The sequence below is a fragment of the Sporofaciens sp. SGI.106 genome (assembly GCF_050314255.1).
Lineage (GTDB): Bacteria > Bacillota > Clostridia > Lachnospirales > Lachnospiraceae > Claveliimonas.
Genome location: NZ_JBNPMZ010000024.1, coordinates 1 through 42,160, shown reverse-complemented (window position 1 = coordinate 42,160; position 42,160 = coordinate 1). Strand labels below are relative to the sequence as shown.

Sequence of the window (42,160 nt, the reverse complement as noted above, 5' to 3'; positions counted from 1 at the left end):
CGCCGTCTCATTGAGTCAGCTCGTTTATATTATCATTTCTATCGATTCGTGTCAAGTACTTTTTTCAAGTTTTTTTACAATTTTTCGACTTGTTTTTCTATCGTACAACATTTGGGGAATAGTTAAACCATTTACCCATATTTTGTATCACACGAATCAACGGAGAAGGAGGGATTTGAACCCTCGCGCCGCTATTAACGACCTACTCCCTTTCCAGGGGAGCCCCTTCGGCCAGCTTGGGTACTTCTCCAAATTGCCCTAATTATTTGCAAAAAGCATCATCTTCTGCAAAAACGGAGAGGGTGGGATTCGAACCCACGCGCCCTTGCGGACAAACGGTTTTCAAGACCGCCTCGTTATGACCACTTCGATACCTCTCCTCACTATTCAATTCACCGTCTTAGCTGACGACGAAAGTTATTCTATCACAGAAAATCCCCTTCGTCAATATATATTTTCAAGTTTTTTCCGTTTTTCTCCTTTTCTCTTCTTATTATGATTTTTCACGTCCTCTCTTTACAAAAACTTCCGCTATATCCAGATCTTCCGGTGTCGTTATTTTTATATTTTCATAGGAACCTTCCACCATTTTTACCGGAAGCCTCATCATCTGTTCCACTACCATCGCATCATCTGTCACCTGAATACATTTTTCCCTCATCAGCCTGGAATATGCTTCAAAAATCAAAGAAGTATCAAAAACCTGAGGCGTTTGAATAATCCAGACATAATTTCTATCCGGCGTCTCTTTCGCAAATACATGTTCATCTACCAGTTTGACCGTGTCTTTACTTGGCATTCCCACAACACAGGCTTTGAATTCTCTCACTTTACCATAAGCCCGCTCCAGAATTGCCTCCGTAACAAACGGTCTGGCACTGTCATGGATAAACACATAGTTTTCTTCCGGTTCTTCCGTACCAAAATGGGAATTCTGAAGCACCTGCACTGCCTGCAATCCTGCCCAGACAGAATCATATCGTTCTTTTCCGCCTTCAACAATACCTACTACCTTCGTAAATCCATAACGGTCAACGATTTCTTTTCGAACATATTCTTCCTGCCCTTCTCCAACCACCAACACAATATCATCAATAATTTCAGACTCTTCAAATACATGAAGAGAATAATAAAGAAGTGGTTTTCCACTTATATCCAAATACTGTTTCTGAATATTCGTTCCCATTCTTCGTCCCTGCCCGCCAGCCAGGGCAATAGCTGTACAGTGCTTCATACGCTCCTTTTTTCCTTCCTTTTCAAATAATTATTAACGCTCTCCCAGTTTCAAATTCGGCACAGCGTTCAAATCCCATCCATGACGGGTTCCATTTATAAACTCATAATAAGCAGCAACTCCAATCATGGCAGCGTTATCTGTGCAGAAAATGGGAGACGGATAATAAAATTCGATATTTCTTTCCTCACAGGCCCGACTCATAGCATTTCTCAGTGCACTGTTGGAAGCAACGCCTCCCGCAATAGCAAATTTCTTCAGACCATATTCTTCCACAGCATGCATTGCATTTTCTACCAGGACATCCGTAACAGCTTTCTGAAATGATGCCGCCACATCCGCCTGATTCCAGGTCTCACCTTTCATCTGACATCCATTTATATAATTGAGCACCGACGACTTTACACCACTGAAGCTAAAATCATATGGTGCATCTTCCACATGAGCGCGAGGAAATACAATTGCATCCGGATTTCCCTCTTTAGAAACTTTATCAATTTTCGGCCCGCCTGGATATCCCAAGCCGATGGCTCTCGCTACTTTATCAAACGCCTCGCCGGCTGCATCATCCCGGGTACGCCCAATTATTTCAATTTTTCCGTAATCTTTGACACATACCAGATGCGTATGTCCACCGGACACCACCAGACATAAAAATGGTGGTTCAAGCTCTTTGTGCTCGATAAAATTAGCCGCAATATGCCCTTCGATATGATGCACTCCCACCAATGGCTTCTTAGCGGCATAGGCAATTGCCTTTGCTTCAGCCACACCTACAAGCAGAGCACCTACCAGTCCCGGTCCGTAAGTCACACCTATCGCGTCAATATCTTCCAATGTCACTCCGGCTTCCGTAAGGGCAGCTTCGATTACCTGATTGATCTTCTCAATATGTTTTCTGGATGCAATTTCCGGAACCACTCCTCCATACAGCGTATGAAGTGCAATCTGCGAAGAAATGACATTAGACAGCACTTCTCTTCCGTTTTTCACTACAGCAGCGGCTGTCTCATCGCAGGAACTTTCAATTGCAAGAATTAATACATCTTTTGTCGTTTCACTCATATCTCACGCCTCAATCTATTTTATTTAACTGATTCTTATTCTAATCTTCAAATACCAGTTCTACAGAACGTTTATCCTTCGCTGCCACAGAATTTGGAAAAATCTCACGGACATCATCCATAAATTCTTCCGGGTAATTTAAGGATGGACTATAATGCGTCAGCCACATCTCCCTAACCTCAGCATCTTTGGCAAGCTGTGCCGCCTCATAGAACGTCATATGCTTATATTCTTTCGCCTTTTTGAGCTTATCTTTTTCCCCGTACATACCCTCACAGATAAACAGGTCTGCCCCTTTAGCATTCTGACGGATAGAATCTGTAGGCCTGGTATCTGTACAATAGGCAATCTTGAGTCCTTTTCTCGCAGGTCCCAGCACCATATCCGGTGTCAGGATTCTTCCGTTCTCCTCCACCGTTTCACCTCTCTGGAGTATTCCCCAGTACTTTCGCGGAATCTCTGCCGCATTCGCCCGCTCAACATCAAATTTTCCTGCCCGGTCTATTTCCAAAGTATACCCATAGCACAGGACATTATGATTCACCCGAAACGCTTTCAGACGGTATCCATTCATCTCCATTACCTGCTCAGGCTCTGTAATTTCTATATAATTAATCCGAAAAGGAAGCTCCGGAGCGATTACACGCAGAGCCCCTACCACACGTTCCAGCCCTTTAGGGCCAATCAGGGTCAACGGTTCCGTCCGGTCCGCATTTCCCATAGTAAGGAGCATCCCCGGCAATCCACTGATATGATCCCCATGATAATGTGTAAAACAGATTACATCAATGGGCTTAAAACTCCATCCCTTCTCTTTTATCGCAATCTGAGTTCCTTCTCCACAGTCTATCAACAGACTGCTGCCGTTGTAACGCACCATCAGCGAGGTCAGCCAACGGTACGGGAGTGGCATCATTCCGCCGGTTCCCAGCAAACATACATCTAACATCTGTGTCCTCTACTTTCCTGCCGGAATGGAAAATGTCGCAACAAATTCATCATAACAGTCTTCACACAAATCAAACGAGTCCACCTGATTGTCCTTCTTCGAAAAATACCCCCATCTCTTATCTACCGAGAGCACGTCTCCTTCGGGGATCCCGTGATTTACCACAATTTCCTTTCCACATTTATTACAAATGATTTTATTCAGTTCTTTTGTTTCTTTCACTTTATACTGGCGCATACAATGATTCCTCCATCATATTAAAGAATTAAAAAAATTCTTTCATTTTCTGTCACGCCTACATTATAATCTTTCTCTGTATTCAATCCCAGTGGGAAGTACTTCCTCATTTTCTAGTTATCTGCCAATCTGCCGACTCATCAGAATTCCATCCTCTACAGGGTCTGTATAGAAATTTTTGCGCACTCCATCCTGCACAAATCCGTAATCCTCATAAAATGAATAGGCCGATGTATTACTTTCCCGCACTTCAAGGAGGAGCTTGCTAATACCATTATCCTCACAGAGATTCTCCAGCTCCAACAGCATTCTCGCCCCCACCCCCTGGCGGCGATATTCCGGTGCCACTGCAATCCTTGCAATTTCACCTTCCTCCAGCACATAATAAAGAATCAGATATCCTATTAGTTTCTTATCATCAAAAGCTGTCAGAAGAAGCGTCTTCTCCTGCGCCAGCGTTTCCGCAATCGCATTTTCACTCCATGAATCTGTGAAAATCACCTTTTCCAACTCTGCGACCTGTATAATATCTTCTTCCCGCATTTTACGAATTGTAAACATACACTGCCTCCTCCGTTCATCTTCCACTATTATTAGCCTCAATATCTGCTATAAGGCCTCAATATCTGAAACCAGAGCATCTACCGCCTCATTTTTTGTTGCCCAGCAAGTGCAGAAGCGTACTGCACTGTGCGTTTCATCCACTTTTTCCCAGAAACAGTATGCATACTTTTCTTTCAGTTTATCCAGATGATCATCCGGCATGATTGGGAACTGCTGATTCGTAAAAGAATCAAACAGCAGCGGATAACCTTTTTTCAGGAAGGCAGCCTTTAGCTTCATTGCCAGATCATCTGCATGCCTGGAAATCTTATAGTACAGTTCATCTGTAAACAGTGTATCGAACTGAATTCCCAACAATCTTCCTTTTGCCAGCATACCGCCATGCTGCTTAATAACATAACGAAAATCTTTCTTAAGCTCCGGATTCACAATAACAACTGCTTCTCCAAAAAGTGCTCCAACTTTTGTTCCTCCAATATAGAACACGTCTGTGTAACGGGCAATATCTTCCATATTCAACGTAGCTGCCTCTGACATTAATCCATAACCCAATCTGGCTCCATCCAGAAACAAGGGAAGCTCCAATTCCCTGCACACAGCATATAAATCCTCTAATTCCTCTTTTGAATACAGGGTTCCGTTTTCTGTGGGGTGAGAAATATAAACCATCCCCGGCTGCACGACATGTTCATGATTCACATCTGACCAGTGTGCATTATAATACTCTCTCACCTGATCACCCGTAATTTTACCATTTCCGGACGGCAGAGCCAGTACTTTGTGACCGGTTGCTTCTATTGCTCCCGTCTCGTGCACATTGATATGTCCTGTTTCCGCACAAAGCACTCCCTGATACGGGCGCAGTATCGCGCTGATCACCGTAAAATTGGTCTGGGTTCCTCCCACCAGAAAATGCACATCTGCCTGTTCATTCCCGCATGCTTTACGTATTTTTGCCCTTGCACTTTCACAGAATTCATCCGTACCATATCCCGGAGTCTGAACAAAATTAGTCTCTTCCAGACGTTTCATAATCTCCGGACAGGCTCCTTCTGTGTAATCACATTCAAACAAAATCATCTCTAACTCTCCTTCTTCATCCGTTCCTCACGTTCCCGCTCTGCCTGAGATACCCGCAGATAATCAGGCTGATGCTGAGCTGCCGTCTCTATTTTTCCCTTTTTATAGTATTCAATACCAAGTGCCCCCACAGAAGCCGCCCGTTGGCGATTCATATGAGCAGGAGCAAACCGGTAGGGTACCCGCATTCCTTCTGCAAGCATCTCCCGATATACCGGAACCCCATCTCCAAGGAAAGTCACAGGCTGTCCCAAATCATTTAACTTCTCCATAAGCTCCATCACTCCAATCGCCATCTGGGGAGCAACAATCTCCATTTTGCTTTTCTCTGATTTTAAATCAATTCCATCCGAATCAAAATCTGTAAATCTGTAAAGTCCTGTATACACCTGTTTTCTTCGCGCATCCATAATCGGGCAGATGATCCCACCCGTTCCATAGAGATTGTATGCAAGTGCATCCAGTGACGGTACGTGAATTAATGGCTTTCCGAGAGCCAGTCCCAGTCCTTTTGCCGTAGCCGAACCTATGCGAAGGCCGGTAAAAGATCCTGGTCCACCGGAAACGGCAATCGCATCTATCGTCTCCATATCCATCTCTGTCATTTTCACCACTTCATCCAGCATGGGAAGCAGAGTCTGTGAATGAGTCTTTTTATAATTTACTGTATACTCCGCCATCGTCTGTTCTTCTTCAACTACAGCAACAGCCGCAACCAGTCCTGAACTGTCTAATGCCAATATCCGCATATCCCTTATCCTTCCTTTTCTCCTGATTCCATCTCGATTTGATTCCGTTTATTATCTCTCTGTCACGGTAATCTTCCTGTAATCAAAACCTTTTTCCAGATTTTTTTCTATTCGGATCTCCGTATAATTCTCAGGGAGTATCTCTTCGATCAGGTTTGCCCACTCAATAAGGCTTACTCCCTCACCAAAAATATAATCCTCGAACCCAATCTCGTCCATCTCCTCAACATCACCGATCCGATAGACATCAAAATGATAGAAGGGCATGCGCCCTTCTTCATATACCTGAACAATGGTAAACGTCGGACTGCTGATTGGTTCTTCTATTTCAAGTCCTTTTGCAAACCCTTTCGTAAATACCGTCTTTCCAACCCCCAGGTCGCCGACCATTGTATATACCTGTCCGGGCTTTGCGTTTCTCCCCATCTCATGTCCCAACTCAAAGGTTTCCCTTTCTCCGTTCGTTTCTATTATTCTTGTCATACCGACTCCTTTATTCTTAATCCTTCCTGTCACCCGGTCTGCGAATCCGCACTGCCGGCGCAGGCATATGCTCACATATCAGTCGCGCAATTTCCTCATAATACTCACCGATTTGCTCCAAAGGCAAAACAATAGCCTGATCTTTTCCGGCAAACAGAAGGAGCACCCTTTTCTTTGTCACTACTGCCCTGGTAAATTTACTCCAACTGGCCTTTCCACTGTCATCCGGGGTTGTAGTAGTAACACCTTCGTCATCAAATTCATATACTGCCGTATCCTGCACACGACGGGCATTTCCCATCTTCCTCCGGACGTTGCTCCTGATAAAATAAGGAAATCCAATCAGCAGAAGCACTGCAAAAACAATAAAGACACCCATCTGCAGAAAATCTCCCCGTTTTGCGAATGCATAAACAAGACCGATATTCAAAATTCCAAGCGCAACAGAGGTAATTCCAACAGCACTGGTATATATCTTATAACTCATATAATCTGCAACAGACTCCACATCCAGTTTTACTTCAACCTGCACTGCCATCAGCAATCCCTCCTTCACATTTTTGATTTATTATACCACATCTTCTCTATTTCTGTCACCGAATTCCTCCGATTTATGATATACTTAATAACGATCATAACAAAACAGGAGGAAAAATTATGAATTTCAGTTTTTACCATAATAACATTAATGTGCTGGATCTCGAAAAATCTGTATCCTTTTATCAGAAAGCTCTGGGACTTGTAGTTACCCGCGAGACAGAAGCCGAAGACGGAAGTTTCCGTCTGGTATTTATGGGTGATAATACCACTTCTCATCTTCTGGAGCTCACCTGGCTCAGAGATATGGATCGCCCTTACAATCTCGGAGATAACGAATCTCATCTCGCCATGTATACAGATAACATGGAGGAAGCCCATGCACTCCACCAGGAAATGGGATGTATTTGCTTTGAAAATGAAGCAATGGGACTTTATTTCATCGAAGATCCTGACGGATACTGGATTGAAATCTGCCGCAAATAGGACAAAAACCAGCCGGACTGACAGTCAAATGCTGTCCTTCCGGCTGAATTTTTCTCCGTATTTATCCAGTTTGCTTTAGATATGGTCTTTTACATTATCATCTTCAAAATCAAACACACATCTTTCAAAAGCATTAATCACATGTGTCTCCTGATATTTGTCATACCGCTTATGTTTCCTCCCATAAGCCATATGTACATGTCCATGAATAAAAAACTTCGGTTTATATTTTTCCAACAGGGTAAGAAAAATCCGAAATCCCTGATGAGGCAGATCACGTCCATCATTTAACTCATATGCCGGTGCGTGAGTAACCAGAATATCGAACCCTCTTCTTCTGACAAGCTGAAACCAGAGCTTTGCCACCCTGCGTTTCATCTCCCATTCCGTATACTGGTAATCCCCTGCATGATATCTCATGGAACCGCCAAGCCCCAGAATTCTCACTCCCTTATACACAAATATCTTATCCTCTATACAGATACAGCCATCCGGAGGTACCTGTGCATATTTTGTGTCATGATTGCCATGAACATAGAGTACCGGTGCACTGGTAAATGTTGCCAAAAACGAAAGATATCTGGGATCCAGATCCCCACAGGAAATAATCAGGTCTATACCCTCCAGCTTACTTTTCTCAAAGTAATCCCACAGATATTTAGACTCTTCATCCGCAATCGCAAGTATCCTCATGAATTTCTCTAACCTTTCTTTTCAACCCCCTGCTGTGATACAACAGGTTTTGCTCCTTCCAGGAGCTCCTCCTCAGTCGGAATTTTTCCGCGCACATTTTCTGCCAGCCAATCCATAGTCACAATCTCTTCCGGTGTCAGACTGCGATTCGGATCATCCTGTACCACACCATCCTGTGAATATAATATTCCGGAAAACGGTTCAAACTGCCCTCCGCTGATTGTATGGCGCAGAAGTTCTATCAGACGCTTTGTACCGATTGGAAGATTCTGGGAACAGATTACATCCACAACTCCCGCAGACATTCCCCACCAGTAGTTGATTGCCTTATTTGCCGACGGATTATCGTCATATTTCCATGTTCCATCCATGATGGTACGAATCAACTGCTCATAGAATTTCCCCCAGTGCCATACCGGCATTGCAAGATTGCGAGGTCTTCCGTTTTCCATATGATAAATTCCAAAATATCTGGATGCCTCCTCAGGTATCACCATATCTTTTCCGGAAATACAGGATGCCTGCACTTTCTTCAGATTCTCTGCCACATCACAGTCTTTCAGACAGGACCATTCCAGGTAGACTTCCGCCCTTGGATTGATCATCTTTGCCCCCAATGCAAATGCGTTAATATTGGCAATCGTTCCAAAAATCGGATAATCTCCAATATATGACAGCTTATTATTCTCTGACATGGCACCTGCTATGGCTCCCATAAGGAACTTGGCTTCATGCATACGTGCATAATAGGTTCGGATATAACGGTGAGATGTGTTGACGGAGCAGTTCAGAATCCTGACTTCCGGATTAGCAATTGCCGCCTTTACACTTGCCTGTACAAATGACGGGGTTGTAGTGAACACGATATTGCACCCACTTTTGATAGCGTCATTGATAAACATCTCCGCTGTATCCTGGGTTGCATTGTCATAATACATCGTGCTGACCTCATCCGGGAATGTCTGTTCCAGATGAAGTCTTCCCAATTCGTGGGCATAGGTCCATGCTGAGGATGCCGCCGTCTTCTCATAGATAAATGCAATCTTAAGCTTCTGAGTACCGGTTGAGAGAAGTCTGCTGAAGAGAGGCTTCTTCTCAGTTGTCGGATTCATCTTTAATTCTACATCTTCTTCGGTTTCCAGCAGACGGAATTCCTCCCAGCTTTTTGAAATCAGAGTTTTCAGCTCACTGGTTGTCATATCACAGATTTCTGCATATCCATATAACTCAATAAACGAAAGGAATGCATCCCCCGGCGTAATGGATAATCCATCTGCTTTACTTTTAAATTCTGACGTAAAGCGGGTATATACAGAACTAAAGGTAAGTCTCTCATCCTCTGTCCAGCTCTCCTTGGGTTCTTTTCCCACTGCTTCCTGAAGTTTTGCAAAACTTCCTTCCTTTGTAAACCAGATATAATTAATTTTATTCAGTTCATAAAAATCCAGAAATTCATAGTAAATCTTATTTTCTTTCTCATCTGTCCGTCTCGGAACAATACGGGTAACAATGCCGGGTATGGATACCACGTCAAAATATTTCATAACACTGACCCGCTTATTTCCTTCCTCCACGTAGAATTTATTCATATATTCATATGCTTTAATTGGCTCACGGATTCCTTCTTCAACATGGCTGGTGCTGAGACGTGCCCATTTAAGAGCAAACTCTGAAGTTTCTTTTAAAATAGGCATAAAGTTTCCGGCAAATGCATTACTTCTTCCTTCTGTCTTTGTTCCCACGATCTGATCCGTTGGTATCTGTACCAGTCCCAGCGGTATCTCAGAATATGAGCCCTTCGTCGGGAGTATATCATCCAATACCTGAAGCGTTGGCTGCATTCCATGCATCATCCGATACTGATAATCTTTCTTACCTAATTTGTAAGCTTTCATATAATCTGAAATTGCCATGATAAACCTCCATCCATTCTATAAACTATTCTGTTCATCCGCCCCAGTATATCACGTCTGTTTTTATTTTTCCATATCTATCCAAAACTTACTCCATTCCGACCACTGTATAATCCTGATCTTCCACCGTTTTGCGAAGCACATCATCTGCAATATCGGCATTCAGAGTAAGCACAGCCGTACCTGTTTCATGGCTGACTAAAGCTTCATCAACCTCTGCCAGAGCCTCCAGGCATTTCTTTACACGTGCCTCACAGTGTCCACACATCATACCCTCAATTTTCATTGTCTTTGTCATCTTCTTTTCCTCCTGATTTCTTTTCAATTTTTGTTTTTTATCTTTTGACGCATCGTACATTCTGAATAAATTCAGACGAAGTGCATTTGTCACAACACAGAAACTGGACAGACTCATAGCTGCAGCACCAAACATAGGATTCAGTTTCCAGCCAAGCAGCGGATACCAGACACCGGCAGCAAGTGGAATACCCAACACGTTATAGAAAAATGCCCAGAAGAGATTCTCATGAATATTGCGAAGCGTGGCTCTGCTCATCCGAATTGCTGCCGGGACGTCACTTAGCCTGCTCTTCATCAGCACCACATCGGCTGCATCAATTGCAATATCTGTCCCTGCCCCAATGGCAATTCCGATATCAGCGCGTGTCAGCGCCGGGGCATCATTGATGCCATCGCCAACCATAACAGTCCTTCCTCTGCGCTTCAGCGAACGAATCGCTCTTTCTTTTCCTTCCGGCAGCACACCGGCTATCACCTCGTCCACTCCTGCTTTCTGTCCAATCGCACGGGCGGTACGTTCATTATCCCCGGTAAGCATAACTACATGAATCCCCATATTTCGCAGTTCCTGTATTGCCTGACGGCTGTCACCTTTCATGACATCTGCCACAGCAATCACTCCCAAAAGAACTCCGTCTCTGCAAAAAAACAGAGGAGTTTTTCCTTCTTCCGAAAGAGCCTCTGCCTTTCTCTGCATTTCAGAAGAAATTACATTCCCGTTTTTTGTCATCCCCAATTTTTCTGTCTGCTGACGGATAAAATTTATATGACCGCCAAAAAGATTATTTCCATTCCATCTGCCGGACAATCCATTTCCGGGAACTGCCTGAAAATCTGTGATTTCTATCTCTGATTTCGATTTCTTTTGTCCTGTATTCTCCACCAGTCCTACAATCGCTTTCGCCAGCGGATGTTCACTCCTTTTCTCCAAAGCATATGCTGTGGACACAAGTTCTTCCTCAGAAATACCTTCGGCCGTAATGATATCAGTCACCCGGGGTTCTCCACTTGTAATGGTTCCCGTCTTATCCAGTGCCACAACCTGCACCTTCCCGGTCTCTTCCAAAGAAGCCGCGGTTTTAAACAAAATACCATTCTTTGCCCCCATTCCATTGCCTACCATTACCGCAACCGGAGTCGCCAGCCCCAGTGCACAGGGACAGCTGATCACCAGCACAGAAATGCCTCTTGCCAGTGCAAATCCGACACTCTGTCCCGCAAGCAGCCAAACCAGTATCGTCACCGCAGCAATGACAATTACCATCGGCACAAATATTCCCGACACTTTATCTGCCACCTTGGCTATCGGTGCTTTCGTAGCCGCAGCATCACTGACCATCTGAATGATCTGTGACAGGGTCGTATCCTGCCCTACTCTGGTAGCTTCACAGCGGAGATATCCGGATTGATTCATCGTAGCAGCCGATACTGTATTACCCGCTTCTTTATCTACCGGAACGCTTTCTCCCGTCAGGGAGGCTTCATTTACCGCACTGCTGCCCTCTATCACAACCCCGTCTACCGGAATATTCTCCCCCGGTCGAACTACAAACACATCCCCAATTTTCACCTGTTCAATGGGAACCTCTGTCTCTACACCGTTTCTTAATACCACTGCCGTTTTAGGTGCCAGCTTCATTAAGCTTTTCAATGCATCTGTGGTCTTTCCCTTCGATCTTGCTTCCAGCATTTTCCCCACCGTAATCAAGGTAAGAATCATGGCCGCTGATTCAAAATAAAACTCATGCATATACGCCATAACCGCTCCCATATCACCACGTACCTGTGCATCCGTCATTGCAAATAATGCATACGTACTATACACGAAAGAAGCTCCGGCTCCAAGTGCTACCAGTGTATCCATATTCGGAGCCCGATGCCACAGACTCTTGAATCCGCTGATAAAAAATTTCTGATTGATCACCATGATCATAACAGTCAAAAGAAGCTGTAAAAGTCCCATTGCCACATGGTTGCCTTCCATAAAGCCCGGCAAAGGCCAGTTCCACATCATATGTCCCATCGACACATACATCAACGGAATCAGAAAACACATTGACGCTATCAGCCTTTTTTTCAATACCGGTGTTTCCCTGTCTTCCAAAGCATCCTCGGATGCTCCGGCAGTATTCTCTCCCGCTGTTGAAGCACAGCATGCTGCATCAGTTCCTTTAAGCGTTGCTTCGTATCCCGCTTCGTGCACAGCTCTTATAATCTGCTCAGAAGATGCCGTGCCTTCTACCCCCATAGAATTCGTAAGAAGACTCACCGAACAGGAAGTAACTCCCGGCACCTTACCAACGGCCTTTTCTACTCTGGCACTGCAGGCAGCACAGCTCATCCCTGTTACTCGATACTGTTCCATTCATTTTTCCTCCATCAATTCTCTATTTCATCAGCTTCTGAAGCGTCATCACCAGTTCATCAATCGTCTCATCCTTCCCTTCCCGGATATCCTGTGCCACACAGGTTCGAATGTGATTAGCAAGAAGCACTTTATTAAAGCTGTTAAGCGCGGCATTTACTGCCGACACCTGAATCAGGATATCTGTACAGTAAGCATCCGTTTCCACCATTTTCTTAATTCCACGCACCTGTCCTTCAATACGGTTCAGACGATTTATCAAACCACGATACTCTTCCTGTGAACGCACCTTCGTCTTGTGACAACAGGAATGTGGGTCTTCTTTCATTATTGATTCATCACAATTTATTTTATGCATACTAATCTCCTCCCGAAATCATTATATACTCCCCGGGGGTATATTTCAACAAAAATTCTTCAACTGATTATATTGATTTTTCTGATAACAAGTAGCTTTTATCTTTCTTTTGCAGTATAATGGACAAAATGGAGGGATTTAGTATTATGACATCAAAGAGTGACATTATTAAAAAAATATATTTAAAATTGCTGCCTATACAGATTCTGAGTTCTCTGGTAGCTGCAACAAATGCTCTGATTGACAGTATTATCGCCGGAAACTTTCTCGGAAAAGAAGTTATGGCAGCGATGGGGTTGTTCTGCCCGATTGCAACAGTTTTAGGACTTTCTTATGTAATCAGTGTCGGAGCACAGATTCTATGCTGTAAGCATATGGGAAAAGGCGAATCCGAAAAAGTAATCTCCCTGTTTTCCACATGTGTCATTTTTTTAGGCTCTGTCAGCCTGATTATTTCTGTACTGATGTTGATATTTCGTTATCCCCTGGCCGGATTTTTAGGAGCCTCCGGGAACAGTCAGGATTTGCTTGCACAGTATATTCTGGGCACCTCATTTGGAATTGCCGCTCAGTCACTGATGAATATGCTGATGTGTTTTTTGCCATTGAATGATAAGATAAAGATGTCTTACATATGTATGGGAATTATGGCCGGAATCAACGTAGCCCTTGATATCGTTCTGGTATGCATATTGCATATGGGGGCATTCGGAATGGGATTGGCAACTTCCGTCAGCCATCTCGTAACTGCTGTCATTCTTTTTATGAACTTTTTAAATAAGAATCAGGCTGTTTATTTCCGGTTTGGAAATTTTTGCTTCAGCCGTCTGGGAAAAGTCGCCATTCTCGGTATGCCATGCGCCATGTTTACCATAGGAGCAACCATAAAATCATACTCCATGAATGCAACGCTTTTATCTGTCGGAGGACTGGATGCCGTTTCTGCAATGACCGTTCAGGGAAATGTTTGCAGCTTTGCCGGTGCTTTTCCAAGCGGAATTGGCGGAACTACAATGATTATGAGCAGTATATATTACGGAGAAGACGATCAGGTATCCATGAAAGAGCTTTTAAAATACTCTCTCAAAGTTGGTATTATTCTCACAGCAGTAGTTTCAGGCGTAATCATGATTGGTTCCGGTCCGATTGCCAGTGTCTTTTATCAGAGCGGAAGCTCTGTATGGTTACTTACACGAAGGATGCTGATTATCTTCCCGGTATTTCTGGTATTTAATGCTATATTTAATATCTTCATTAAGATATACCAGAGTCAGGGGCAGATGGTATTTACAAATGCAATGAGTGTTGCAGAGAATCTGGTCATGGCAGGAATCGCTTTCGTACTCTCTCCTCTGCTGGGATGTGATGCGGTATGGATGTCATTTACTTTAAGTGATTTATTATGCATTTTAGCAATTGCCATTTCCGTATTTATCAAAACTCAGCATATAACATTCCGCCCGGAAGACTGGCTCAAACTGGATAAAGGGGCTATTGCTGATCCGGAAGACAGAATGGCAATCTCCGTCCATTCCGTTGATGAAGTCATTAACATTTCAGAACGTGTAGTGGAATTTTGCCAAAACAAAGGACTGGACCATAGAAAATGTACAATTGCGGGTCTTTGCGTGGAAGAAATGGCAGGAAATATTGTCAGCCACGGTTTTTCCAAAGACAATAAGAAACATTCTGTAGACATCCGTCTGGCATACAAGAATGGTGAAATCGTTCTGCGAATGCGTGATGACTGTACTGCATTTGACCCGAAATCCCGTATGGAACAATTTACACCTGAGGATCCGGTTAAAAATGCCGGCATCCGATTGATTGGAAAAATGGCAACAGATATGGACTATCAGAATAATCTGGGATTAAACATTCTTACCATAAAAATATAAAAATTGACACAAAAAAGTACCGGTTCCCCGGTACTTTTTTTATGGACCTGGTGGGAATCGAACCCACGTCCGAAAATCCTTCCATCCAAGCATCTCCCATCACAGTCATTACTTTGACATTCCCTCCATCTCCCGCCTAATGACAGGCTTGAGATTTCAGTAGCTTCATAAGTTCTTCCATTCCCTCAAAGCTTTGGAAACGAAGTGCTCCGCTTCGTTGAAGCCGGTTACTTAAGCAGCGGATAACCTAAGGCCGACTGCCGCCAATTAGGCAGCGCACGCTAATTCGTTACGATCTGCGTTTATATTTAATTGGAGCTTTTATCGTAGTTCCCCGCTACGGATGGCTTCTCAAACTTCTAGACCCCCGTCGAAACCAGTACAAGCCCTAAACTATATTGTATCTGGTTTGCAGATGTCATTTGCGTATTTTCATTATATGAATCATCCTGCAAAATGTCAAGGTTCGTTCCCCGGAAACCTCAGGAAAATTTTTTTCAAAAAATTAGCACTCAGGTATTGACTTGGCTAATAATGTGTGTTATATAATAACTATAACAAATAAGTAAAGCATACCAGCCGGGTAATCAGTAAATACTAAATGCTGAATAAAAAGCTACCGACTTGGCATATATTAAGGAGGAATGACTTATGTTACTTGCAAACAGAGGATTTACTAATTTATTTGACGACATGTTCAACGACCCGTTCTTTAACCGCACCTATGATCGCTCTTCTTCACAGATTATGAAGACCGATATTCACGAGAAAGACGGCAATTACATGGTTGAGATGGAACTGCCGGGATACGCAAAGCAGGATATCAAGGCTGATCTGAAAGACGGTTATCTCACCATCACCGCTCACAAAAATGAGACGAAAGAAGAAAAGGACGCAAGAGGCAACTGTATTCACAAAGAGCGTTATACCGGAACATGCAACAGAAGTTTCTATGTCGGTGAAGATCTGACTCAGGAAGACATTAAAGCAGCTTTCAGCGATGGTGTACTGAAACTGACTTTCCCGAAAGAGATTCAGAAACAGGAAGATCAACCCAAACTGATTACCATTGAGTAAGTAAATCAATTTGGAGAAAACCACAGACAGCTGTGTTAATATAAATCGAGGCGGCCGGGAACCCGACCGCCTCAAGTTTTTTACACATTTTCATTGTCATATGCATCCTGATAAAATATTTCCTGCGAATTCTTCTTAGGTGTATTCAAAAAACGATCACAATACTCACCTGATGCATTCAGTTCTTTTCCCTTCTCATCATCCTCCATCATAGTATCGAACATATACCGGATTCTGTTTCGGATTTCTTCATCATAAACCGGCGCAGCTACTTCTACACGGCGCACCGTATTTCTTGTCATAAAATCTGCCGATGCAATATATATTTTTTCCTCATCACCAATTCCAAAACGATAAATTCTGGAATGTTCCAGAAACCGGCCTACGATACTGACCACAGTAATGTTCTCTGTCATCCCTTCTACACCCGGTTTCAGACAGCAGATTCCACGCACAATGAGTTCAATCTTTACTCCGGCCCTGGAAGCCTCTATCAGTTTATTAATCAATATCTTATCCGTCAGGGAATTGATTTTAACGCCAATGTATCCCTGACCGCCTTCCCGGACTTTTCGGATCTCATCTTCTATCAAATCCACAATTTTACACTGGAGACATTTCGGTGCCACAAGGAGCTCTCTGGTCTCATCCATAACTTCTCCTTTCTGAAGTGCGGTAAACACAGCAGCTGCCTCCTGTCCGATAGACTGTCTCGCAGTAATCAATGACAGATCGGTGTACAGACGGGATGTTTTCTCATTGTAATTACCGGTTCCAATCTGTGTAATATAGGAAAATCCCTCTTGGGTATTACGGGTAATCAGACAAAGCTTAGAATGTACTTTGTACTCTCCCAGACCATACAGTATCTGACATCCGGCATCCTCCAGACGATGCGACATCTCTATATTGTTTGCCTCATCGAATCTCGCCCGCAGTTCCACCAGTACCACTACTTCTTTTCCATTTTCAGCCGCCTCTACCAATGCATCAACAATTTCACTCCGTTCTGCCACCCGATACAATGTCATTTTAATGGAAACTACCGTCTCATCGTCGGCCGCCTCCCGTAGCATTTGAATAAAAGGCTTCATACTCTCAAACGGGTATGATAACAGTACATCCTTCTTTTCTATCTGCGCAATGATACTTTCCTTTGCATTTAATGCCGGACTTCGTCTCGGACTGCGTTTCGGATAGAAAAGATCAAAACGATCTCTCAGATAGCTCTGAATCCCAAACACAAATGAAAGATCCAGAGGTGTCTTAACATCAATAATATGTTCTGTGCCAATCTGCAGATATTTCGCTAATTCCTTCTTTGTCTTATCATCAATTTTCCGACTTAATTCCACGCGCACTGCGCTTAATTTGTTCCGGCGTTTGATCAGCTGTTCCATCATATCCCGGTAATCCATGTCTTCATCATAGATTTCTGAAGCATCAATATCTGCATTACGTGTTACTCTCAAAATAGCTTTTTCCTGAACGGTATATTTTGAATACAGCTTTGACACAAAATGAAGGATTAATTCTTCTGACAGCATAAAACATCCAGGTCTGGTAGGTATTTCAATCAAACGTTTGAATACATTATTTGAACATGCCACAAGTCCCAGTCTCTTCTTTCCCTTTGCTGTAGTCAGAAGCACGATGGCATATAACTGACGGTTAGCCAGAAACGGAAATGGATGCTGTTTACCAATGATAACCGGCGAAAGAAACGGTGCAATGTGTGCATCAAAATAACTCTCTAAAAATTTCCCTTCTTCCTTGGAAAGCTTATTAAAATTAATAATGCGGATCCCCTTGGGTTCCAGTTCTCCCATTAACTGTTCATAGATATTTGCCTTCTTTTCTTCCAGAAGATGTACTTCCTTCAGAATCGCCTCCACCTGTTCCTTACTGGTCATTCCTGTCTTGTTCTCCCGGACAACCTCCGAAGATTGCATCTGCATCATTAGAGTTCCTACTCTTACCATAAAGAATTCATCCAGATTCGTTTGGAAAATAGATGCAAATGTCAGCCGCTCCGCCAGCGGTACTCTGGGATTTCCAGCCTCATTTAATACCCTTTCATTAAACTGAAGCCATGACAGCTCCCGGTTGGTCATACATTTCTTTTGTTCCTTTAACTGCTCTTTTGTCTCTTCTCTCATTATACTGTTCTCCTGACTTGATTTTTCTGGTTGCTAATTCAACAAAAGCGGATTATCCACATTCTGCAATGCTATCTCAATCAGATTCACACAACTGTTTCCCATACGTTCAATATCGTGAAGAATATTATTGAAACCTGCTGTCATAATCGCTTTACATTTTTTCTTGCCGACACGCTCAATATGTGCCCTCCTCATCTTCTCATCCAACTGCATGATTTCATCCTTCTTCTTCTGTACATTCTTCACTTTGAGTTCATCTCCATTTAAGATAGCCTGCATGGTTTCTGTATACATATCCAGAATCATTGTAATAGAGGTTCGGATATCTTTCAGCGCCTCCTTGGAATATTTTTGTTTTCCAGAATTCTGCGTCATGATATTTTCGGAAATTTCCCGACAGAGACCTCCAATTCTATCTACATCACACAGAATATACAGGATACGGGCACTCTGGGTTGCCTGTTCCTCTGTAAGAACTCCTTCCGCAAAAACGGTCGCAAGATATTCGTTTATTTTCTGATTCAGACTCGCGACAATGTCTGACTGTTCTACGATCTTCTCCAATATACGTTCTTCACCCTTTTTCGAGATATCTTTCATATCAGCAAGCATTCCCTTTACCAGTTCACTGCATCGGAAAACTTCCTTTGCAACAAGCTGAAGTGCTGCCGCCGGCTGTGCCACCAGCTTTTCATCCAGATATTTCGGTGCAGATGGAAGAAGCTGTAACATCTCCTGACGCTCCGGTACAATTTTCATTACCAGCTTTACCATGACCGGGATCAATGGAATCCAGATCAGCGTCATCGTAAGGTTAAATCCGGTATGCGCATTTGCAATCTGCCGGGAAATCACATCCACTTCATTTCCTTTCGGTGACAGATACTGAATCAGGGACGCATACGGCTTCACAAACCAGATAAAAAGAAAGGCTCCCGAAAGATTGAACATACAATGCGCAACCGCAGTTCGCTTCGCGTCTTTACTCTGACCAACAGAAGCCAGAAGTGCTGTGATAGTTGTTCCAATATTATCGCCCAACAGAATCGGAATAGCACCTGCAAGACCGATAATACTTGTCACTCCGTCCGGACCTGCCTGGGATGCAAAATTCTGTAAAACCGCTATAGTAGCACTGCTGCTTTGAACCACCAGCGTCATCAAGGTACCGACACATACACCCAGAACAGGAATATCTACAACCTTTCCTATCATTTCCGTAAAAAATGGGCTGGACGCCAACGGTTTCATAACACTTCCCATCGTTTCAATACCAAGGAATAACAGACCAAAGGCAAAAATAGTCTGACCGATATTTTTAATTTTTTCTGATTTACATATAAAATGAATCAAAAAGCCGACAAATATAAATACATATATGTAATCACTGATTTTAAATGCAATAATCTGTGCCGTCATTGTTGTACCGATATTGGCACCCAGGATAATTGAAATTGCCTGTGGCAGCGTCATCAGCCCTGCACTGACAAACCCGATTGCCATAACCGTTGTAGCACTGCTGCTCTGCAAAACCGCTGTCGTAAGAGCCCCTGCCAGAACTCCCAAAACAGGATTTTTTGTAAGAAGGGATAAAATAGCTTTCATCTTCTCCCCCGCCGCTTTCTGAAGGCATTCACTCATCATATTCATACCGAAAATAAATACTGCAAGCCCTCCCAAAAGTCCAAATACGATTTCTATTGCTTCATTCATGTACTCTTTCCTCTCTTCACTATTGTCCTAATTCCTGCCACTGTGTAATCTCACCTGTATATATCTCCTTTAAATCTTTTACAGATATTTTTTCCAGCGGATTTTCTTTATTTACAATAACCACAATTACATCTCGTGCAATCGGAATTGATTCCAGCAATTCGCTTTCATAATCCTTCAAATCTCTGGAAACCATACCCAAATCGTACGTTCCAAACACCACTCCTGTCAGCCCCTCAGAAGAATCTGTAGCACTGACTTCTATCTCCGCATTTGGATTTATCTCGGAATAAGCATCTGCCAGTTCCTGCAGAAGTCCGGCCATAGAACTGGAACCCCCAACTGTAATGTGTCCCGCCGGTCTGGCAGATAAAAATGTCATCGGTTTCTTTACTGTTTCATAGTTCTTCTCAACAATTTTCTGCCCTTCACTTCGTATATAGGTAATAAACTCCTGCTCTACCTCTGATAGTTTTCCCGAATAAGCAAGGCAAAAACTTCTATTCAAAACATCCTTTGATACAGTCAATCTGTGAATCTGTTTTTCTGTGTCTCCTATTGAGCCTTCCGAAACATATCCGATAGCTGACGGGTCAGATGCCACCATATCCACTACTTCATCACTGCTATTAGCGATCTGGCAATCTTCTTTCGTCAAATCCACCTTTGTTTCATCATCATAAATATCCAGATTTTCAGCAAATACATTTCCGGTACCAGAACCTTTCTCTCTGGAAATCACGGAAATTGCTCCCAACTCACTCAAACCATCGATTTTCTTTTCTTCTTCCCCTGCAGCACATCCACTTAATATAAGCACCAATACAATCAGCGCACAATTTGTAAGCAGACACTTCCTTATCATTCGTTTCACTCCTTTCACCAAAATGCCACATATATCATCCCACAAAAAAAGTGTTTACCTCTATCTTGTTTAGGTAAACACTTTGTAAAATCTATGTAAAATTATATTATTTTTTTCTTTTTAAATATCAGAATAATAGTAACCACTACAGCTATGCTGAACAGGATGATGCCCGGGTAACCATGCTCCAGCTCCGGCATATTCTGAAAATTCATTCCATACCATCCGGTAATCAAGGTCAAGGGAAAGAAGATTGTAGAGATAACCGTCAGGAACTGCATGTTCTTATTTTGCTGTTCTGACACCTTCTCCTGATAAGAATCCCTTACCTGAGTCGCATACTCAAGCAAATGTGCAGTCCTGCTCATCAGCCGGTCTGCCCTGTCCACAAAGGTATCAAAATACTTTAAATTCTTCTTCGAGAAAAAGTTATTTTCATTGTCTGCCAGTTCCTTTCCCATATCCATCAATTCATCATAATAGCTCCTCAATACCAGCAATTCTCTCCTCACCGGGGTAATATCATGTTGGAAATTACCAAGCTTATCTTCCATAACATTTTCTTCCAGCCTCATAATTCTTCGCTCATACTGATTCAGGACTTCCTGGTCTTTATTAATAATCAATGTAAGGAAGTTATACAAAAAGCGCTCTTTTGACTGTCCCTGTCTGGTTCTGTTATGCTGAATCCTCCGGATGATCCGTTCTGCAAAATGATTATCATCTACGATCACAATATGTTTGCGATTAATAAAATACATCATCCGGAACCGATATCCCAACACCTCCATAAGTCTTGGAATCGCCAGACTGCCTGCCATACATTCCTGCTGTGTTTCCACCTTACAGAATTGCACATCATTTAGCTGAATCTCTCCCTCATAATTCATCTCCGCAATTTCCATTATCTCTTTCACATTGGTGCTATCCGTTATAAAAACTGCAGAGCGTCCTGTCATCTGCAATTCCTCTATAGTAATCTCTTCCAGCACCGGTCCCAGGCCCAGAATCAAGATTTCCGCCCCCCTGCTTTTATGGTTTCTTTTTCAATTCGTTTCCGGAGTTCAATCATTTTTCTGTCCATCTCTGCCATAACATCGGAATAACTGCTGATTTCTTTTCGAATAGTTTCTACCTCACCGGCACTCTTCTTGTAACACATCTGGTAATCCAGCTCTGCCCAGTAATCCATGGCAAAAGAGCGAATCTGAATTTCAGCCCGGATATTTTCAACTTTTTCATAATAAGATACCGGCACCTCTACAATCAGATGGATACTCTGATACCCGGATTTCTTCGGCCTTGAAACATAATCCTTTTCTTTTATAACCCGAATGTCTTTCTGTCCTCGTATGGAATCCGCCACCCGATAAATATCATCACCGAAAAAGCAGATGGCTCGCACTCCTACTATATCATTCAACTCAGAAACAGCATTGTCATAAATCAATTCCTTTTCTTTCTTTTCCAGCTTTTTACATATACTTTCTATCGATTTTATCCGGCTTGTAATCTTTTGAATAACAGGTCTTTTCAATTCTGTTTTTAATTCTGCATCTATCAGGTTTAACTTGCAGATCAGGCTGTTCATAACGTAGTCATATCTGGACATAACAGTCGCGTTCTCATGCTGCTCCTTCATTTGCTCTATTCTGTTATCTTTCTTCTTTTTTCCCATATCTTACTTTCCTGTATCATCTATCTCTTCTGTTTTTTCCAAAATTCTTTTCCAGTTTACCATATGAACATCAATTCCAAATAAATCCTATGTTAAATTTAATTAAAATAACCGAAAGGCGACCGGATTACCGACCGCCTTCACAACTGAAGATTTATTTCAGAATCTTAATCTTTCCGACAAATGGAAGCTCTCTTTTCGTTCCCTTGCAGGCATATACAATTCCTGCAATCATCATAATAAATAATCCCAGTTCACAGAAATTACCTACAATCTCTAAAAACCACCAGTCAAAGTGAGGAACAATCCTTATTCCAAAAAACTCCACTCCTGTAATCAGATCAACCACAATTCCAATAATAAACAAAGACAGTCCCTGGTTGATATGATGTTTTACATACTCTGAGTTCTTATTTCCTGCCAACAGAGGAATTAAAACTAAAAACCCGAAATAAGACAATATCCCCATTACTTTATTGGAACGGACTTCCTCTGCATCAAAATATTCTTCACCGCCGCGAGAGTATCCTCCACCGGCATTTCCACCTTCAACCTCACCATAATATGTATGTTCTTCAGATTCCATAGCAGGAATTTCCGCACCACAGGCAGGACAGAAGCGCATTCCTTCATCCACCTTTTGTCCACATTTTACACAATATGCCATTTCTAATCCTCCAATCCCAGTATTTCCGCCAGAACTTCAATGATAATCTCATTCGTGCAGGATTTCACATATCCCATCATATGTAATGAAATTTCATTCTGTTTCTGTTCTTCCGTCAGTTCTTCGTTGTGCTCCGTTTCATGAATCAGCTGTACCAGCTGCGGAGTCAACTCCTCATAGGTCTCTATCGTTGTCTGCGTAACCATTTTTCGCAGATCATCTTTATTGGTTGGTACCATCTTCTATATCCTCCTCTATCCCAGATTCCGTATTTTGAAATCACGGCTTGCTTCTCTTTGCTGATCCTTTTTCGCAATATCCTGGCGCTTGTCATATAATTTCTTACCCTTTGCCAGACCAATCTCTATCTTAACCAGGCTGCCTTTGAAATACACCTTAAGCGGAATTACCGCGATTCCCTTTTCCTTCATTTTTCCAAGAAGCTTGTTGATTTCTCCTTTATGGAGCAAAAGCTTGCGGACTCTCAGCGGATCCTTATTGAAAATATTACCTTTTTCATAAGGGCTGATATGCATTCCGTAAATATATACTTCTCCATTTTCTATTCGGATAAATGATTCCTTGATACTGCACTTGCCCATACGGAGGGATTTCACCTCCGTACCGGCAAGAGAAATACCTGCCTCATAAGTCTCTAAGATAAAATAATCATGGTAAGCTTTCTTATTATTGGCGATCAGTTTTCCGCCACTATTCTTTGCCATAACTTAAGTCTCCTTTTCTATATAACCTGCAGTTATTGCTCTGATTCTGCAAATACAAAATCAACCGTTCTGGTCAGTCGGTCTGTTCCAATCACCTGGACGCGCACTGTCTGTCCCAGTTTATATACCTTATGGGTATGTTCACCAATCATCTCATAGTGCTCCTCATAATAATCATAATGATCGTCGTACATATTGGTAACATGAACCAGTCCTTCCACTGTATTGGGAAGTTCCACATATATTCCCCATTTTGTAATACCGGATATGACTCCTTCAAATTCTTCTCCAATATGGGCTTCCATATACTCCGCTTTCTTAAGCTTTATTGTCTCCCGCTCCGCTTCATCAGCACGGCGCTCTGTCTCACTGGCATGTTTGGTCACCTCGGGCAGAATGCTCTGATAGTGTTCTATCTTATCCTCATTCATACGTCCCCGCAGATTATCCTTGATAATTCTGTGAATCTGCAAATCCGGGTAACGCCGGATTGGAGACGTAAAATGCGTATAATATGGCGCCGCCAATCCGAAATGTCCTGTATTTTCCGGTGTATACTTTGCCTGTTTCATAGACCGAAGGGCGAGACGGCTGATTAACGTCTCCTCCGGACTTCCTTCCACTTTAGCAAGTAGCTTCTGCACCTCTTTTGGGCGGATTTCATTTACCCCGATATGCATGGTGTAACCAAAATTATTGATAAACGTAGCTAATTTTCGCATTTTCTCCTCATCGGGAGCTTCGTGGGTCCGATATACAAACGGCAATTCCTGCCAGTAATAATCCTCAGCCACAGTTTCATTTGCAATCAGCATAAATTCTTCTATTATTTTTGTCGCCACATTCCGGTCGTAAGGTTTGATCTCCAATGGTTTCCCGTTTTCATCCAGAACCATTTTACTCTCCGGAAAGTCAAAATTAATGCTTCCTCTCTGATGTCTTCTTGCCCGGAGGATTCCTGCCAGTTCTTCCATTAATTCAAACATCGGAACCAGTTTTTCATAACGCCCTATTTCATCCGGATCTCTGTCTTCCAGAATTTTCTTAACACTGGTATAAGTCATGCGTTCATTCACATGAATCACTGTCTCTGCAATTTCGTGGTCAATGACCACTCCTTTTTGATCAATGGTCATGATGCAGCTCAGAGCCAACCGGTCAACACCCGCATTCAGAGAACAGATGCCGTTAGATAACTTGTGTGGCAGCATGGGAATGACCCGATCTGCCAGATAAACGCTGGTTCCCCGGTTCAGTGCCTCACGATCCAGTGCACTTCTCTCCTGCACATAATTCGTCACATCCGCAATATGCACACCCAGCACATAATATTCTCCGTCTCTGGTCACAGACACTGCATCATCCAGATCTCTCGCATCCTCACCGTCAATCGTTACCATTTGCCAGTCTCTCAGATCCTTTCGTCCATACCGATCCGCCTCGCTGACTTCGTCCGGTGTCCGCTGTGCCTGATTCATGACTTTTTCCGGAAATTCTATCGGAAGATCATAATTTTTTACGATAGAAAGAATATCCACTCCCGGGTCATATACATGTCCCAGAATCTCCACTATTTTTCCCTCCGGTTTTCTTCCGTCCCCTCCATAGGATGTAAGCTCAGCAACCACCTTATGACCATCCACAGCTCCCATTGCTCTCTCCTGCGGAATAAAGACATCCTGAAGAAATCTCTGGTTATCCGGTATCACAAAACCATAGTTCTTATTCTTCTGAACCCGGTATAAACCAACCAGCTTTACCGTACCACGGGAAATAATACGAACCACCTTGCCCTCCTTTCGTTTCCCGTCCGGTTTACCTGTAATAGAGATTTCCACCGTATCTCCCTGAAACGCTCCACCGGTATCATCCTCATCTATAAAAATGTCCTCAGACTCACCCTCAACTGTTACGAAACCAAATCCTCTTGGATGTGCATGATATATTCCATTCAGCCTTTTTGCCTCTCCCTTACAATATTTTCCCTTTTTGGAAATACAGACCTTGCCTTCTTCTACAAGCGCATCCATAATTTCTTTTAATTCATTTTTCTGTTCTTTGGGAACCTGCAGCAAAACGGCAAGCTCCTTTAATTTCATCGGCACATAAATATCGTCACAGATAAATTCATATATAATCTTTTTTCTCTTCTCAAATGCCCCGTCCATTCTGCCACCTCCTCTATACACAAAGAGACACCCTTATTACAAGAGTGTCTCGCCATTTCCAAAAATACTTTTCTTACGCAAATACATTCAAGTTCAGTACTGCAGCCAGCACAATAAACAGAATTGCTAAAAACTTAGTAGATTTTACAAGCGTTCCTTCCATGGAACGTCCTTTATTCTGTCCCCAATAGGAATCTGCCATTCCTCCGATAGTTCCAAGTCCTGCAGACTTCCCTTCCTGTAATAATACGATCACTGTCAATGCGATACAGTCTATTGCAAATATAATCATTAATACCATCTTTAAAATTTCCACTTTTCACACCTCCTGCGGATAAACCAGTTATATTCTAGCACAGGGGCATGAAGATGGCAAGTAATTTTTTAACCTTTAAATGGATTCTTCTTAACCTTCAAATGGATTCTCATACTGCGCTGATTCACCAAGCTGTTCTTCGATTCTGAGAAGCCTGTTATATTTTGCGGTTCGCTCTGCCCGACACGGTGCTCCTGTCTTTATCTGCCCCGTATTAAAGGCAACTGCTATATCCGCAATCATTGTATCTTCAGTTTCACCGGAGCGGTGAGATACAATAGCCCTGTACCCTGCCTTCTGGGCAGCCTCTATGGCATCAAAAGCTTCGGTCAGGGTTCCTATCTGGTTTATTTTCACAAGAATTGCATTGGCCACACTGTGCTCAATTCCCTTTTTAAGTCTTCCTGTATTCGTGACAAAAAGATCATCTCCAACCAACTGCATCCGGCCTCCCAGCCTGACAGTGAGAAGTTCCCATCCATCCCAGTCCTCCTCATCCAGCGGATCCTCGATAGAAACGATTGGAAAATGCTCCGCCAGTTCTTCATAATAATCAATCAGTTCTTCAGCTGAACGAATGACCTTATGTCCATGCATCCGACCTTCACCCTCAAACACATATTTTTTAAAATTTTTCTCGAAAAGCTCTGAAGCAGCCACATCCAGCGCAATGACAATGTCTTTTCCCGGTCGATACCCTGCAATTTCCACCGCTTCCATAATAAATTTAAGTGCTTCTGCCGCATCCGGAAGATTCGGAGCAAATCCTCCTTCATCTCCCACCGCTGTTCCGAGTCCATGTCCCTTCAAAAGTGCCTTCAGTGAATGATATATTTCCGAACACATCCTCACTCCCTCTTTAAAACAGCAGGCTCCTGCCGGCATAATCATAAATTCCTGAATATCAATTGTATTATCTGCATGCTTTCCGCCATTCATAATATTCATCATGGGAACCGGCATCCGTTTCGCATGCGCTCCACCCAGATAGGAATACAGTGGGATTCCAAGGGCGCCGGCCGCTGCCCTGGCAGCTGCCATAGAAACGCCAAGAATGGCATTTGCCCCCAGATTTCTTTTATTTTCTGTTCCATCCATCCGGATAAGTGCCCGATCCAATTCAGCCTGGTCAAACACATTCATCCCCAGAATCGCCGGCGCGATCCGGGCATTTACATGGTCTACTGCCCGTTCTACCCCAAGCCCATTGTACCGGGGGCCCTGGTCCCGCAATTCTATCGCCTCGTATTTTCCTGTGGAAGCACCGGATGGCACACTGGCGCGTCCTAAACTATTTTCTCCTGCAAGAACTTCCACTTCTATAGTAGGATTCCCTCGGGAATCAAGAATTTCTCTGGCGTACACATCTGTAATTGGCAACTGATGATACATATATTTTCCCTCCTTATTGAGGGTAGTATATCCCAAATTCATGGCGAAAATGCACATTGGGGACGTAGCAAAGTGCACTTTGCTACGTCCCCAATTAACATTTGTGGTGTACCCTTTCGCATTTTGCCCTGTACCCACTTGCTCTTATCCAATTACCAATCCTTCATTTTTCATGACATCAATAACCTGATCTACATATTTTTCACACAATTCATCCGTTGCAGCTTCAACCATTACACGGATAACAGGCTCTGTCCCACTCTCACGAACCAGAATACGTCCGTCATCGCCAAGTGCCTCTGTAACCGCATTTACCGCTTTCACAACTTCTGGATTCTCTCTTGCAGTCTTCTTATCAGATACACGGACATTCTTCAGAAGCTGAGGATAAATCTTCACAGGCTCTGCAAGCTGTGCAAGACTCATCTTTTTCTCCAGCATAACTTCCATTACCATTAAGGATGTAAGGATTCCATCACCGGTTGTTGCATGCTTACTGAAAATAATGTGACCAGACTGCTCTCCGCCCAATGAGAAGTTATTGCGTACCATGTTTTCATACACATATTTATCTCCAACTGCAGTCTTTTCATACTTAAGTCCAACCTTATCACAGGCTTTGTATAATCCAAGATTGGACATGATCGTTGTTACGATGGTATCTCCGTTCAGGCGTCCGTTTTCTTTCAGATATTTTCCGCAGATATAGAGTATCAGATCACCGTCTACTACGTTGCCGTTCTCATCGACTGCGATACAGCGGTCTGCATCCCCATCAAATGCAAATGCCACATCCAGTTTTTTCTCTTTTACAAATTCCTGCAGAACTTCAATGTGAGTAGATCCACAGCCACGGTTGATATTGGTACCATCCGGTTCATTATTGATTACATATGTTTTTGCTCCCAGTGCATCGTATACACTCTTTGCAATCATGAATGCACTTCCGTTTGAGCAGTCCAGACCTACTTTCACGCCCTCAAAAGAACGGGTTGCCAGCGAAATCAAATAGCCGATATAACGGTTTCTTCCTGCTGCATAATCAGTTGTACGTCCGATATCCTCCTTCTTTGCCAGAGGAAGTTCTCCAATCTCACCATCAATATATGCCTCGATTTTTTCCTCAACCTCTGCTTCCAATTTATGTCCTTTTCCATTAATTACTTTAATTCCATTGTCATAAAACGGATTGTGGCTCGCAGAAATCATAATACCACAGTCAAAATTCTCTGTTCTTGTAACATAGGACACACTTGGAGTTGTAGTTACATGTAAAAGATATGCATCCGCACCAGAAGCGGTAAGACCGGCAACCAAAGCATACTCAAACATATAGCTGCTGCGTCTGGTGTCTTTACCGATTACGACTCTTGCCTTATGATCCTGTCCATAAAACCATCCCAGAAAACGGCCCACTTTAAATGCATGCTCAACAGTTAACACTTCGTTTGCTTCCCCACGGAAACCGTCAGTTCCAAAATACTTTCCCATAATTTTTCTCCTAACTACCATTCATTTGGCTTTTTGGCCGATTTTTTTGTACTTTCAGCCGCAAACATCTCTATTATTATATAATCTTTTTTTCTCCGACACAACTACTTTTGCAAAATCTCCCATTATTTACGTAAAATCAGATGAATGTTTATGCGAAAGAAGATTTCCATGGAAATTTTTTTGCTACACAAAATAACGGGGACGATCTTTCACGTCCCCGCATTTTGCCTGATTTTAATTATAATTAGTGGTGGAATAACCGGATTCCGGTAAATGCCATCACCATTCCGTATTTATTACATGTTGCGATTACATTATCATCTCTTACGGAACCGCCCGGCTGTGCAATAAATTTCACACCGCTCTTATGTGCACGTTCGATATTATCTCCAAATGGGAAGAACGCATCTGAACCCAATGCAACATTTTCCATCTTGTCAAGCCATTCTCTCTTTTCTTCTCTTGTGAATACTTCCGGTCTTACCTTGAAAGTATTTGCCCACACATCATCGCCCAGTACATCCATGTACTCTTCTCCAATGTACAGGTCAATTGCATTATCACGGTCTGCACGTCCGATTCCATCCTTGAACTGAAGCCCCAGCACCTTCGGTGACTGTCTTAACCACCAGTTGTCTGCCTTCTGTCCTGCAAGACGGGTACAGTGAATTCTGGACTGCTGTCCAGCTCCGATACCAATTGCCTGTCCATCTTTCACATAACATACAGAATTGGACTGCGTATATTTTAATGTGATCATAGCAATTGCCAGATCGATCTTCGCCTGATCTGTCATATCCTTATTATCTGTGACAATCTCATTAAAGAAATTCTCATCAATATTCAGCTCATTTCTTCCCTGCTCAAAGGTAATACCATACACTTCCTTGTGTTCCAGCGGTGCAGGTACATAATCCGGATCAATCTGGATTACATTGTAATTGCCTTTTTTCTTTGCCTTCAGAATCTCAAGAGCTTCCGGCTCATATCCCGGCGCAATCACACCATCAGACACCTCTCTTTTAATTAATTTGGCAGTGTCAACATCACATACATCAGACAGGGAAATAAAATCTCCAAAAGAGGACATTCTGTCTGCACCTCTTGCTCTTGCGTAAGCACATGCAAGCGGTGAAAGCTCTCCAAGATCATCTACCCAGTAAATCTTTGCCAGTGTCTCTGAAAGAGGAAGTCCTACTGCCGCACCGGCCGGTGATACATGCTTGAAGGAAGTTGCTGCCGGAAGTCCGGTAGCTTTCTTCAGTTCATTTACAAGCTGCCATCCGTTAAATGCATCCAGAAAGTTAATGTATCCCGGACGTCCATTCAACACCTGAATTGGCAGCTCACTTCCGTCTGCCATGTATATCTTTGACGGCTTCTGATTCGGGTTACATCCATATTTTAATTCTAATTCTTTCATTTTCTCTTCTCTCCTCACGCAATCTTTTACTACTTATTCTTATTAATGATCTTTGATTCGTATTTTCCGGTAGCAATGTCAATATAACGCACAAACAGAGATACCTTGTTATCTTCATTCAGGCTGTTCCAGAGTGTATCTGCAAATGCCTCCATGTCATCCGGAATTGCAATGAGCTTCGGCTCTCCTTCAAAACTCGGAAGCGGATTACCATCATGCATATATGTATGGATAAAATGACCCTCTCCTGCTGCCGCATTCTCATATGCGAATGTATAGCGATTACAACTATCCGGATTGCCGTTATTACTCTTTAAAATAGACATCGCATAACTGTATTTTCCATTCTCCACATGCATAACACCGGAAATGCGAGGCGTGTAGTTTGGTCCGTCCGGCTCAAATTCACGGCTTCTTAAGGACTGTTCAAATGTCATCTGTCTGTCCATACCTTCATAAATAGTGTCTGTCTGATCTCCATTGGTTACAATCGTCTTATTTCCAAGCACACGAACAGGTGCATAAATAATCAAACTGGGATCTGTCAGCTTGGACTCATCAAATGCCTGCGTACGAATTCCTTCTCCATCCTCCACAAAAATACGGTTTCTGCTGTTTTCACTTCTTCCCATAATGAAATATGCAGTCACTGCTTTTGTTCCATCCGCACTTCTTCCGATAATAATTCCTCTTCCCGGATAGGAGTTCTCCTGCAGTTCTTTTTCAATCTTTAACATTTCCATGAATCATTCTCCTTTTTTCAATATTTTTCCCACTTCTTTTTTATTATATATAAAAAAAAACTCTTTTTCCACCCCAAAAACAGGATTATAAAACATTTCTCAACAAATTACATGCGAAAAACCCCCGACACCTCTTTTGGTACGGGGGTTTTTCACACTTACGAAAGGGTTAAGCCTATCGGGGTTTCCCTGTGGCTCCATACAAAATACAACCGCCAGCATCGATCAAATACTCCTGCTACCTCTATTTTATCTGAATTTCATCCGGAAAATGGATACTATTTTTTAAAAAAGTGTACTTTTTTAATCTTTTCTCTTAGATATTTATTTTTCGATATTCCGACGGGCTCATTCCTGTCTCTGCACGAAATACTCTGCTCATATACTTTGCGTTCGAAAATCCTACTTCTGTCGCAATTTGATTTATCGACATATCTGAAAGCAATAAAAGAGATTTAATTTTTCCAATACGAAGCGCACGTATAATTTCCGTAAAATTCTTCCCGGTTTCTATTTTTATCTGCGAGCTCAAATACTCCTCTGATACACTGAGTTCCCGTGCAATCTCCTCTAGGGTAATTCCCTGATGATAATATTCTTTAATCATACCCTCAGCTCTCTTTACCAAAAGAGTTGTCGTTTTTTTCTCCTTTTCCACCGATGACTCCAGAATCGTCCCAAAGCAGGACCAGATTCCTTCCTCCATCTCTTCCCATGTCACTGCAGTCATAGCTGCTTTAATTAAACCTCGAGCAGAAACTTCCTCCCTGATATTTCCACATTCCTTTGCCAGGTGAAGGAAGGCATATCCATATCTTAAATATGCTTCTTTGATAGTTTCCGGAGACTTACACTTTTGCTGAGCAACCTTTTCAAATTCACGGATACATTTTAGCAATGATTTTCTGTCCCCCGCAGCGATGGCCTGCTTTGCTCTGTTCGTAAAATCCAGCGAGTACGGGAACTGTTCTTCCTGCGGAGGAGGCAACTCATCATAACATATTAGAGTATCCATTCCCCGTATCAACACATAATCCAATTTTTCATATAATTCCAGGTTGCTTTTCTGGCATTCCTTTAGATTTGCACAAAAGTTCAATCCCATTGCAGCCCGACGCCTTGTCCTGAGCGCCAGCATAGGCGCAATCGTCTTCTTCAGATAGTCTTTCACTTTCTCCTGGCTTTTCATAGAAAAAAGAACAGCCAGAACCATTCTGTGTTTTGGCACATCCAATGCACAGATTTTAAAAAGTCTGCTGTTCTCTCCTGTGCTTTTCAGACTTTCACAGACTGTCTGCTGATATGTATCATAATACCTTCCCAGACGCACTATAAAAATCCCTACGGGCTCATCCATTCTATAGCCATACTGTCTCCAGAGAAGTCGTTTAATAAACTCTCTTTGATCCACATGTCCGGACAGAGCCGCCCTGATAACTCTGTCCAGTGAATACAAGCCTTTTTCCCAATTATCAGCTCTCTGCTCCAGAAGTGCAATCGCATATAGCAGTTCCTCATTTCGGAATGGCTTTAGAAGATAATAATCCACTCCCAAAATAATTGCCTCTCTCGCACAGGAGAAGTCCTGGCAGGAAGTTACCACAATAACTCTGGAAATATTATCTTCCTCCCGTAAACGTCGGAGCATTGTCAGTCCATCTATCCCCGGCATCTGAAGCTCCGTAATTACCAGTTCCGGCCGTTCTCTTCGTACTGTCTCAAATCCGGATACACCATCATCTGCTTCTGCAATAATATTCCATCCGTTTTCTTCCTCTAAACTTTCCCGTATTTGCTGCCGTACCCCCACATCATTTACAACAATCACAATCCTCATATATTTTATTCCATCTCATGAGCATATAATTTGCCTTCATCACTAATCAGAATCGTTCCTACACCTGCCACACTGAAAAACTCCAGAAGCAGCGCATGTTCGATTCTTCCATCCAGAATATGTACGCGGTTTACTCCTTCTCCCGTTGCTTTTAATCCTCGCTTCACGATAGGCATTACGCCTTCAGTCACCCATCCATCCTCCAGCATCTTACAGACCTCCGGAACTGTCAGCCTGCTGTATACTTCTGTCCTCTCTTCGTCTTTCCAGATTCCTCTGTGAGATGACAAATATACAAGCTTATCCGCCTGCAACTTCACAGCTACTTCAAGAGCCGCATCCTTGGGATCGATTTCCACGTCCTCATTATCAATATCATTAGGTACGATAACCGGAATATATCCGTTGTCCAAAATCATATGAAGGGTATGAAGATCTATACCACAAATACCGATTGCCTTCGTCCCGCAAAGCTCCAGTAACTTGGCAACACGCTTATTTTCACGAAATTTGTCTACACCCATAGGTGTGTCATGGACTACCACCGGCAGCATGCCCACCGTTTTTAACAACGCGATATCCTGCATCAGTTGCTGTTCGTCCACCGGACTCAAATATTTGCGGCATCCATATTCAATTACTACTACTTTATGGTTAAAATCCCTGATATATGGCAGAGCGTCAATCAGTATCTCCGCCTTGTGCTCTACAAAATCTAATAATTTCTGTTCCATTTTCTCTTCCCTTCCTAGTTAAAAACGGCGAATAGTATCTTCCTCACTTTCACCGGTATTTTCTATTGAACGTATCTCAACATAATACCCTGCCTGATCGTTTATTTTAACATAAACTCTGTCACCTACTTTATGTCCCAGAATTGCCTTTCCGATTGGTGATTCAATACTGATTTTTCCATTTAAAGAACTACCTCTGACCGATGTGACCAGCTTGAATTTTTCTGTTTCCTCTTCATCCTCAAAGTAAACTTCCACCGTCTTATTGATTCCAACTTCATTTTCCGCCGATTCATCCGATACAATCTCCGCCGTTTTCAGCATACGTTCCAGATAGCGAATCCTGCTCTCATTCTGGTTCTTGTCCTTCTTAGCAGCATGATATTCAAAGTTTTCACTCAAGTCTCCATGAGCCCTTGCTTCTTTTACCGCTTCAATGGCCTTTTTCCTCACAACCAGCTTTCGGTATTCAATCTCCTCCTCTATTTTATTAACATCACTTTGAGTCAACTGTTCTCTCACTAATATCCGCTTCCTTCTCTTATTTTAATTCTATCTTAATGCTTCAAGTATAACATAAAATCTGCTGATTTGCATAAAAAAGTGGATCTGGCAAAATTATTTGCCAGACCCATCCTTTCGTAAGCATTTATCTAGTTCAATTCTTTACATCCCAGGAAGTCACTCATTATCCAGTATAATTATCTTACAGCATAAGCTTTCTTCCAATTTGTGTTTACAGTATGATTTGCTGTTTTGTTTACTTTTGTAATTGTTGTCATTCCGGAAGTCAGTGCCTCTGCTACATTCCAGAAAAATGTTACTATATTAAATGCTCCTGCTGCTACGATTAATGATGCTGCAATTGTTGCTAATACTGTCATAATTCTCACCTCATAAGATTGTTAAATTTTTGTTTATCTCGTTTCTGAGTGTATTCTATCATGACAGTTAAAAAACGTAAATGCTCACAAATCACAAATATTTTCAGCATTCCGCTCTTTTATTGTTAATTATTTATCATGCATTTTTCGATTTTGACATATTGCACAATTTTATCCGTTTTTCCCTCGATAAATCTACTTGAAATTTATTAAAACATCACAAATTTCGCTTTTTGTTCCTACTCTCATATTCGGTCCGAATACTCCGATTCCGGAAGTAACGATGTTGTGCATGCTTCCTTTTTGTAAATATCCACATGGATTTTCCCAAAAGAGATGAATCGTAAGATTCCCCGGGAACATCTGGCCATCATGCGTATGTCCACAAAGATCCACATCCACACCGGCATCTGCAAGTTCCTGAAGTTCTCTCGGTTCGTGATCGATTACCAGTACCGGCAGGTCTTTATCCAGATCAGAAGTAATCTCTTCAGGCGACTTTCGTGTCGTGATTCCCCGTCCCGGTCGCTCATAGTCCGGCCTTCCATAAAGATAAAACGCATCATCAATCAGTACTCCTTCATCTCTAAGCAGACAAATTCCCGCCTTTTCCAGGAATTCATCCATACGGGGATCGCTCATCTTATTCTCTTTTCCCGAAAATGTAAATCCCGCCAGTATTTTTTCTTCTATATCATGATTTCCGTAACATGCATATACTCCATAACGGCTCTTCATGCCTGATAAAATTTCTATCAGCTTATCCGGATTGTCCAGTGCTTCATATTCATTATCAAAAATATCTCCGGCAATTACAATTATGTCAGGTTCAAGTGCATTGACTTTCTCAACCATCTGTTCCATATGCCAGGTTCCGATACTGTAACCAAGATGAAGATCTGCAATCAGCGCCACCCTGAGCGACTGAAGATCACCGGCTTTCTTTTCAACCTTCACTTCATATTTCGTAGTATGAATATTCCGGGCTCCATATATTCCGGCAACACTGAATCCTGCAACGACCAGGATACAGATCGTTCCCATTACTACAAATCCTTTCCGGGAAAACAGTACCTCTTTACCCGGAAAATCATTTTTTTTCAAAATCATTCTGATAACATCCACGATCGCTATCGTCAACAGAATGTACAGCACCGTTCCCAGCCAGTAATTACTGATCCGCTTTATCAGGCGCTGCAGCCCTGAAGTCGGCATCAAAAATGCAGTCAAAAGACTCAGTGCAATAAATCCGTATACAATGCATATTGCCACTCTAACCCATGTTCTTTGAAACAAATGATGGCATGCCCCCATATAACGGATACCCCAGCGCAAAATATACAAACAAAAAATAATGTAAAGGGGAGCTAAAAATATTGCTATCACAGCCTCATCACCTCCTGACGCTCATGCTGTATTTCAATACATGCCCCCTTATAATCCGTAATTCCCTTTCCTACATTCGGATGCTTCTTAGAATATGCAGAATCCGCCCCAAAGCAAAGAATCAGGACAACACACAACGGAACGAGTATCTTATACGGAATTTTCCGCAGAAAATTATCCAGGAGGGGCGCTGTCAGGTACATGATTGCCATTCCTCCCAGTCCGAATACCAGTAATCCCTCTCCACAGATACGTCCATGGAGATTCAGAAAATAGCCACTGTAGTCCCACCATTTTTGTCCGTTATGGGTTATTTCCAAATAATATGCACTGAAATACTCTATGAATCCACACAGTATAATAGTCATTATAAAGGCTCCCAACGGATGCCTCCGAAACTTATACAGTATTGTCAGGATCAGCACCGCCCCAGCTCCGTAAATCGGAAGCCAGGGTCCGTGCATAATACCACGGTTTACAAATTCTCCATCTGTAATCAAATGCAGACTTACCTCCCACAGCCAGCCTACAAAAGAATATATGAAGAACAGCAAAATCAGAGTGGAAACAGAATAGTGTCTCAAATAATGAATCTGCTCTACCCTTCCGTTTTTCATCTTTTCCGGAAGTACAGACAGACGGCTCGGATAAATATTTCCTTTTACAACTTCTTTTGTATAAAGGATTTTCAGCTGACGCTCCTGCCCCGAACGAAATCGTTCTTCATCGTCACGGTTAAAAATAGTAATTCCAAATATCTCTGCCAGGAACGCTCTGATTCCCTTAAGCGGCGGCTTTTCTACCGGCATTTCCATAAGCTTAATCACATCATTATACTCCCGTTTCAACAGCTCTTCATCTGCTTTTTCAAAAAGATATCTGTCATTAAGAAGTTCACTTCCCGGAATTTCTTTTTCTTTTGACACAGCTCTGATCTCTGCATAATACTCCGCAAAGGAAGCCATTCTATAAGAATTAAGGAAAAAGATATCCGAAAGTCCGGACGTCACAACTCCAAGCAGTTTCCACGGAATAAACGAACATTCGAAAACAAAGCATTCCCACTTATGCCCATCCATCATTTTTCTGGACAGAGTAATCGCATCTCTCCACCTGATATCCGGGTTTTCCGCAACTATGTATGGCACCATATAATATGAGTATTTTTTTACTACAATCCCGACGATCGTCAGACACCAAAAACCATATAGAAGCGTAGTCATAAACATTGTCATGGACACCCTACACCATCTACGAACCCTGAGAAATACAAGAAATCTCTGTATGGGAATTTTATTATAAATTCGTCCCTCCAGAAAAATTCTTCTGGATACCGCCTGATACATATTCACAAAAAAGAACCATCCACAGAACCAGATCAGAAGTGCCAGTATAATAAAGAGTGCCAGCACTACATTCTGAGACGCTCCGATTCCTCTCGCCGCGCTTATCATACTGACCAGAAAAGAACCTGAAGTAATTCCATTTACAATGCCCGCAAGCACCCCGCGGCTTCTTCCAAGCATCGGGTTCGTAATGCCTTCTTTTGTTTTTTCAACTTCCCCCTGCGTCAATTGAGAAGAGATTTCCTTTCCTCCCTGAATATCTCCATCCAGGGCATTAATAAGTGCATCCGCCATGGTTGCCTCATAGGCACCGGTAGTTCCACCTGTAGAAACATCTGTACCTGTTTCCTCCGCCTGCTGCGTATCATATTGCTTCACGAGATTTAGTGATTCTCCAAACTCCGAACCAACAAAAGCCGCGATAAGACATGCTGCCAAAAATATACCGTAATGCTTTTTCACAGCCTGTCTGGCCCTTTTCTTCATTTCTTTTCTTGTCATCATCTGTCTGTTCCCCCCTTATCTGATGTACGGTTCATATTCTGGTTTAACCTGGAAATTCATTAATATAGTAACACAAAAATATCTCTTATTATAGTTTTCTTGATAAATATACCCATTTTTTCAAAAAAAGAACGGCATCAGCCTTTTGCCAATGCCGTCATTTTCCGTCTGTTACTAAACAGCTACTTTTTTACCATGTACGTGAGCTCAGTTCTTTAAACTGTGCAACTGTTGAAACATGTGCATTCAGACCACCATCCACAGTTACAACCTGTCCTGTGAAATAGCTGCTCTCATCAGATGCCAGATATACACACATATGACCGATATCTTCCGGACATCCATAACGATTTACCATAATATTGCTGGTGAAAATGTCTTTTAATGCCTGTGGAACATTTGCCTCGTTCTGTGGGGTAACAATAAGACCCGGACGAACACAGTTGCAGCGGATGTTCTTCTTACCATACTGTAAAGCAGTATATTTCGTCAGCATATCAACGCCGGCTTTAGCACATGCATAAGCAGTTGATCCAAGGTCTCCTCCGCAGGAAGCCATAGAACCGATGTTAATAATAGAACCGCCATTCTCATTTTTCTCCATATATGGAAGCACGCTCTTAACAGCATAGAATGTACCACGCATATCACTCTCGAAAATAGCATCCCACATCTCTAATGTAAGCTCATCTACACGACCATCTTTCAGTGCTACGTTAGCTGCATTATTTACCAGAATGTCGATCTTACCATATTTCTCATATGTATCAGCAATAAGCTTGTCTGTACTTGACACATCTGTAATGTCCATAAAATGATAGGAAGCCTCTCCGCCTTCTGCCACAATACTGTCAACTACTTCCTGACCTTTCGCTTCTCTTCTTCCGCAAATTACTACTTTAGCGCCCTCTGCTGCAAATAATCTGGCAATTCCGATTCCGATTCCACTGGTTGATCCTGTAACGATAGCTACTTTTCCTTTTAATCTGTCCATAATAAATTTACCTCCTTCATGTCCAAAAACGACACTCCGACAGAAGCGAGTGTCTCAAAAAGACCGTTAATATAACTATACATCAGCTTTTCAAATAAATCAATATGTATAAAATGAACAAAGTATAAACTCCCGAATTTCTATATACAAATATTTTTTCACATATTATAATAAAGTCAACAATAGAAAGTGCGTATTTTTAACAAGAAAGAGGTGTAATGATGTTACATGAAGTAAAATTTAAATCCTTCAACGAACGCGACGATGTATATGGCTGGATATACGTTCCGGCTGCCAAACCAAAAGGAATTGTCCAGATCATCCACGGATTCGGTGAGCATTCCAGAAGATATCTGCACATGATCGTAAAATTCCTGGATGCCGGATATATTGTAGCAGCAGATGATCATGTCGGACACGGAAAAACTGCTCTCGAGAACGATACCTGGGGTGACTGGGGTGACAAAGGACCACATACTATGATGGAAGACGAGCACACCCTGAAAGAACTGGTATGCAAAAAATATCCGGATCTCCCCTATTTTCTTTTCGGCCACAGCATGGGATCTTTTATTACAAGAGATTATATCTCAAAATATGGAGACGGGCTTGCCGGTGCTGTAATTTGCGGAACAACCGGTGTATTCCGTGGTGCGGCTGATGCACAGGCGGGACTTGAGAAAATAGTTGCAGAAGGAAAAGGTAAAGAATCCGACCCGGAATTCGTCGGAGCTCTCCTCGGCTGGATGTGTGAGCGATGCGGTGAAGTAAGTATCGGAAACGAATGGATTTGTGCTGATCCGTATGTACAGCGCGACCACGCAGAGGATCCATTCGATGCATTTACGAAACCAACCAACAATCAGGCCATGCTTTATTTTACTCAAATGATGGAGTTTATTCGCGGAACCGAATGGGCTCAGAAAGTGCCGACTTCTCTTCCGATCTATAACATAGCCGGCGATCAGGATCCTGTAGGTGAGTATGGTCTCGGCGTTTGCGAAGTTACCAACTGGCTCGTCCAGACAGGTCACACCGTTAAGACAAAACTGTATTCCGGATATCGCCATGAAATTCACAACTATGCAGATATTAAAGATGAGGTAGAAGACGGAATCGTTGCCTTTATGAATAGTATTACAGAAGCATAGATATTTCACACAAAAAGAGAGCTGCTTTTCTCTGAACACATCACGCTGATGATTTCTCAGAAAATGCAGTTCTCTTTATTTCTTATTCAAACCACGCCACTGCCCGAATCGGCGAACCGTCACAATTATCCAAGCTCAACGGATAACAGCTAAACCAAAAAAGGTCTTCTCCACACTGGTCCAGATGACATAGATTTTCTATATTTACAATTTCTTTCTCATAAAATAATTTCTTGTGGCGTGTCAGATTTTCATCTGAAATCGGATCAAGCCCGATCACATCAAACCCAATCCCTTTATAATCACCTTCAAGGATCAGTTTCATCACATCATCGTCAATACATGGATAATCTCCGAAATACTCATCCGTCCCCCAATATTTGTCCCATCCAAGATTGAAGAGAAGGAAATCGGCCTTTTTCACCTTGTCACCATAAGGTTTCATCTGCTCCATAGTGATAGCTTCCCCGTCCTTCAGACTGCGGCAGTCAATCACCAGTGCTTTTCCTATAAACTGTTCCGAAGGAAACTGATCTAACGTCGTTCTTCCCGGATAAAGATGTGCCGGCGGATCCATGTGGGTGCCGGTATGCGTAAACATGGAGATTTTAGTCTCCTTAAATCCATTTTTTTCATAAGTATTTGCCGATTCGAATTTCGGTGGTTCCGTTCCCGGATATACCGGCATGTTCTCTGTAATTAAATGGGTTAAATCTATAACTTTCATAATACGTTCTATCTTTAAGCAATTTTTTCCTTTACATTTTCTAATTCATATAGCATATCTGGATCCAAATCTAAACATTTGCTTTCATCTCTGGTTCCAGTGACATCCCAAGCCAATGAATCATTTAATATTGTGCATGCATTCATAAAAAAATCTATATCCTTTAATCGTTCAAAACCCTTTTTTTCTAAGAGATGACTTGCATCATAACAAACTATTTTTCCATCTTCATAATATTCAATCCCTCTGTGTGAACTACTCGGTAATTAAATTACCAAGCATCTGATATGCGCTCCTTGCGGAGCGTAGATTCAGGGTGCGTCCATAACACCTTTACTGCTACCTCTTTCAGGTTACACAGCTACTTTTATTACTTCTACCTGATTTAGCCCGGATACGGGCATAATGATCCTTTTACAGGATATATCCCCATATTTTCTCAGGATATTATACGCCCCTACAGCATCAGCATTATATATCTGCTTTTCTTTCACATATAGCCCGCGGTATCTACGGTTCTTTTTCTGCGCATATTCTTTCGATACTTTCTCAGATGTGGGAGGACATTGGCTGCTGTATCCCTCCTCCTGTCTGATTAGACTGATTCCTCGCATATGCAGTTTATATTCCAACATATGATATATTTTTTCATACGGAAGACCATGCAGTTTCTGATTCGTCTTTTTTCCAAGGTTGCTCACTTTTCTGATCCCTTTTATATCCCCGATCACAACACTATGGATCCCATTCTTCTCACAATATCCAGCAATATAATTGGTCATCTTATGCAGGTAATCCTTCACGCTGTTTTTCTTTTTCTCATACAATCTCAGGATATGCCTGGAAGGTTTCGGATACCTGACCCCTGATGAGGCCTGTACCCTTCCCCATTGTGACTGGACTCTTGCAATCTCTTTGTCATATCTTTGTGTAATCTGGAGATATTTCCGCCCAACTATAAAGCATTTCCCTCTGTTATCATAGCAGGTCATAAGATTATGGAGCCCCACATCAATTGAAAGATATCGTCCATTATCTTCCTGTCTTTCTACTTCCGGAATTTCAAAAATGATGATCACTCTACTTGTTCCATCTTTCCGGGGAGGATAGAGTCTGATCTGCTTTATATGATCCATGTCCCGGAAAATCTTATTTTCCAGATAAAGATAGTTTTCATGGATATCATACTCCGATTTCATATACCCTTTCAGCTGTTTTGAAAGGCTAAGCCTTACTTTCTCCGATCCCTTTTCATGGGCGATC

The 42,160-nt window shown here is 42.4% G+C and carries 41 protein-coding genes, 2 tRNA genes and 1 other RNA gene; 4 read left to right on the top strand and 40 right to left on the bottom strand.

Annotated elements, in window-relative coordinates:
• Window positions 1-160 precede the first annotated feature (160 nt).
• The 11 genes from ACQRCC_RS13785 to ACQRCC_RS13735 form a co-directional block, all read right to left on the bottom strand.
• Window positions 161-250: transfer RNA gene (locus tag ACQRCC_RS13785), tRNA-Ser, on the bottom strand.
• 44 nt (window positions 251-294) lie between these two features.
• Window positions 295-380 (bottom strand) — tRNA-Ser (locus tag ACQRCC_RS13780).
• Window positions 381-493: 113 nt separating this feature from the next.
• Window positions 494-1,234, bottom strand: coding sequence for a 2-C-methyl-D-erythritol 4-phosphate cytidylyltransferase (gene ispD / locus ACQRCC_RS13775; protein ID WP_427851339.1), 741 nt, complete (start codon window positions 1,232-1,234; stop codon window positions 494-496).
• A 33-nt stretch (window positions 1,235-1,267) separates the two neighbouring features.
• Window positions 1,268-2,299 (bottom strand): tRNA (adenosine(37)-N6)-threonylcarbamoyltransferase complex transferase subunit TsaD, encoded by a 1,032-nt coding sequence (gene tsaD, locus ACQRCC_RS13770; RefSeq protein WP_427851338.1) that lies wholly within the window; start codon window positions 2,297-2,299, stop codon window positions 1,268-1,270.
• A gap of 40 nt (window positions 2,300-2,339) precedes the next feature.
• Window positions 2,340-3,248 carry a ribonuclease Z gene (locus ACQRCC_RS13765; protein WP_427851337.1) on the bottom strand — a complete coding sequence of 303 codons (909 nt, stop codon included), beginning with the start codon at window positions 3,246-3,248 and terminating at the stop codon, window positions 2,340-2,342.
• A 9-nt stretch (window positions 3,249-3,257) separates the two neighbouring features.
• Complete coding sequence (locus ACQRCC_RS13760) at window positions 3,258-3,485, bottom strand: hypothetical protein (protein ID WP_427851336.1); 228 nt, start codon at window positions 3,483-3,485, stop codon at window positions 3,258-3,260.
• A 117-nt stretch (window positions 3,486-3,602) separates the two neighbouring features.
• On the bottom strand, window positions 3,603-4,046 hold the full coding sequence (gene rimI / locus ACQRCC_RS13755) for a ribosomal protein S18-alanine N-acetyltransferase (RefSeq protein ID WP_427851335.1): 444 nt from the start codon (window positions 4,044-4,046) through the stop codon (window positions 3,603-3,605).
• Window positions 4,047-4,094: 48 nt separating this feature from the next.
• Window positions 4,095-5,129, bottom strand: coding sequence for a threonine aldolase family protein (locus tag ACQRCC_RS13750; protein ID WP_427851334.1), 1,035 nt, complete (start codon window positions 5,127-5,129; stop codon window positions 4,095-4,097).
• 2 nt (window positions 5,130-5,131) lie between these two features.
• Complete coding sequence (gene tsaB / locus ACQRCC_RS13745; protein WP_427851333.1) at window positions 5,132-5,878, bottom strand: tRNA (adenosine(37)-N6)-threonylcarbamoyltransferase complex dimerization subunit type 1 TsaB; 747 nt, start codon at window positions 5,876-5,878, stop codon at window positions 5,132-5,134.
• Window positions 5,879-5,929: 51 nt separating this feature from the next.
• Window positions 5,930-6,361, bottom strand: coding sequence for a tRNA (adenosine(37)-N6)-threonylcarbamoyltransferase complex ATPase subunit type 1 TsaE (tsaE, locus tag ACQRCC_RS13740; RefSeq protein ID WP_427851332.1), 432 nt, complete (start codon window positions 6,359-6,361; stop codon window positions 5,930-5,932).
• A 16-nt stretch (window positions 6,362-6,377) separates the two neighbouring features.
• Window positions 6,378-6,899, bottom strand: a complete 522-nt coding sequence (locus ACQRCC_RS13735; protein WP_427851331.1) for a YcxB family protein — start codon at window positions 6,897-6,899, stop codon at window positions 6,378-6,380.
• A 119-nt stretch (window positions 6,900-7,018) separates the two neighbouring features.
• Here ACQRCC_RS13735 and ACQRCC_RS13730 point away from each other — a divergent pair, with 119 nt between their 5' ends.
• Window positions 7,019-7,384 (top strand): VOC family protein, encoded by a 366-nt coding sequence (locus tag ACQRCC_RS13730; protein ID WP_427851330.1) that lies wholly within the window; start codon window positions 7,019-7,021, stop codon window positions 7,382-7,384.
• 75 nt (window positions 7,385-7,459) lie between these two features.
• On the opposite strand, the gene ACQRCC_RS13725 is transcribed toward ACQRCC_RS13730, so the two are convergent.
• From ACQRCC_RS13725 to ACQRCC_RS13710, 4 genes are all read right to left on the bottom strand, one after another.
• Window positions 7,460-8,077 carry a metallophosphoesterase family protein gene (locus ACQRCC_RS13725; RefSeq protein WP_427851329.1) on the bottom strand — a complete coding sequence of 206 codons (618 nt, stop codon included), beginning with the start codon at window positions 8,075-8,077 and terminating at the stop codon, window positions 7,460-7,462.
• An 8-nt stretch (window positions 8,078-8,085) separates the two neighbouring features.
• Complete coding sequence (locus tag ACQRCC_RS13720) at window positions 8,086-9,990, bottom strand: BMP family ABC transporter substrate-binding protein (protein ID WP_427851328.1); 1,905 nt, start codon at window positions 9,988-9,990, stop codon at window positions 8,086-8,088.
• A gap of 88 nt (window positions 9,991-10,078) precedes the next feature.
• Entirely contained in the window at window positions 10,079-12,655 is a 2,577-nt protein-coding gene (locus tag ACQRCC_RS13715) for a heavy metal translocating P-type ATPase (protein WP_427851327.1), read from the bottom strand.
• A gap of 22 nt (window positions 12,656-12,677) precedes the next feature.
• Window positions 12,678-13,013 carry a metal-sensing transcriptional repressor gene (locus ACQRCC_RS13710; protein WP_427851326.1) on the bottom strand — a complete coding sequence of 112 codons (336 nt, stop codon included), beginning with the start codon at window positions 13,011-13,013 and terminating at the stop codon, window positions 12,678-12,680.
• A 146-nt stretch (window positions 13,014-13,159) separates the two neighbouring features.
• Here ACQRCC_RS13710 and ACQRCC_RS13705 point away from each other — a divergent pair, with 146 nt between their 5' ends.
• Window positions 13,160-14,911: an MATE family efflux transporter gene (locus tag ACQRCC_RS13705; protein WP_427851325.1), complete on the top strand. Its 1,752-nt coding sequence runs from the start codon at window positions 13,160-13,162 to the stop codon at window positions 14,909-14,911.
• A 39-nt stretch (window positions 14,912-14,950) separates the two neighbouring features.
• Here the strand turns inward: ACQRCC_RS13705 and ssrA are convergent.
• Window positions 14,951-15,300, bottom strand: a transfer-messenger RNA (tmRNA) gene (ssrA, locus tag ACQRCC_RS13700).
• 262 nt (window positions 15,301-15,562) lie between these two features.
• On the opposite strand from ssrA, the gene ACQRCC_RS13695 reads away from it, so the two are divergent.
• On the top strand, window positions 15,563-15,988 hold the full coding sequence (locus tag ACQRCC_RS13695; protein WP_427851324.1) for an Hsp20/alpha crystallin family protein: 426 nt from the start codon (window positions 15,563-15,565) through the stop codon (window positions 15,986-15,988).
• Window positions 15,989-16,068: 80 nt separating this feature from the next.
• On the opposite strand, the gene ppk1 is transcribed toward ACQRCC_RS13695, so the two are convergent.
• The 21 genes from ppk1 to ACQRCC_RS13590 all read right to left on the bottom strand — a co-directional run bounded on the left by ppk1 (window position 16,069) and on the right by ACQRCC_RS13590 (window position 39,019).
• Window positions 16,069-18,147, bottom strand: a complete 2,079-nt coding sequence (ppk1, locus tag ACQRCC_RS13690) for a polyphosphate kinase 1 (protein WP_427851323.1) — start codon at window positions 18,145-18,147, stop codon at window positions 16,069-16,071.
• Window positions 18,148-18,180: 33 nt separating this feature from the next.
• Window positions 18,181-19,863 carry a Na/Pi cotransporter family protein gene (locus ACQRCC_RS13685; RefSeq protein ID WP_427851322.1) on the bottom strand — a complete coding sequence of 561 codons (1,683 nt, stop codon included), beginning with the start codon at window positions 19,861-19,863 and terminating at the stop codon, window positions 18,181-18,183.
• Window positions 19,864-19,882: 19 nt separating this feature from the next.
• Window positions 19,883-20,728 carry a substrate-binding domain-containing protein gene (locus ACQRCC_RS13680; protein WP_427851321.1) on the bottom strand — a complete coding sequence of 282 codons (846 nt, stop codon included), beginning with the start codon at window positions 20,726-20,728 and terminating at the stop codon, window positions 19,883-19,885.
• A gap of 101 nt (window positions 20,729-20,829) precedes the next feature.
• Window positions 20,830-21,741, bottom strand: a complete 912-nt coding sequence (locus ACQRCC_RS13675; protein WP_427851320.1) for a CorA family divalent cation transporter — start codon at window positions 21,739-21,741, stop codon at window positions 20,830-20,832.
• Window positions 21,738-22,406, bottom strand: a complete 669-nt coding sequence (locus ACQRCC_RS13670) for a GTP pyrophosphokinase (protein WP_427851319.1) — start codon at window positions 22,404-22,406, stop codon at window positions 21,738-21,740. The genes ACQRCC_RS13675 and ACQRCC_RS13670 overlap by 4 nt, the downstream gene beginning before the upstream one ends.
• A 154-nt stretch (window positions 22,407-22,560) precedes the next feature.
• The gene (locus ACQRCC_RS13665; protein ID WP_427851318.1) at window positions 22,561-23,073 is read right to left on the bottom strand and encodes a zinc ribbon domain-containing protein; all 513 of its coding nucleotides are present in this window, start codon (window positions 23,071-23,073) and stop codon (window positions 22,561-22,563) included.
• Window positions 23,074-23,075: 2 nt separating this feature from the next.
• The gene (locus ACQRCC_RS13660; protein WP_427851317.1) at window positions 23,076-23,312 is read right to left on the bottom strand and encodes a hypothetical protein; all 237 of its coding nucleotides are present in this window, start codon (window positions 23,310-23,312) and stop codon (window positions 23,076-23,078) included.
• Window positions 23,313-23,327: 15 nt separating this feature from the next.
• A complete protein-coding gene (smpB, locus tag ACQRCC_RS13655) occupies window positions 23,328-23,798 on the bottom strand; it encodes an SsrA-binding protein SmpB (protein ID WP_427851316.1) in 471 nt (156 codons plus the stop codon).
• Window positions 23,799-23,830: 32 nt separating this feature from the next.
• Window positions 23,831-25,966, bottom strand: coding sequence for a ribonuclease R (gene rnr / locus ACQRCC_RS13650; protein ID WP_427851315.1), 2,136 nt, complete (start codon window positions 25,964-25,966; stop codon window positions 23,831-23,833).
• 73 nt (window positions 25,967-26,039) lie between these two features.
• Window positions 26,040-26,282 carry a preprotein translocase subunit SecG gene (gene secG / locus ACQRCC_RS13645; RefSeq protein ID WP_427851314.1) on the bottom strand — a complete coding sequence of 81 codons (243 nt, stop codon included), beginning with the start codon at window positions 26,280-26,282 and terminating at the stop codon, window positions 26,040-26,042.
• A gap of 90 nt (window positions 26,283-26,372) precedes the next feature.
• Window positions 26,373-27,674, bottom strand: coding sequence for a phosphopyruvate hydratase (gene eno, locus ACQRCC_RS13640; protein ID WP_427851313.1), 1,302 nt, complete (start codon window positions 27,672-27,674; stop codon window positions 26,373-26,375).
• A gap of 144 nt (window positions 27,675-27,818) precedes the next feature.
• A complete protein-coding gene (glmM, locus tag ACQRCC_RS13635; protein WP_427851312.1) occupies window positions 27,819-29,165 on the bottom strand; it encodes a phosphoglucosamine mutase in 1,347 nt (448 codons plus the stop codon).
• A 247-nt stretch (window positions 29,166-29,412) separates the two neighbouring features.
• A complete protein-coding gene (locus ACQRCC_RS13630) occupies window positions 29,413-30,591 on the bottom strand; it encodes a phosphoribosylaminoimidazolecarboxamide formyltransferase (RefSeq protein WP_427851311.1) in 1,179 nt (392 codons plus the stop codon).
• Window positions 30,592-30,620: 29 nt separating this feature from the next.
• Entirely contained in the window at window positions 30,621-31,334 is a 714-nt protein-coding gene (locus ACQRCC_RS13625; RefSeq protein ID WP_427851310.1) for an IMP cyclohydrolase, read from the bottom strand.
• A 316-nt stretch (window positions 31,335-31,650) separates the two neighbouring features.
• Entirely contained in the window at window positions 31,651-33,171 is a 1,521-nt protein-coding gene (locus ACQRCC_RS13620) for a helix-turn-helix domain-containing protein (RefSeq protein WP_427851309.1), read from the bottom strand.
• Between the two features lie 5 nt (window positions 33,172-33,176).
• On the bottom strand, window positions 33,177-33,905 hold the full coding sequence (locus ACQRCC_RS13615; RefSeq protein ID WP_427851308.1) for an acetylglutamate kinase: 729 nt from the start codon (window positions 33,903-33,905) through the stop codon (window positions 33,177-33,179).
• Window positions 33,906-33,923: 18 nt separating this feature from the next.
• Entirely contained in the window at window positions 33,924-34,427 is a 504-nt protein-coding gene (greA, locus tag ACQRCC_RS13610) for a transcription elongation factor GreA (protein WP_427851307.1), read from the bottom strand.
• 179 nt (window positions 34,428-34,606) lie between these two features.
• Complete coding sequence (locus tag ACQRCC_RS13605) at window positions 34,607-34,789, bottom strand: hypothetical protein (protein ID WP_427851306.1); 183 nt, start codon at window positions 34,787-34,789, stop codon at window positions 34,607-34,609.
• A gap of 195 nt (window positions 34,790-34,984) precedes the next feature.
• A complete protein-coding gene (locus tag ACQRCC_RS13600) occupies window positions 34,985-36,175 on the bottom strand; it encodes a metallophosphoesterase (RefSeq protein WP_427851305.1) in 1,191 nt (396 codons plus the stop codon).
• Window positions 36,172-38,025 carry a DUF975 family protein gene (locus ACQRCC_RS13595; RefSeq protein WP_427851304.1) on the bottom strand — a complete coding sequence of 618 codons (1,854 nt, stop codon included), beginning with the start codon at window positions 38,023-38,025 and terminating at the stop codon, window positions 36,172-36,174. The genes ACQRCC_RS13600 and ACQRCC_RS13595 overlap by 4 nt, the downstream gene beginning before the upstream one ends.
• Window positions 38,026-38,215: 190 nt before the next feature.
• Window positions 38,216-39,019 carry an SDR family NAD(P)-dependent oxidoreductase gene (locus ACQRCC_RS13590; protein WP_427851303.1) on the bottom strand — a complete coding sequence of 268 codons (804 nt, stop codon included), beginning with the start codon at window positions 39,017-39,019 and terminating at the stop codon, window positions 38,216-38,218.
• A gap of 221 nt (window positions 39,020-39,240) precedes the next feature.
• Between ACQRCC_RS13590 and ACQRCC_RS13585 the strand changes: the two genes are divergently transcribed.
• Window positions 39,241-40,170, top strand: coding sequence for an alpha/beta fold hydrolase (locus ACQRCC_RS13585; RefSeq protein ID WP_427851340.1), 930 nt, complete (start codon window positions 39,241-39,243; stop codon window positions 40,168-40,170).
• A gap of 82 nt (window positions 40,171-40,252) precedes the next feature.
• Here ACQRCC_RS13585 and ACQRCC_RS13580 read toward each other — a convergent pair whose 3' ends face one another.
• From ACQRCC_RS13580 to ACQRCC_RS13570, 3 genes are all read right to left on the bottom strand, one after another.
• Window positions 40,253-40,897: a cyclase family protein gene (locus ACQRCC_RS13580; protein ID WP_427851302.1), complete on the bottom strand. Its 645-nt coding sequence runs from the start codon at window positions 40,895-40,897 to the stop codon at window positions 40,253-40,255.
• Window positions 40,898-40,911: 14 nt separating this feature from the next.
• A complete protein-coding gene (locus tag ACQRCC_RS13575; RefSeq protein ID WP_427851301.1) occupies window positions 40,912-41,043 on the bottom strand; it encodes a hypothetical protein in 132 nt (43 codons plus the stop codon).
• Between the two features lie 207 nt (window positions 41,044-41,250).
• On the bottom strand, window positions 41,251-42,160 hold a 910-nt coding region (locus tag ACQRCC_RS13570), incomplete at its 5' end, for an RNA-guided endonuclease InsQ/TnpB family protein (RefSeq protein WP_427851300.1).

Bases quoted from the DNA above. Each gene is read 5' to 3' on its own strand.
- ispD (WP_427851339.1), bottom strand. From the start codon at position 1,234: ATGAAGCACTGTACAGCTATTGCCCTGGCTGGCGGGCAGGGACGAAGA.
- tsaD (WP_427851338.1), bottom strand. From the start codon at position 2,299: ATGAGTGAAACGACAAAAGATGTATTAATTCTTGCAATTGAAAGTTCC.
- ACQRCC_RS13765 (WP_427851337.1), bottom strand. From the start codon at position 3,248: ATGTTAGATGTATGTTTGCTGGGAACCGGCGGAATGATGCCACTCCCG.
- ACQRCC_RS13760 (WP_427851336.1), bottom strand. From the start codon at position 3,485: ATGCGCCAGTATAAAGTGAAAGAAACAAAAGAACTGAATAAAATCATT.
- rimI (WP_427851335.1), bottom strand. From the start codon at position 4,046: ATGTTTACAATTCGTAAAATGCGGGAAGAAGATATTATACAGGTCGCA.
- ACQRCC_RS13750 (WP_427851334.1), bottom strand. From the start codon at position 5,129: ATGATTTTGTTTGAATGTGATTACACAGAAGGAGCCTGTCCGGAGATT.
- tsaB (WP_427851333.1), bottom strand. From the start codon at position 5,878: ATGCGGATATTGGCATTAGACAGTTCAGGACTGGTTGCGGCTGTTGCT.
- tsaE (WP_427851332.1), bottom strand. From the start codon at position 6,361: ATGACAAGAATAATAGAAACGAACGGAGAAAGGGAAACCTTTGAGTTG.
- ACQRCC_RS13735 (WP_427851331.1), bottom strand. From the start codon at position 6,899: ATGGCAGTGCAGGTTGAAGTAAAACTGGATGTGGAGTCTGTTGCAGAT.
- ACQRCC_RS13730 (WP_427851330.1), top strand. From the start codon at position 7,019: ATGAATTTCAGTTTTTACCATAATAACATTAATGTGCTGGATCTCGAA.
- ACQRCC_RS13725 (WP_427851329.1), bottom strand. From the start codon at position 8,077: ATGAGGATACTTGCGATTGCGGATGAAGAGTCTAAATATCTGTGGGAT.
- ACQRCC_RS13720 (WP_427851328.1), bottom strand. From the start codon at position 9,990: ATGGCAATTTCAGATTATATGAAAGCTTACAAATTAGGTAAGAAAGAT.
- ACQRCC_RS13715 (WP_427851327.1), bottom strand. From the start codon at position 12,655: ATGGAACAGTATCGAGTAACAGGGATGAGCTGTGCTGCCTGCAGTGCC.
- ACQRCC_RS13710 (WP_427851326.1), bottom strand. From the start codon at position 13,013: ATGCATAAAATAAATTGTGATGAATCAATAATGAAAGAAGACCCACAT.
- ACQRCC_RS13705 (WP_427851325.1), top strand. From the start codon at position 13,160: ATGACATCAAAGAGTGACATTATTAAAAAAATATATTTAAAATTGCTG.
- ACQRCC_RS13695 (WP_427851324.1), top strand. From the start codon at position 15,563: ATGTTACTTGCAAACAGAGGATTTACTAATTTATTTGACGACATGTTC.
- ppk1 (WP_427851323.1), bottom strand. From the start codon at position 18,147: ATGAGAGAAGAGACAAAAGAGCAGTTAAAGGAACAAAAGAAATGTATG.
- ACQRCC_RS13685 (WP_427851322.1), bottom strand. From the start codon at position 19,863: ATGAATGAAGCAATAGAAATCGTATTTGGACTTTTGGGAGGGCTTGCA.
- ACQRCC_RS13680 (WP_427851321.1), bottom strand. From the start codon at position 20,728: ATGATAAGGAAGTGTCTGCTTACAAATTGTGCGCTGATTGTATTGGTG.
- ACQRCC_RS13670 (WP_427851319.1), bottom strand. From the start codon at position 22,406: ATGGGAAAAAAGAAGAAAGATAACAGAATAGAGCAAATGAAGGAGCAG.
- ACQRCC_RS13665 (WP_427851318.1), bottom strand. From the start codon at position 23,073: ATGGCATATTGTGTAAAATGTGGACAAAAGGTGGATGAAGGAATGCGC.
- ACQRCC_RS13660 (WP_427851317.1), bottom strand. From the start codon at position 23,312: ATGGTACCAACCAATAAAGATGATCTGCGAAAAATGGTTACGCAGACA.
- smpB (WP_427851316.1), bottom strand. From the start codon at position 23,798: ATGGCAAAGAATAGTGGCGGAAAACTGATCGCCAATAATAAGAAAGCT.
- rnr (WP_427851315.1), bottom strand. From the start codon at position 25,966: ATGGACGGGGCATTTGAGAAGAGAAAAAAGATTATATATGAATTTATC.
- eno (WP_427851313.1), bottom strand. From the start codon at position 27,674: ATGTATCATCAGTTGCCAATTACAGATGTGTACGCCAGAGAAATTCTT.
- glmM (WP_427851312.1), bottom strand. From the start codon at position 29,165: ATGGGAAAGTATTTTGGAACTGACGGTTTCCGTGGGGAAGCAAACGAA.
- ACQRCC_RS13630 (WP_427851311.1), bottom strand. From the start codon at position 30,591: ATGAAAGAATTAGAATTAAAATATGGATGTAACCCGAATCAGAAGCCG.
- ACQRCC_RS13625 (WP_427851310.1), bottom strand. From the start codon at position 31,334: ATGGAAATGTTAAAGATTGAAAAAGAACTGCAGGAGAACTCCTATCCG.
- ACQRCC_RS13620 (WP_427851309.1), bottom strand. From the start codon at position 33,171: ATGAGGATTGTGATTGTTGTAAATGATGTGGGGGTACGGCAGCAAATA.
- ACQRCC_RS13615 (WP_427851308.1), bottom strand. From the start codon at position 33,905: ATGGAACAGAAATTATTAGATTTTGTAGAGCACAAGGCGGAGATACTG.
- ACQRCC_RS13605 (WP_427851306.1), bottom strand. From the start codon at position 34,789: ATGACAGTATTAGCAACAATTGCAGCATCATTAATCGTAGCAGCAGGA.
- ACQRCC_RS13595 (WP_427851304.1), bottom strand. From the start codon at position 38,025: ATGATGACAAGAAAAGAAATGAAGAAAAGGGCCAGACAGGCTGTGAAA.
- ACQRCC_RS13590 (WP_427851303.1), bottom strand. From the start codon at position 39,019: ATGGACAGATTAAAAGGAAAAGTAGCTATCGTTACAGGATCAACCAGT.
- ACQRCC_RS13585 (WP_427851340.1), top strand. From the start codon at position 39,241: ATGTTACATGAAGTAAAATTTAAATCCTTCAACGAACGCGACGATGTA.
- ACQRCC_RS13580 (WP_427851302.1), bottom strand. From the start codon at position 40,897: ATGAAAGTTATAGATTTAACCCATTTAATTACAGAGAACATGCCGGTA.
- ACQRCC_RS13575 (WP_427851301.1), bottom strand. From the start codon at position 41,043: ATGAATGCATGCACAATATTAAATGATTCATTGGCTTGGGATGTCACT.